40 protein-coding genes, 4 tRNA genes, 1 pseudogene and 1 riboswitch (1 of these 46 cut by a window edge) are annotated in these 41,049 nt (G+C 41.7%); of the genes and pseudogenes, 13 read left to right on the top strand and 32 right to left on the bottom strand.

Going from position 1 to position 41,049, the window contains the following annotated elements; translation table 11 throughout:
- A pseudogene (locus HLH16_RS12040) lies at positions 1-114 on the top strand (IS982 family transposase); the annotation flags it as partial.
- Between the two features lie 119 nt (positions 115-233).
- Here HLH16_RS12040 and HLH16_RS12035 read toward each other — a convergent pair.
- The 8 genes from HLH16_RS12035 to sdsA form a co-directional block, all read right to left on the bottom strand.
- Positions 234-668, bottom strand: coding sequence for a YbjQ family protein (locus HLH16_RS12035; protein ID WP_171529495.1), 435 nt, complete (start codon positions 666-668; stop codon positions 234-236).
- A 3-nt stretch (positions 669-671) separates the two neighbouring features.
- A complete protein-coding gene (locus HLH16_RS12030) occupies positions 672-1,028 on the bottom strand; it encodes a YbjQ family protein (protein WP_171529494.1) in 357 nt (118 codons plus the stop codon).
- 105 nt (positions 1,029-1,133) lie between these two features.
- Positions 1,134-2,591, bottom strand: coding sequence for a multidrug efflux RND transporter AdeIJK outer membrane channel subunit AdeK (gene adeK, locus HLH16_RS12025; RefSeq protein ID WP_171529499.1), 1,458 nt, complete (start codon positions 2,589-2,591; stop codon positions 1,134-1,136).
- The gene (locus HLH16_RS12020; RefSeq protein WP_171529493.1) at positions 2,591-5,773 is read right to left on the bottom strand and encodes an efflux RND transporter permease subunit; all 3,183 of its coding nucleotides are present in this window, start codon (positions 5,771-5,773) and stop codon (positions 2,591-2,593) included. The genes adeK and HLH16_RS12020 overlap by 1 nt, the downstream gene beginning before the upstream one ends.
- Before the next feature lie 12 nt (positions 5,774-5,785).
- The gene (locus HLH16_RS12015) at positions 5,786-7,054 is read right to left on the bottom strand and encodes an efflux RND transporter periplasmic adaptor subunit (RefSeq protein ID WP_171529492.1); all 1,269 of its coding nucleotides are present in this window, start codon (positions 7,052-7,054) and stop codon (positions 5,786-5,788) included.
- Positions 7,055-7,086: 32 nt separating this feature from the next.
- Positions 7,087-7,692: a phosphatase PAP2 family protein gene (locus HLH16_RS12010; protein WP_171529491.1), complete on the bottom strand. Its 606-nt coding sequence runs from the start codon at positions 7,690-7,692 to the stop codon at positions 7,087-7,089.
- Positions 7,693-7,842: 150 nt separating this feature from the next.
- The gene (locus HLH16_RS12005) at positions 7,843-9,897 is read right to left on the bottom strand and encodes a site-specific recombinase (protein ID WP_171529490.1); all 2,055 of its coding nucleotides are present in this window, start codon (positions 9,895-9,897) and stop codon (positions 7,843-7,845) included.
- A gap of 34 nt (positions 9,898-9,931) precedes the next feature.
- Positions 9,932-10,909, bottom strand: a complete 978-nt coding sequence (gene sdsA / locus HLH16_RS12000; RefSeq protein ID WP_171529489.1) for an All-trans-nonaprenyl-diphosphate synthase — start codon at positions 10,907-10,909, stop codon at positions 9,932-9,934.
- Positions 10,910-11,341: 432 nt separating this feature from the next.
- On the opposite strand from sdsA, the gene rplU reads away from it, so the two are divergent.
- The 8 genes from rplU (at position 11,342) to HLH16_RS11960 (ending at position 18,934) form a co-directional block, all read left to right on the top strand.
- Positions 11,342-11,653: a 50S ribosomal protein L21 gene (rplU, locus tag HLH16_RS11995; RefSeq protein WP_086196864.1), complete on the top strand. Its 312-nt coding sequence runs from the start codon at positions 11,342-11,344 to the stop codon at positions 11,651-11,653.
- Positions 11,654-11,671: 18 nt separating this feature from the next.
- Positions 11,672-11,926, top strand: a complete 255-nt coding sequence (gene rpmA, locus HLH16_RS11990; RefSeq protein ID WP_067723977.1) for a 50S ribosomal protein L27 — start codon at positions 11,672-11,674, stop codon at positions 11,924-11,926.
- A gap of 214 nt (positions 11,927-12,140) precedes the next feature.
- On the top strand, positions 12,141-12,839 hold the full coding sequence (gene lolA, locus HLH16_RS11985; RefSeq protein WP_131288860.1) for an outer membrane lipoprotein periplasmic chaperone LolA: 699 nt from the start codon (positions 12,141-12,143) through the stop codon (positions 12,837-12,839).
- A 308-nt stretch (positions 12,840-13,147) separates the two neighbouring features.
- A complete protein-coding gene (locus HLH16_RS11980; RefSeq protein WP_350643992.1) occupies positions 13,148-14,632 on the top strand; it encodes a carotenoid oxygenase family protein in 1,485 nt (494 codons plus the stop codon).
- Positions 14,633-14,763: 131 nt separating this feature from the next.
- Positions 14,764-15,552, top strand: a complete 789-nt coding sequence (locus HLH16_RS11975) for a DUF3298 domain-containing protein (protein ID WP_171529488.1) — start codon at positions 14,764-14,766, stop codon at positions 15,550-15,552.
- A gap of 119 nt (positions 15,553-15,671) precedes the next feature.
- Complete coding sequence (serS, locus tag HLH16_RS11970) at positions 15,672-16,943, top strand: serine--tRNA ligase (protein ID WP_171529487.1); 1,272 nt, start codon at positions 15,672-15,674, stop codon at positions 16,941-16,943.
- Positions 16,944-17,040: 97 nt separating this feature from the next.
- A complete protein-coding gene (cysG, locus tag HLH16_RS11965; protein ID WP_171529486.1) occupies positions 17,041-18,417 on the top strand; it encodes a siroheme synthase CysG in 1,377 nt (458 codons plus the stop codon).
- A gap of 37 nt (positions 18,418-18,454) precedes the next feature.
- Positions 18,455-18,934 carry a tRNA (cytidine(34)-2'-O)-methyltransferase gene (locus HLH16_RS11960; RefSeq protein WP_171529485.1) on the top strand — a complete coding sequence of 160 codons (480 nt, stop codon included), beginning with the start codon at positions 18,455-18,457 and terminating at the stop codon, positions 18,932-18,934.
- 58 nt (positions 18,935-18,992) lie between these two features.
- Here HLH16_RS11960 and HLH16_RS11955 read toward each other — a convergent pair whose 3' ends face one another.
- The 6 genes from HLH16_RS11955 to rpoD all read right to left on the bottom strand — a co-directional run bounded on the left by HLH16_RS11955 (position 18,993) and on the right by rpoD (position 25,563).
- Entirely contained in the window at positions 18,993-20,387 is a 1,395-nt protein-coding gene (locus HLH16_RS11955; protein ID WP_171529484.1) for an APC family permease, read from the bottom strand.
- Positions 20,388-20,652: 265 nt separating this feature from the next.
- A complete protein-coding gene (locus HLH16_RS11950; protein WP_171529483.1) occupies positions 20,653-21,837 on the bottom strand; it encodes an iron-containing alcohol dehydrogenase in 1,185 nt (394 codons plus the stop codon).
- A gap of 1 nt (position 21,838) precedes the next feature.
- Positions 21,839-22,372: a hypothetical protein gene (locus tag HLH16_RS11945; protein WP_171529482.1), complete on the bottom strand. Its 534-nt coding sequence runs from the start codon at positions 22,370-22,372 to the stop codon at positions 21,839-21,841.
- 77 nt (positions 22,373-22,449) lie between these two features.
- Positions 22,450-23,109: a lipoyl(octanoyl) transferase LipB gene (lipB, locus tag HLH16_RS11940; RefSeq protein ID WP_171529481.1), complete on the bottom strand. Its 660-nt coding sequence runs from the start codon at positions 23,107-23,109 to the stop codon at positions 22,450-22,452.
- A 163-nt stretch (positions 23,110-23,272) separates the two neighbouring features.
- Positions 23,273-23,560 carry a YbeD family protein gene (locus tag HLH16_RS11935; RefSeq protein WP_067724198.1) on the bottom strand — a complete coding sequence of 96 codons (288 nt, stop codon included), beginning with the start codon at positions 23,558-23,560 and terminating at the stop codon, positions 23,273-23,275.
- A gap of 116 nt (positions 23,561-23,676) precedes the next feature.
- Positions 23,677-25,563 carry an RNA polymerase sigma factor RpoD gene (gene rpoD, locus HLH16_RS11930; RefSeq protein ID WP_171529480.1) on the bottom strand — a complete coding sequence of 629 codons (1,887 nt, stop codon included), beginning with the start codon at positions 25,561-25,563 and terminating at the stop codon, positions 23,677-23,679.
- A 373-nt stretch (positions 25,564-25,936) separates the two neighbouring features.
- Between rpoD and HLH16_RS11925 the strand changes: the two genes are divergently transcribed.
- Both HLH16_RS11925 and HLH16_RS11920 read left to right on the top strand, forming a co-directional pair.
- On the top strand, positions 25,937-26,146 hold the full coding sequence (locus HLH16_RS11925) for a PA3496 family putative envelope integrity protein (protein ID WP_067723989.1): 210 nt from the start codon (positions 25,937-25,939) through the stop codon (positions 26,144-26,146).
- A 69-nt stretch (positions 26,147-26,215) separates the two neighbouring features.
- Positions 26,216-26,740: a YecA/YgfB family protein gene (locus tag HLH16_RS11920; protein ID WP_171529479.1), complete on the top strand. Its 525-nt coding sequence runs from the start codon at positions 26,216-26,218 to the stop codon at positions 26,738-26,740.
- Positions 26,741-26,798: 58 nt separating this feature from the next.
- Here the strand turns inward: HLH16_RS11920 and HLH16_RS11915 are convergent, their stop codons facing one another.
- The 4 genes from HLH16_RS11915 to trhO form a co-directional block, all read right to left on the bottom strand.
- Positions 26,799-27,215, bottom strand: a complete 417-nt coding sequence (locus HLH16_RS11915; protein WP_171529478.1) for an ABZJ_00895 family protein — start codon at positions 27,213-27,215, stop codon at positions 26,799-26,801.
- A gap of 37 nt (positions 27,216-27,252) precedes the next feature.
- Entirely contained in the window at positions 27,253-27,867 is a 615-nt protein-coding gene (locus tag HLH16_RS11910; protein ID WP_171529477.1) for a DedA family protein, read from the bottom strand.
- Between the two features lie 85 nt (positions 27,868-27,952).
- Entirely contained in the window at positions 27,953-28,237 is a 285-nt protein-coding gene (locus tag HLH16_RS11905; RefSeq protein WP_171529476.1) for an FUSC family protein, read from the bottom strand.
- Positions 28,238-28,462: 225 nt separating this feature from the next.
- Positions 28,463-29,395, bottom strand: coding sequence for an oxygen-dependent tRNA uridine(34) hydroxylase TrhO (gene trhO / locus HLH16_RS11900; protein WP_171529475.1), 933 nt, complete (start codon positions 29,393-29,395; stop codon positions 28,463-28,465).
- A gap of 204 nt (positions 29,396-29,599) precedes the next feature.
- Here trhO and HLH16_RS11895 point away from each other — a divergent pair, with 204 nt between their 5' ends.
- Positions 29,600-30,085 (top strand): DUF1289 domain-containing protein, encoded by a 486-nt coding sequence (locus HLH16_RS11895; protein WP_171529474.1) that lies wholly within the window; start codon positions 29,600-29,602, stop codon positions 30,083-30,085.
- Between the two features lie 178 nt (positions 30,086-30,263).
- Here HLH16_RS11895 and ribB read toward each other — a convergent pair whose 3' ends face one another.
- From ribB to HLH16_RS11835, 12 genes are all read right to left on the bottom strand, one after another.
- Positions 30,264-30,923: a 3,4-dihydroxy-2-butanone-4-phosphate synthase gene (gene ribB / locus HLH16_RS11890; RefSeq protein WP_171529473.1), complete on the bottom strand. Its 660-nt coding sequence runs from the start codon at positions 30,921-30,923 to the stop codon at positions 30,264-30,266.
- A gap of 93 nt (positions 30,924-31,016) precedes the next feature.
- Positions 31,017-31,179: riboswitch (FMN riboswitch) on the bottom strand.
- 148 nt (positions 31,180-31,327) lie between these two features.
- On the bottom strand, positions 31,328-31,708 hold the full coding sequence (gene panD / locus HLH16_RS11885) for an aspartate 1-decarboxylase (protein WP_131288827.1): 381 nt from the start codon (positions 31,706-31,708) through the stop codon (positions 31,328-31,330).
- Between the two features lie 145 nt (positions 31,709-31,853).
- Positions 31,854-32,435, bottom strand: a complete 582-nt coding sequence (gene pth, locus HLH16_RS11880) for an aminoacyl-tRNA hydrolase (RefSeq protein ID WP_171529472.1) — start codon at positions 32,433-32,435, stop codon at positions 31,854-31,856.
- A gap of 18 nt (positions 32,436-32,453) precedes the next feature.
- A complete protein-coding gene (rplY, locus tag HLH16_RS11875) occupies positions 32,454-32,750 on the bottom strand; it encodes a 50S ribosomal protein L25 (RefSeq protein WP_131288823.1) in 297 nt (98 codons plus the stop codon).
- Between the two features lie 99 nt (positions 32,751-32,849).
- Positions 32,850-33,803 (bottom strand): ribose-phosphate pyrophosphokinase, encoded by a 954-nt coding sequence (locus HLH16_RS11870; protein WP_131288821.1) that lies wholly within the window; start codon positions 33,801-33,803, stop codon positions 32,850-32,852.
- A 36-nt stretch (positions 33,804-33,839) separates the two neighbouring features.
- Positions 33,840-33,914 (bottom strand) — tRNA-Gln (locus HLH16_RS11865).
- Between the two features lie 91 nt (positions 33,915-34,005).
- A tRNA-Gln gene (locus HLH16_RS11860) sits at positions 34,006-34,080 on the bottom strand.
- Between the two features lie 42 nt (positions 34,081-34,122).
- Positions 34,123-34,197, bottom strand: a tRNA-Gln gene (locus HLH16_RS11855).
- Positions 34,198-34,224: 27 nt separating this feature from the next.
- A tRNA-Gln gene (locus tag HLH16_RS11850) sits at positions 34,225-34,299 on the bottom strand.
- Between the two features lies 1 nt (position 34,300).
- Positions 34,301-35,131, bottom strand: coding sequence for a 4-(cytidine 5'-diphospho)-2-C-methyl-D-erythritol kinase (gene ispE, locus HLH16_RS11845; RefSeq protein WP_171529471.1), 831 nt, complete (start codon positions 35,129-35,131; stop codon positions 34,301-34,303).
- A gap of 22 nt (positions 35,132-35,153) precedes the next feature.
- The gene (gene lolB / locus HLH16_RS11840) at positions 35,154-35,735 is read right to left on the bottom strand and encodes a lipoprotein insertase outer membrane protein LolB (protein ID WP_171529470.1); all 582 of its coding nucleotides are present in this window, start codon (positions 35,733-35,735) and stop codon (positions 35,154-35,156) included.
- Between the two features lie 8 nt (positions 35,736-35,743).
- Entirely contained in the window at positions 35,744-37,456 is a 1,713-nt protein-coding gene (locus HLH16_RS11835) for a tetratricopeptide repeat protein (protein ID WP_171529469.1), read from the bottom strand.
- 78 nt (positions 37,457-37,534) lie between these two features.
- Between HLH16_RS11835 and hemA the strand changes: the two genes are divergently transcribed.
- Complete coding sequence (hemA, locus tag HLH16_RS11830) at positions 37,535-38,818, top strand: glutamyl-tRNA reductase (RefSeq protein WP_171529468.1); 1,284 nt, start codon at positions 37,535-37,537, stop codon at positions 38,816-38,818.
- Between the two features lie 34 nt (positions 38,819-38,852).
- Here the strand turns inward: hemA and HLH16_RS11825 are convergent, their stop codons facing one another.
- On the bottom strand, positions 38,853-40,787 hold the full coding sequence (locus HLH16_RS11825; RefSeq protein WP_171529467.1) for a DNA primase: 1,935 nt from the start codon (positions 40,785-40,787) through the stop codon (positions 38,853-38,855).
- Positions 40,788-40,989: 202 nt separating this feature from the next.
- A protein-coding gene (locus tag HLH16_RS11820) for an outer membrane protein assembly factor BamD (protein ID WP_171529466.1) crosses the window boundary here: on the bottom strand, positions 40,990-41,049 show its 3' end. It continues 972 nt past the right edge of the window; only the last 60 of its 1,032 coding nucleotides appear in the window; its start codon lies beyond the right edge, outside the window; its stop codon occupies positions 40,990-40,992.

Genomic DNA, 41,049 nt, shown 5'->3' with positions numbered 1-41,049 from the left:
CATCGGGCTATTTCCGGTTTCCTAGCAGGCATATTTTCTTCTCTATGTGCTTATCAACTCTGTCAGAAGAATAAGCCAAAAATTCATGTCGTTAGAAATTTAGCTTATCCGTAACTAGGGTTAAATAGTAAAATGTTAGTCACGATATAATCCCTCCCAACCTCCCTTTAAAAAAGGGAGGAGCTCTGCTATTTGAAAAAAGTTAATGAAATATAGAGAGAGTTGGGGAGGATTTACGATTGAATCGCCGTGCCATAAGCAAACACTTCGACCATCCCGCCTTGCATGCCCAGTTCAGTGGTACTCAATCGCAAGCCCATAATATGGGTTGCGCCCATTTTTTCAGCTTCCAGTTTTAAACGCACAATGGCTTCACGTCGCGCACGTTCAACTACACTTTCATAACTGGTTAAACGGCCACCAAAAAAGTTCTCAATATTGGCAATCACATATTTAAAATAGTCATGGGAAATGACCACATTGCTATTGACCAGTTGCCCGGGATGCGAAGACGTTTTAAAGCGGCTATTATCCAGGGTGATATAAGCCAAACGCTGTTCTTGCTTATCCAGTTCAGTAAAATGTTTTTTTTCCGCGCGACGGCCAAATCCCCAGCCAATAGTAAATAAAACCAAAAAGATAATGATTTTTAATAGAAAAGCATCCATGACTTAACCTTGAGTCGGGAAGGGATCAGGAAGTTTGGTCGCATTTGGTTCCACAAGCACTGCAGTTCCATAAACAAAAAGTTCAGAAGCACCCGGGGCAATATTGGAAGTTGAAAAACGGATACCCACCACAGCGTTTGCACCGATTGATTTGGCTTTTTCAATCATACGGCTCATGGCTTCCTGGCGTGATTCTTCAAGTAATTCTGTATATGCGGTCAGTTCACCACCGACTATATTTTTTAAGCTGGCAAGCAGGTCGCGTCCAACATGCTTGCTGCGTACAGTGCTGCCATACACCACATCAATTTGACGGGTAATGGTATGTCCCGGAACAGATTCTAGATTACTTAAAAGCATTTTTTGATATTCAAATAAGAGAGGTTGTAGTGAAGATAGGAAATCAGGCTTTAAAAAGCAATAAAAAAGCCTGCATAGCGCAGGCTTTTTAACAACGCTAAAAAGTTATTCAGCGCTGTTTGCAGCTTTACGTTCAGCAGTAGATGCTGGCTGTTGAACCGCATCACCGGTGTTGGCTTTAATACCGCCACCGAGTGTTTTATAGACTTCAACCTGATTGTTCATGTTGGCTTGTTCAAGCAACAATAAACCTTGCTCAGCAGCATAAGACGCACGTTGCGCATCCAATACCGTCAAGTAACTGTCAATACCGGCACGGAAGCGGGCATTAGAAAGTCGGTAGGTGGTATTGGTTGCATCAACCAAACGGCGTTGTGCAGCCAAGCGGTCACCAATATTTTGACGTACTGCCAAGGCATCATTCACTTCGCGGAAAGCGGACTGAATTGATTTTTCATAGTCAGATAAGGCAATTTGCTGATCTGTTTCTGAAATCTTGATGTTGGCTTTGCGTGTACCCCAATCGAAGATTGGAAGATCAATACTTGGACCAATTGACCAGACAAATCCACCTGATTTAAACAGGTCACTTAAGCTGGTTGAAGCATAGCCTGCATTACCGGTCAAACTGATGGTCGGGAACAAGCGTGCTTTAGCCGCAGCAATATTTGCACCCGCTGCAGAAAGTTTGTATTCAGCAGCACGTACATCAGGACGGTTATTCAGCAGATCACTTGGTAGGCCAGCACTAAAGGCATTGCTTTTGCTAATACGGGTTACACGTTGAGTCGGTAACAAGTTTGCAGGAACTGCTTGACCTACCAGCAGGTTAAGCAAGTTCTGTGCTTGAGCAATTTGAGTCTTGTAATTTGCAACATCGTTACGCGCAGTTTCTACAGAAATCTGTGCCTGACGAACAGGCAGTTCACTGTCGATACCGACATCAAAACGTTTTTTGTTGAGGTTATAAGACTCAAGTTGTGCTTTTAATGTTTGATCTGCAAGTTTTAAATTTGCATTTGCAAACGAGTAGTTTAACCATGCTTGAGCAACCTGACCGACCAGCGCAATTTGAGTGGCATCACGTGCGCTTGACGTTGCTAAATACGTATCTAAAGCATTGTCTTTTAAGCTGCGAACACGACCCCAAAAGTCCAGCTCATAGGCAGTTACACCCAGACCAACATTGTAGCTGGTCATGGCACCAGTGTTGAGCGTGTCCTGACGAAGCACGCTGCCACTGGCACCAATGGTTGGAAGCTGGTTGTTCTGGGTAATTTGGTACTGTTGCTGCGCACGTTGAATATTCAATGCCGAAGTACGCAAATCACGGTTATTGGCTAATGCCAGATCAAGCACTTGTAATAAGCGTTGATCGGCAAAAAAGTCTTTATAACCTTGCTCAGCAATTGAAGGACCAGAAGCGGAGGTTAAATAACCTTGTTCTGGAATATTCGCTTGAGCTACGGGCTCTGGGCCACGCATGCTTTGACAAGCTGTCAAAGCAAGCGCAAGTGCAGATACCGCAATGCTACGACCTGAAATAGACCATACCTTTTGCATCACGATGCTTGCTCCTGATTATTTGTTTTTTTAGGTTTAAATTTAAAGATACTTCGAATCCAGACATAGAACACAGGAATAAAGAAGATACCCAATAACGTCGAACTGATTACGCCACCCAGTACACCATAACCGACCGAGTGTTGGCTACCTGCGCCCGCACCCGAAGCAAGGGCAAGAGGAAGTACACCAAAACCGAAGGCTAAAGTGGTCATGATGATTGGACGTAAACGCATTTTTGCTGCATGAAGGGTTGCTTCAAGTAAAGGCTCGCCTTTATCTTCTTGCAGTTCCTTGGCGAATTCTACAATCAAGATCGCATTTTTTGCAGCCAAACCGATGACGGCAATAATCGCAACCTGGAAGTAAATATTATTCGACAGGTTTGGATCTTTAAACAGAACCATACCCAAGAAAGTCAGACCCACTGCACCAACAATACCGAGTGGAATGACCAGCATGACTGAGAATGGAATTGACCAGCTCTCGTACAATGCGGCAAGACACAGGAACACGATCAGCATGGAAAGACCATAAAGCCCCATGGTTTGTGAGCCAGATTCACGTTCTTCTAAAGATAGACCTGTCCACTCATAGTCAAAGCCCTGCATGCCCATTTGTGGAAGTTTCGCAATGATTTCTTCCATTGCCAGCATCGCATCACCCGAGCTGACACCCGGAGCAGGCGTACCTTGAATGTTGACCGATGCAATACCGTTATAACGTTCAAGACGTGGCGAACCGTAAGTCCATTCACCTGTGGCAAATGCCGAGAATGGAACCATTTGACCAGAGTTGCTGCGTACGTACCATTTGTTTAAATCTTCCGGCATCATGCGTGCATCAGGAACGGCTTGAACATACACTTTCTTCACACGATCACGGTCGATAAAGTCATTAATGTATGAACCACCCCAAGCAATGCTCATGGTGCTGTTGATTTCAGAAATGCTGACGCCCATAGCGCTGGCTTTTTCATTATCGACATAGATTTTGTACTGTGGCGTATCTTCCTGACCGTTCGGACGCACACCCGCAAGGCGTTTGTCTTGCGCAGCCATACCCAGGATCATGTTACGTGCAGTGATGAGTTTTTCATGACCATTACCCGCAGCATCTTTTAACTGCAAGTTAAAGCCGGCAGAAACACCCAGTTCTGGCATTGCAGGAAGCTGCAATGGCATGACATAAGATGCATCTTTAGCAATTACGTTTAACGCCATACCACGTTGGATAATTGAACCAATCTGTGCTTCAGGTGTGGTACGTTCGCTCCAGTCTTTTAACTTAATGAAAGCCAGACCGGCATTTTGACCTACACCGGTAAATGAGAAACCTGCGACACTGAATACAGAGTCGACATTGGCTTTTTCACCTTCCATAAAGAAGCCAGTCATTTGATCAATGACTTTCTCGGTACGATCAAGGGTTGCATTCGGTGGAAGCTGAACCAGAGTCATGACCACGCCTTGGTCTTCATCTGGCAAGAATGAACTCGGCAAGCTTTTAAACAGGAATAACAAGCCTGCGATTACAACTGCGTAAATTACACCTGCAATGATTTTATGAATCAGCAGTTTTCCGACCCATTTTTGGTAGCCACTCGACATGCGGTCAAAGCTATAGTTAAACCAGCGGAAGAAGCGGGCAAAAACACTGTTGCTTTGTGGCTTGTCTTTTTCATGCTGTTTCAGCAAGGTCGCACACAGGGCAGGGGTAAAAGTCAAGGCTACAATCAGTGACAGAATCATGGCGGTCACTAGGGTAATCGAGAACTGACGATAAATTACCCCGGTGGTTCCGCTAAAGAACGCCATTGGGACGAACACTGCAGACAATACAGTTGTAATACCAATTAATGCACCAGAGATCTGACTCATCGACTTTTCAGTCGCTTCCACAGGATCAAGGTGTTCTTCCGCCATAATCCGTTCAACATTTTCGACCACAACAATCGCATCATCCACCAGAAGACCGATGGCAAGTACCATGGCAAACATGGTGAGCGTGTTAATGGAGAAGCCGAACAGGTTGATAATCGCGAATGTACCCAATACCACCACAGGCACAGCCATGGTTGGAATAAGCGTTGCACGCCAGTTCTGCAAGAACAGGAACATGACAATGAAGACCAGAATAATCGCTTCAACCAAGGTCTTAACCACACTTTCAATTGAAAGTTTGATAAACGGAGTCGTATCAAAGGCCAACTGATCTTTTAAACCACTTGGATAGTTTTTACGAAGTTGTACCAAGCGTTCTTCTACAGCAGTCGCTGTGTCTAATGCATTTGCACCAGTGGCCAATTTAATCGCTACACCGCCAGCAGGCTTACCATTGAATTTAGAGGTGAACTGATAGTTGTCCGAACCTAATTCAACTTTAGCAACATCACCAACAGTGACTTTTGCACCAGTACCGACATTTTTCAAGAAAATGTTTTTGAACTGTTCAGGCGTTTGTAAAAGACTTTGTGCGTTTACAGTTGCATTCAGTACTTGACCTTCAACAGCAGGCGCACCACCGAGTTGACCCACAGCGACTTGCGCATTTTGAGTACGTAAGGCAGCAACCACATCACTTGGAGTGAGTTGATAACTGCTGAGTTTTGCAGGATCTAACCAGATACGCATGGCATATGAACCACCAAATACCTGTACTTCACCCACACCCGCTACACGGCTAAGCGGTTCAGAAATATTTGAGTTCACATAGTCTTTAATGTCGGCATCCGTCAGTTCACCATTTGGCGAATAGAATGCAAGTACTTGTAGAAAGCTCGCACCTGATTTAGTGACTTTTACACCCTGACGTTGTACATCTTCAGGAAGTAACGCAGTCGCCGACTGTAATTTGTTCTGGACTTGAACTTGAGCAATATCGGGATCGATCCCTTGTTCAAAGTTCAAAGCAATCGATGCTTGACCGTTACCCGCACTATTTGAAGAAATATAGCGTAAACCGTCAAGACCGTTCATTTGCTGCTCAATGATCTGAGTCACTGTATTGGCTACAGTTTCAGCAGATGCACCTGGATAAGTTGCAGCAATGGTCACGGTTGGTGGAGCAATGGTCGGATATTGTGCAATCGGCATTTTGCTGAGGGTTAAAATACCCGCCAGCATAATCACCAATGCAATCACCCATGCAAAGATCGGACGATGAATAAAAAAATGAGCCATTTAGTCTACCCCTTATGTATTTGAAGTAGATTTTTGTTCAGTTTTTGGTTGTGCTTGCTGAGCAGGTTGAGCTGCTTTATTTGCTTCTGCTGCAGGTTGACCCGCACCTTGAGGCGCAGCAGCTTGAGGTTGGTAAGGTTTAGCAACCACAGTTGCACCTTCTTTAACTTTGGCAATACCATCAACAATCACTTTCTCACCTGTCTGTAAACCTTGAGTCACAATCCAGTCTTTACCTTGAACACCAGCAGTTTCAACAGGGCGTGTTTCAACAGTACCTTTGGCATTCACGATCATCGCAATCGCTTGACCAGTCGGAGTACGGGTAATCGCTGCTTGAGGAATCAAGATGGCATTTGGAATCACACCTTGTACAATTTTAGCAGTGGCATACATACCCGGAAGCAATAAATGATTCGGGTTCGGGAACACAGCACGTAAAGTCACGGTACCTGTTTCCGGATTTACACTTGCATCAGAAAATGCAAGACGACCTTCAACAGGGTAGTCGCTACCATCTTCAAGCTTAAGTTTGACTTTGGTGTTGTTACTGCTGTCTAAACTGCCTTGGCTCAATTGCTGACGTAAACGCAATAATTCAGCACTAGACTGGTTAATGTCGATATAGATTGGATCCAAACGCTGAACAGTCACTAATGGATCTGCTTGACTAGCAGTCACTAAAGCACCCACAGTCACTGTTGAACGGTTGGTTTGACCTGAAATAGGCGAACGAACTGTTGAGTAACCGAGGTTGATTTCTGCATTTTTGAGTTCAGCTTGTGTTGCAGCAACATCAGCTTCAGCCAGTTTTACCTGTGCAGCAATATCATCATATTCTTGTTTTGAAATGGCATTGCTGCCGACAAGTTGACGATAACGTCCTTCTTTCACGCGTAATACGTTCAAGTTGGCTTGTTGACGGTTGAGTGCAGCACGTGCGCTATCGACGCCAGCACGATTGGTGCGTGAGTCAATTTCATACAATGCCTGACCTTCACGAACATAACTGCCTTCGGTAAATAGACGTTTGAGAATCACACCACTGGTTTGTGGACGGACTTCAGAAATTTCAAATGCCGTGGTACGACCTGAAAGTTCTACCGATTGCTCTACGCTTTGTGGTTGAGCAACAATGACACCGACTTCAGTCGGTGGCATTTTTTGGGCTGCTGCAGCTTGCTGCGCATCCTTTGGATCTTTGCTACAACCAACAAGTGCAATACTTGTTGCTAATGCGCAAGCGGTAAGGGCAGGTGCCCATAGCTTTGCAGACATCATTGTTCCACCTCGATTAGATTTTTATCTAAAAATTAATTTGTTTTCGCTCTACTGAATTTGGCGTACAGCAGATAAAGTAGTGTGATCCAAATAAAACTTATGCTCCAACCTGCCAAGACATCAGAGGGGAAATGTACCCCAAGGTAAACCCTTGAAATTCCCATGATAAACAACCATATAAAAGCACACAGGCAAATGAGTTGGTGCTTTGGATGTCTGAGACTTAGATAAATTGCAAGACAACCCAGAGTAGCTGCATAAACACTATGCGCACTGGGAAACGAAGCACCGTAGCTTTGAACCAGGTGATACATTTCGGGTGGGCGAGGTCTTGAAATTATATATTTGAGCAGCCAAACCGTGGCAATGCTTCCTATAAGCCCTAAACTTGTAAAAATAATATTTGTGTATTTTTTATACCATAATTGGTGTAAATACCAGATTGCGGTTAAAAATAGCACAAATGGCATGCCGCCTAGAGCTGAAAGTGTGATAGATATCGTATTCAAATACGGTGTACGATGCTGGCTCATCCATTCAACCGTTGCTAAATCGAACTGGTTAAGGGATGGGATAAAAAGCATTAATACACTGAAAATAAATAAAAAAAATCCTACACCAAGCAATAGGTACGGCATGTAAGGAACCTTTGTTATCTTAGTCGATTGGAGTATGACTAATGAATGATTAAAGTGTACTCATCAGTACACTTTATTTCAAGTGTGTGTAAATTATGCTAATTTCTTTTTTACCGATTTTTTAACGTGAAGTAAAACAAAAATAACCAATTACTTATAAGCCGATTTTTGTGATGGCAAGGATTCATCCACTTCTAATGGAATTTTTGGTGGCCAAAAAAAGTCACTCGGACGGGTTAAGAAATGGGTCAGCACCAGTTTGGCTAATGGCTTCCATTGTTCAAAACGAACCCGGCGTGCGCGTAATGCCACAATAATGGTCAGACTAAAACTTACAAATAAGTTGGTCAGGCCAATCAACAACACCCCTAAAAACGATACAAAAATCAGGCCAACTTCTGGAGTACCGTTAATATTGATCAAGCCTTGAATAAAGTTGGCTGAAGCAAATGCAATGTGTCGAATATCGAGTGGAAGACCCAAAATAAAACCAATGGTTCCCATGCTTCCGAGCATAATTCCGAATAAGAAGTTCCCTGCTAACGCCCCTAAATTCCGTTCAATATATGCAGCAAAATGATTTAAGCGTTCTTGACCTAATAACCGCTTTAAACGGGTATGGGCCTGTAAGCGTGGACCCACTTTGCGGTACACCGCCATATTGTCAAAATAACCTGCGATCAAGCCAGAGAAAAACAGACAAACACCGGCAATCGCAGCATGAGGAATAGCCAGTGAGGTAAATGGATTCAATGCGTGTAAGGTTGTGGTCGCCTTGGCATGGGACAGCAATGGTTCATCCATTCCGTATTGCCAGAGCAGGGTAATCACGGCAGCAGTAGGAATGGCAATCGAGATATTGCCGAGAATGGCAATAAACTGGGTTCGGATAATATTAATAATCAGTGCGGCAAGTTCAGCAATTTGTGCAGTTTTAGAGCCTTTTTGATGCTGTACTGTGGCTGCAAGTGCAGCTGCCGTCATGGCAGGTTGTTTGGTCGCAACGGTGAAATGCAGCACGTGAATCAACATGAAACCGAGTGAATAGTTCATGCTAAAGATAAATGCCTGCATCAAGGGAGCCATGACCAGACGCGCAGCCAGAATCTTGAAGGTTGCCATGGTGGCAATAATGACGCCCGCACCAGCAGCTGCCTTGTACATCGACCAAAAACCTTTTTTGTCGGTACTTACATAATGCTCACCGGTTTTACTGGCATTTTCGGTCACTTGTAAGGCAATTAATTCACTGTTATTTGCAAGTAAAGAACGAACACTCCGTTCACTATAAATGGCGGAGGTAATATCGACCAGTAAGGCACTTATTGATTCATAAAGAACTTTATTTTCTTCAACAATTAAGTTGATTAACAGTTCGATCCGATCCAGACATTGTTCCAGAAGGGATAATAAATAAGTCAGACTGATACTCACGCCAGTGCGTTTAATGGCACGACGAATTTTTGAAGCCACATCCCGACATTGCTCAATCATCACCAAGGCTTGTGAGGCATCCGGTGGTGCAATGACTGCCAGAGGATCGGTATTTTGATGCAGCTTTTTATAATGCTGAATGAATTCGACAATTTCACGGTTCTGAACCAGAAAAGGCGATTCGTATTCAGTTAACTCAGGTTGTGCATTGATAAATTCAGGATACAGTCCAATCCCACTGATCCGGTAAGATAGCACTGTAATGGCTTTGATCAGCTCATTGTTAATTTTAAGCTTTTCAGCTTGATTGCCGTGACCTTGATTGAGCAAGGCAAATAACTTTTGCCAATCTTCATTAGAAATGCTGTCCAGCCAATATTTATCACTACGTTGATAAAAGACGCAACGGACTAGATCTTGCAGTTGGCTTTCGTCATTAATCAGCGGTAAAAAATGAGCGCCTATGCGTTGTGCGAGCTGATTCCAAAAACCATCGAGAGATAAAATACCGGTATCGGCATACAAACTGGTCTGTTTGTATTGGCTAATCAGTTTTAAGATAAAACTTTGTAAGGTAGAAACTGCATCGGGTGTAATCAGCAGTGCTTGGATGAGCGCACGAAATTTGCAGTTAATTTCTTCAGTATTGGTTGAATCGCTTGGTCGAATTCGGTTAACCAGTTCAATTAACAGTGAGTCATCAAGAGCAGCTTGATGAGATTCAAGCTGCTCCTGCATTTTTAAAAATAGATCATTAAAATTTATATGCATAGGCGAGGGTTAAGTCTATTTTTTTCAACATCCATTATTGAATTCGGTTTAAGGCAAGTTGGGTCAGGTTAATCAGTGCTTGGCGATATTCACTATGCGGCAGCGCATCTAAAGCCTGCAGTGCAGATTCAGTTTCTTCAGTGGCACGTTGGCGGCAGTAATCCAGTGCACCACAATTTTGCACAATGTCAATGACACGTTCTAATTGGGTTGTACCGCCGGTTGCAATACTGCGGCGAACAATTTCATGATCTTCATCGGTGGTTTTTTGCAGTGCAGAGATTAATGGCAAAGTGGGTTTCCCTTCCATTAGATCATCACCAATATTTTTACCTAATGTTTCAGCATCTGAAGTGTAGTCTAAAATATCGTCAATAATCTGGAAGGCATTGCCAAAGTGACCGGCAAAAATTCGTAATGGCTCACGGTATTGCGGTGTGCCTGATAAAATGGCAGCGCCTTCAGTGGCCAGTTCAAACAAACGCGAAGTTTTACCGTGAATAATATCGAGGTAAGTCTGTTCTGTGGTTTCAGGCTGATGTTGTGCTTGAAGTTGTAGAACTTCACCTTCAGCAATTTCACAGGTTCCTGTCGAGAAATCTTTGAGTAAGGTCATATCGTTTAAATCGACCAATAAATCAAAAGCACGCGAAATTAGAAAGTCACCGACTAAAACGGCAGTCTGGTTATTCCAAGTAGCATTTGCTGTTGGACGACCACGACGCAAGCCTGATTCATCGACCACATCATCATGTACAAGGGTCGCAGTGTGTAGCATTTCAATAATAGCCGCCAATTTACGCTGACGTTCTATATCTTCTGCGCCACAGGCTTTTGCTGCCAATAAACACATAATCGGGCGCATACGTTTACCACCCGCTTCAACCACGTGTTTACTGACTGCCATGACTAAGGCAACTTTTGAAGTAATCCCTTCATTAATAAAAGTATCCATCGCAGCAAAGTCTGAAGCAACAGGAGCGAGAATGTCTTGCTTAAAGTCGATGGCCATGTGAAGAGAAACCTCTAAAAATTGAATTGCTTATTCTATAGTGTAACAACTATATCTGATGTTATAGCTAAGATCTTAATATAGTTGCTTAAAACCTGATTAAGCAAATGGTTTTAAGTGTGTGATAATTCTAACAACTCACCCTATATGTGACTGGGTTGGCATTTCGTGGCTTATAGTAGCGAATTGATTTTAAAAATCTATTTCATTTTATAAAATCCAAGATTGCGATGTAAAAACTAATTTATTTTTTAGATTTTGATTGTTTATAAAATAAACATTCGCTCAGCGCAAAAAAAACGCTAAAATGGCTTGTCGTTTGATTTATTATCACTTAATATGTTTGCCCTTGTATATACCCCAGTGGCGCTCGTATTAAGATCGGTATATTCCTTTATCGGCACGACGACACGGGCATGTTTGGAGTACATTATGTACGCAGTAATCCAAAGCGGTGGTAAACAACACCGTGTTGTTGAGGGTGAAACCCTTAAAGTAGAATTGTTGAAAGCTGAAACTGGTACAACTATTACGTTTGATGACGTATTAATGCTTGTAAACGGCGAAAGCATTCAAATTGGTGCTCCAGTTGTTGCTGGTGCTACAGTAACTGCTGAAGTAGTTAGCCACGGTCGTCACGACAAAATCCGTATTGTTAAAATGCGTCGTCGTAAACATTACCGTAAACAACAAGGTCACCGTCAATGGTTTACCGAGTTGAAAATTACTGCTATTTCAGGCTAATTACGAGGATTATGAAACATGGCTACTAAAAAAGCTGGTGGATCGACACGTAACGGTCGTGACTCGAACCCTAAAATGTTAGGTGTTAAAATGTACGGTGGTCAATCTGTGACTGCTGGTAACATTATTGTTCGTCAACGTGGTACAGAATTCCACGCTGGTACAAACGTAGGTATGGGCCGTGACCATACTTTATTTGCTACCGCTGACGGCGTGATCAAATTCGAAGTGAAAGGCCAATTTGGTCGTCGCTACGTATCTGTTGAAGCGTAAGCTTTAATAGAAAAAAACCCACATCTGATGTGGGTTTTTTTATGCTTGTAAATGGGTCAAAAACAATCTGAGTTCTTCATCATGATGTAGAAAAATCTACATTGAGCATTAATAACAATACAAAACTTCTTATTTTCTCAATTATTAGGAATAAAAATTGGTTTAAGATGGGACATTGAAGAAATTGCGATACAGCAAATAAAAAGGTGATGAGATGAAAATGCTTCGTAAAACCCTATGTGCTATGACATTAGGTGCAGCAACGCTTGCACCGGTAATAAGTACTACTGTTTTTGCTGCGCCTGTTGCAGCATCGGAGCAACAAGCAACGAATAATTTGGTTAAACAGTTAAGCAATATCCGTAGTTTGTCAGCAAATTTTGAACAAACCACAAAAGCGACTTCTGGTAGTAAAGTGGCTCAGAAAAAAGGCTTAACCGGACAACACATGAATCAAACCTTTAAAGGGGTGATGAAGGTTGCTCGTCCTGGTAAGTTTTTCTGGGAAACCACCAGTCCGTCAAAACAGACCATTGTGACTTCGGGTAAAACCGTCTGGATTTATGACCCTGATTTGCAACAAGCTGTTCGTCAAAGTCTGGATGATCAAGTAGCGAATACGCCAGCTTTGTTATTGTCGGGTAATACCAGTCAGATTATGAAGTCATACCGTGTGACGCAACCGGATAAAGGCAAGACTTATTACACCTTGCTTCCTAAAGATCGTGATGGCGCATTCCAAAGCCTGACCATTAGTTTTGGTGTCAACAAAGCGCCAAGTTTAATGATTTTGGAAGATTCACTCGGTCAAACCACTTATGTTCGATTTAATAACGTGAAATTGAATCCTTCAATTCCAGCATCAACCTTCAACTTCACACCGCCTAAAGGCACCGATATTATTGATCAATAATGAATTGATTTATAATTATTAAATGAAGTCGTAAAGTTTATTCAAAAGCAGTCATACGTGACTGCTTTTTTAGTTTATATTCTGCTAAAAATATAGTGATGCTTTTATAGGCAAAGTGCCATTATGTAAAAATAGTTCTAAGTTGCAGAATAAGTGTTACAACTCAAAATACATAAAGACAAGAATTCAGTGATCAGAAGTGAGTGGCAAAACAACCAAGATCAATGCCTCCCTAAGACAAAGAAAAAGTAACAAAGAAAAAATAACAAAGACTAAAGCCATAAAAAAAGCTCAGGAGAATTAAAAAAGTGGAAAATAACAAGGTAGTGACCCCATCGGTGGATTATCCGCGTTTCACAAAAGTAAAATCAAAATTTAATACTTATCGTCAGAAAGTCATGGGTCTGGGTGTGACTTGGCTACAAGGAAGATCAAAAAAATCATCTAAAAATAAGGCAGAAAATCCTTATCTCGATGGGATATTTGCTCCTGTAGATGAAGTGGAAAAGCGCGAATTCAAAGTCATGGGCGAAATTCCACCGCAATTGACTGGACTATTGTTGAGAATAGGGCCCAATCCGATTCATGTTGAACATCCAGATTCTTATCACTGGTTCATAGGCGATGGAATGCTGCATGCTTTAAAAATTGAACATGGAAAAGCAGTCTGGTTTAAAAGTCATTATATCGAAACGGATTCCGTACAACAGCACAAGAATAAGGCTGTTAAAGCAGGGTTTCGCCGTGGTTCCGGTGATGTGGTCAATACCAATGCTTTTTATCATGCCAATAAAATTTGGGCGAGTGTGGAAGCGGGCACTTTGCCGGTACGTTTAGACTTAAATCTGAATACGGAAGAATACCGTCTTTTTAATACAGATGCTGATCTGCCTTTTACAGCACATCCACATAAAGACAATAAGACCGGGCATTTACATGCTATTTGCTATGATGCGCTGGATATTAAACACACCTATTATGAAGTGATTGATGAGCAAGGACTTCTACTGCATTGGGCTAAAATTCCTGTGCAACATGGTCCTATGATTCATGATTGTGCCATCACCGAGCAGGAGGTTTTAATTTTTGATTTACCGGTGACGTTCTCTTTCAAGCAACTCATCAAGGGCAATCCTTTGCCTTATGAATGGAATGAACAACATGCTGCACGCATTGGGATTTTGCCTAAATATGGTCATGTAGATGAGGTGCAGTGGATCAATATTGAACCCTGTTTTGTTTTTCATGCCGCAAATGCTTATCGCAATGAGCAACAGCAGATTATTCTGGATGTCGTGGTTCATCAGTCGATGTTTAAGAAATCTCAGCAAGGACCATTCGAACAGCAAAAGACTCAATTGGAACGTTGGGCGGTTGATCTTAAGCAAAATACTGTCGATCGACAGGTGTTAGATGCACAAGCGCAAGAATTTCCAAGAATTGATGAGCGATATACCGGTGAGCAGCATCGTTATATTTATAGTGTCAGTTTTGATCCTATGCTCATGAGCAAAGCCAATCATTTGATTTGTCACGATCTGCAAACTCGTGAAAAAACCACCTATGAATTTGGTGAGCAATGGGTGACGGGAGAAGTCGTCTTTATCCCTGAGTCATCGGATGCGGCAGAAGGTGAGGGTTACTTGTTATGCTATGTGCATCAAATCAATAAGGAAAGTTCTAAAGTGGTGATTTTAAAAGCTCAGGGTTTAAATATTCAGCCTCAGGCAGAAATTGTACTTGGCGTACATGTGCCATTGGGCTTTCATGGAAATTGGGTGGATTTATCTTAAAATCATGTGATTTTCTTGTTTATAGCGATCAGGCTATATATTTTAAAAGATACATATTTTAAATTTCATTCAGTTACCTAGCTTTGTATAGTGCAGGGGCATTATAAAAGGTCTTAGGTTGTAAAAGTAAAATGGAAATATGCACGAATAAACAATGGCTCTGGGCACTCCCTGTTTCTTTCGCGGCACTTGTCATGACAGGGTGTCAGGAGCGACCTGCACCGAAAACTGAACAGGCAACAACGACGAAGCAGGAAAAGTCTGAATCCATTCCATTAATTCAAGCCAAAGTTGTTCTGGTCAAATTGACCAAGCCAGAAGCTTGCGATGCAGATGGCTGTATGCAATATGACATTCAGACCGTAAAGACCAATGTTAAATGGATTGATGATTATTTTATTGATCGAATTAAAAAAGCAGATCCTATTGCTTTTTCAACCGCACCCAATCAAAAAATCAATACCGCTGAGGGTGCTAATCCTAACTTAAGTCAAAGTTCGACCTATATCCGCTTTGTCAGCCAACAATATGATCAGGCTACCTTTGCCATTCAAACTTACACTTATTCATCGGGTGCAGCACATGGCATGTATCATCAGGAATTTGTGAATTTTGATTTGAAAACCAAAAAGCGCTTGGCGCTACAAGATATTCTGCTGAAGGGTACAGAACAGCAGGTATTGGATACCTTGTACGACTCAAATAGCATCTGGCTGGATCAACATAGTATTGAACGAACCAAGTTACAGTTGAGCGATAATTTTTACTTCGGTGCCAATGGGATTGTATTTGTCTATCCTCTATATGAACTGGCTTCTTATGCAGAGGGGATGACAGAACTGAACTTGCCTTATGCTGCATTGACCAAACTGGTTAAAGCGGAATATCTGCCAAGTTTGCCACACTATCCTACACCTTAATTTTTAGTTAATTCGGTGAAATTTGCTTTAATAAGGCACAGCTGTAAGCTCGGTCACTGTCTTTTTTGCTGTTTAGCGCTTACACTATAGCCAGTTTTTTTCTTTGCAAAAGATTGGCTATGATCGACCCGAAATTAATCAGAAATAATATTGAGGCTGTAAATTTAGCCTTGGCAAAACGTGGTGTACAGCTGAATGTAGAAGAGTGGGCTTCACTTGAAGCTCGCCGTAAAGAGCTTCAGTCGAAAACTGAAGCTTTACAGGCAGAACGTAATTCGGGTGCAAAACAAGTTGGCCAAATTAAAAAATCTGGTGGCGATGCATCTGAAATCATGGCACGTATGTCAGCAATTGGTGATGAAATTAAAGCGGCTGAAGTTGCGCTTACTGAATTGCAAACTGAAATTGAAACCAAGTCTTTAACTATTCCAAACATGCCGCATGAATCTGTACCTGAGGGTAAAGATGAAGACGACAACGTTGAAATTTTAAAATGGGGCACACCGCGTCAATTTGATTTTGAAATCAAAGATCATACTGACCTCGGTGAATGGATGGGCGGTTTGGAATTTGAAACTGCAACCAAATTAACCGGCACACGTTTCAGCGTATTAAAAGGTCCATTGGCGCGTTTACAACGTGCACTGACCCAATTTATGCTAGATACTCATACGCTTAAAAATGGTTATACTGAAGCCTACGTGCCTTATTTGGTCAATGCAGACTCTTTACGTGGTACAGGTCAATTGCCTAAATTTGAAGAAGACTTGTTCAAGCTTCAAGGTGAAAAAGAACTTTATCTAATTCCGACTGCAGAAGTTCCAGTAACCAATTTCGTGCGTGATGAAATTGTCGATCCAGAACGTTTACCATTGAAATATGCTGCGCATACACCATGTTTCCGTAGTGAAGCCGGTTCGTATGGTCGTGATACCCGTGGTTTGATCCGTCAACACCAATTCGACAAAGTTGAAATGGTGCAAATTGTAAAACCTGAAGATTCCATGCAGGCTTTAGAAGAGCTGACCGGTCATGCTGAAGGCATTTTGCAAGCTTTAGGTCTTCCATACCGTAAAATCATTCTGTGTGGTGGTGATATGGGCTTTGGCTCAATCAAAACGTATGATTTGGAAGTTTGGGTTCCGAGCCAAAATACTTATCGTGAAATTTCAAGCTGTTCATGCATGGGTGACTTCCAGGCACGCCGTATGAAAGCGCGTTACCGTGTAGACCAGAAGAAAACTGAATTCGTTCATACCTTGAATGGTTCTGGTTTGGCAGTCGGTCGTACATTACTTGCGGTAATGGAAAATTATCAACGTGCAGACGGTTCCATTGAAGTTCCTGAAGTGCTTCGTCCATATATAGGTGGTGCAGAATTTATTGATTAATCTTCGGATTGATCAATAAATATGTGAATGGCACAATTTTGTGCATGAAAATTGCTTAAGGCTTAAGACAGTCAGATTTAAAATATTGAGGTAATTCGTGGATATCTTTCCAATCTCTTTAAAGTTGCAACAGCAACCTTGTCTGATTGTCGGTGGTGGGCGTATAGCCTATCGTAAGGCCGTACTTTTGGCAAAAGCAGGGGCAGTCATTGATGTGATTGCGCCTGAAATCGAAACTGATTTACTAGAGATTGTTCGTGCCAGCCAAGGGCAATATGTCCAAGCATCTTTTAGTCTAGATATTCCATTACGCCCTTACCGGTTGGTGATTGCGGCTACCAATGACAAAGCGACCAACATACAGGTTTTTGAAGTTTGCGAAGCTGAAAAAATTCTGGTGAATAGTGTGGATGATCTACCGCATTGCCGTTTTATGGTGCCTGCCATTATTGATCGTTCTCCTTTGGTGGTTTCGATTGCCACCAATGGAAAATCACCAGTTTTATCCCGTCAAATCCGAACCCAACTGGAAGCCAGTATTCCGCATGGCATGGGCAAGCTGGCAGAGTTTTCTGGAAAATGGCGTGCTGCAGTCAAAGCTAAAATTGAGAATCCAGATGAGCGCCGTATTTTTTGGGAAGACTTGTATGCCAGTCCATTCAAAGAACAGGTTTTTAATGACAACATTGCGGAAGCGGATCGTTTAATTGAACAAGCCTTAATTGAGTGGAAAACGCCTAAAGGTGAAGTTTATTTGGTGGGTGCAGGTCCAGGTGATCCTGAGCTCTTGACCTTAAAAGCTTTACGTTTGATGCAACAAGCCGATGTGGTTATTTATGACCGTTTGGTATCTCCACCGATTTTGGATTTGTGTCGCCGTGATGCAGAAAAAATCTATGTCGGCAAAGCACGGTCTAATCATAGTGTTCCTCAAGAGGGGATTAATGCACTTTTGGTGGAATATGCAGCGCAAGGTAAGCGTGTCTGCCGTTTAAAAGGCGGTGATCCATTTATCTTCGGCCGTGGTGGCGAAGAGATTCAAGAGCTGTTTGCTGCAGGTGTGGTGTTCCAGGTGGTGCCAGGGATTACAGCGGCTTCAGGCTGTTCTGCTTATGCGGGTATTCCTTTAACGCATCGTGACTATGCGCAAAGTGTCCGCTTCCTGACAGGACATTTGAAAGAAGGTTCACCTGAGTTGCCTTGGAATGAACTGGTCTATGAAAATCAAACCTTGGTCTTATATATGGGCTTGGTGGGATTGGAAAAAATTTGTGCCCAACTGATTGCACATGGTCAACGACCTAATATGCCTGTTGCGCTGATTTCTAAAGGAACGACGCCAGATCAGAAAGTCGTGGTTGGAACCTTGGCAGATATTGCTTCAAAAGTGACAGAACATCAAATTCAAGCACCAACCCTGACCATTATTGGTGAGGTGGTAAAATTGCGCGAACAATTACAGTGGCAAGGCTAATTCGAGTCCTGTTGCATTAAAAGAGTAGAGAAATTCAGTGATCCATGTTGTTTTATACGAGCCAGAAATTCCTGCAAACACAGGGAATATCATTCGTTTATGTGCCAATACCGGTGCGCAATTGCACTTGGTAAAACCGCTGGGTTTTGAGCTGGATGATAAAAAGCTCAGACGTGCAGGTTTGGACTATCATGAATGGGCGCATATGAAAGTTTGGGAAAACTTTGCAGAATGTGTGGCGCATTTAAAAGAACAGGGGATTGATAACGATGCGATTTATCCCTTAACCACCAAAGGTGTAGAAACACCACATACCTCAGATTTAAACCGTCCGGTAGCTTTATTAATGGGTCCTGAAACCCGTGGCTTGCCGGAAAATGTGCGCATGATGTTTCCGGAAAAACACTGGATTCGTTTGCCAATGGCAGCAAACTCTCGTAGCTTGAACTTGTCTAACGCCACTGCTGTTATTTTATATGAAGCTTGGCGTCAGCAAGGTTTTAAAGAACTGGTCTAATATAAGGCTGAAAAAAAAGACGCATTGCGCGTCTTTTTTTATGCATGGAATCAACCGATTAATGAGAATCATCAAATTCGTTATGTTGCGGAGCGGCATGTTTGAAACCTTTGGTTTTATAACCCAGGTACAAAATACCAAACATTGCCCACCATAAACCGAATTTCAATGCAGTATCTTCAATCTCTAGCCACATCGCAAAAATGCTTAGGAAGCCCAGTAAAGGAATCACCACAAAGCTGAAAATGTCTTTGATGTTTTTGGTACGGCCATCACGTAATGCATAACGTGAAATCACCGACAGATTAACAAAGGTGAAGGCAGTTAAGGCACCGAAACTGATCATCGAAATTACGATGTCCAAATCCATGAAACCAGCAGTTAAAGCCACCGCACCTACAATCAGAATGTTGTAAACTGGCGTGTAACTTTTAGGGCTGATATGACCAAAGATCTTTTTATTGATCACGCCATCACGACCCATCACATACATTAAGCGTGAAACACCTGCATGCGCAGAAATACCTGATGCCATCACTGTGACAATTGCAAAGTAAAGCACTACAGTTTTGAACGCTACCCCGCCTACTGCTAAAAGAATATCTGGCTGGGTTGCAGCGACATCTTCAAAGTAAGTTTTTGGATCATTCGGGAAGTAGATTTGCATGAAATAGGTGCTGATAATGAAAATAATACCTGCAAGCAGTGCCGTAAGGAAAATCGCTTTAGGTAAGGTTTTTTCAGTATCTTTTGTTTCTTCTGCCAGTGAGCTGAGTGAGTCAAAACCGGTAAAAGAGAAACAAAGTAATGTTGCACCGGTAATCAGTGGACCTAAAGCCGTCATTTCATTCCAGAAGGGTTCCAAGCTCCACAACTGGTACTTGGCATCCGCTAAGGTACCATCGGCATTGACCCCGCCTGCAAGCAGCGTGTAAACCATCCAGGTGAAGTAGGCGATGACTGCCAGCTGAATCAAAACAATCAGGCCGTTGAAGTTGGCAACGAATCTGGCACCACGTAAGTTTACCCCGGTCATGAATGCAGTCAGTACGACCACCCAAACCCAATGGTTAACTTCAGGGAAAAGGGCTTCCAGATAAATGACTGCCAAAATGATGTTGACCATTGGTGACAACAGGTAATCTAGCCATGATGACCAGCCGACCATAAAACCGACATTAGGATGGATCGATTTTTGTGCATAAGTATATGCCGAACCTGATGACGGGTAACGGCGGATCATATGGCCGTAACTGATAGACGTAAACAGAATTGCAATTAAGGCAATAATGTACGAAGTTGGTACGTGGTAATGGCTTTCTTCAGAAACCAGACCGAACGTATCAAATAGTGTCATTGGTTGAATATAAGCTAAACCAATAATAATGATGTGCCAGAGTCCAAGCGTTTTTTGCAGTTTAGCTGCCGATTGAGTCCCAGAGATATTTGTCAACGGCGTTATCCTCTTAATCGTTGATCAAGGATCAGTCATGTTTATAAGGATCGTTTGAGACGAACGATCCCCCCTATACGAATAAAACAAAAGTGCGCCAATCTACTCTAGTTTGGTATCTTTTGCCAGTATCTTTATGAATTATTAATGCAGAAAATATGCCATTCGATATAAAAATAGAGCTTTAATTTTCCACAAAGCAAAAGCCCGATGCTTAAAAAAACACCAGGCTGATTTTTTGCTATATTCTCTTATTTTTCAATATTTACCAAGCTTTTTTTAAGATCGCTTTTAAATCGTTTAAGGTGGCTTCTTTAGGGTTGTAAATAATGGAACCATCATTTAATGCTTTTTCTGCCACTTCCGCTAACTGTGCTTCAGATACTTTACCAGTTTCACGTAAAGTGCGTGGTAACTTGGTTAAGGCATATAAGCGATCGCGCATGGTCAGAATTGTGGCAATCGCTTTGTCGGCGCGTAAATGTGCAGGAGTCTGCGCATAAATGTCTGGTCCTGCTAAAGGAAGCAATAATTCTGCAATTTTGTCGCCATTCACTTCCTTGTTGTACTCCAGCACATAAGGCAGGAACAGGTTCATGCATAAACCATGCGGCAGATGCGCAACGGCACCTAAGGCATGTCCTAATGAATGCACCAAGCCTACCATTGAGTTAGAGAAGGCGATCCCTGCCATGGTAGAGGCTTGAGCCAGTTCCAGACGACCAAACTCATCTGTGGGGTTGTCGAGGACATTGAACAAACTGTTGCTGACTTTTTTAATCGCAGCCGTCGCATAGGCATCACTAATAGGATTTGCAGCCATACAGGTGTAAGCTTCAACCGCATGAGTTAATGCATCCATGGCTGTCATGGCGGTTAAATGTGGCGGCAAGGTTTGCGTCATACGCGGGTCAAGAATTGCTGCATGCGGCATCAAATAGTAAGATGCAAACGGCATTTTGACGTTTTTCTCAAGATCAGAAACCACAGCCACCATGGTCACTTCTGAACCGGTGCCCGAAGTGGTTGGAATCACGAAAAATGGTTTTAACGGTTTTGAAAGATTATGCGCACCTGAAAATTTCAGTAAGTCATCACCACCTTCAGTCACTAGGATATTGGTCGCTTTGGAAGTATCAATCACTGAACCGCCACCCACCGCAATGATCGCATCACAATAATTGTCGCGATACGCTTTTGCTGCATTACGAACGGTTTGTACGCTTGAATCGGGCGGGACATCATCAAAAATATAACCAATCACCGCATCGGTAGATTCAAATGCCGCTTCGATCGGAGTCAGTAAATTATTTGCGCGTACGCCTTTATCGGTAATGATCAGTGGGCGTTTTGCACCCAAAGTCGCAAGTTCAAATGGAATGTGTTCTAACGCGGCATGACCTGCGATAACTTTTACTGGACAGAAAAATTCGTAATAAGGCTTAGCCATGTTATGCGCTCCGTTTAAAATAAGATTGAGCTAGTTTCAAATAAATATTTGCAGCTCCAGTGAGTTTTTGTTTTAGGCTCAATTCAGTTGGATATTGTTTTACAGCAAGCTCAGCCAAGAGTTTAGGTAAAATCAGCGATTCCATTTTATTCAAGCAACGGACCAGACGAATGGCGAAAGAAATGTCACCATCGGCAATCATGCGGTCGTGGGCAAAGGCTTGTGCAGTACTTTCCTGAAAAGAAAATACTAAAAAAGCATGGCTTAAGTGCTTAAAAGTAATGGTTAGATCGGGTTTTCCATCCAAAGAGGACAGTAATTTTAATTGATGGTCTTCCGTGACTTTCGCAATAAAAGCCGGGCCATGGGGAAATACTTTCATCGATAGAACAAAACCGACAGGGAAGTTGGAAACTTCCTGTTTTACTTCATCATCGACTTGACTCGCCATTACCAGACCTCTGCCAATCACATCCATCATGAGTTTGACGTAGGTCAGTTGTAAAGCGGGCTTTACGGATTTGGTTGAAATCACTCGCGCATCCCTTATCTAAAAAATATTTTATTAATTTAGAGTAAATACTCTAATTTATTTTTATGTCAAAAGCAAAGTTATTGTTGCATGACCTGGACTTGATTAAAGTAACCGCTGTTATTAAAAGTTTCAATAATATCTGTACATAAATCATTAAAGTGCGGATAGTTCGGAACCAAGTCCATGACACGAACCATTTCCAAACCGGCATAACCACATGGGTTAATGGTATGGAAGCCAGTCAGGTCGCAATCAATATTCAGAGCGAGTCCATGATAGCTGCGTCCTTTACGGATTTTAAAGCCTAAAGAACCAATTTTACGTTCCGCGACATAGACCCCAGGTGCATCCGGTTTGGCATAGGCTTCAATCCCGTATTTCTTCAGCAGTTCAATCATTAAGTTTTCTGCATAGGACACCAGAGTACGGACATTCCAGCCTAAACGGTTGAGGTCAAACATGAAGTAGGCAACCAGTTGACCCGGCCCATGCCAAGTCACTTGACCACCACGATCGGTTTGTACCACAGGAATGTTACTGGGCATCAGAATGTGTTCCGGCTTTCCGGCTTGACCTTGAGTTAAAACCTCATGATGCTGCAAAATCCACAGTTCATCCGGGGTGTTTTCATCACGGTTTTCAGTCAGGCTTTTCATGTCCTGAAAACGATCAAGATAGGGCGTGAGCTGGTTAAATTGACGAATAATCAGTGTTGGTTTTAGAACAGCATCAGTCACGTAAAGTGCGTCCTTAAAAAAGTTTAAATATTGTGAATGATTATAATGAAATCATAGTTGGATAGGGGACGATCCATCCATGATTTGCCATTTTTATTGGAAGGAAGAAAATCTTTTTCTATATATAAAAAAACACGCTTTTGAGCGTGTTTTTAAATTTTTCTTAAAGTGCGGTTTTAATCAATGGACATGCGGCTAAATCGGCATAAAGCGCATGAACTTGTTCAAGCTCCAAGAAAAGCAGTTGTGCAGTTAAAGAGTGATATTTGCCTGTGCGAGATGCTTGAATTTTAATACTCGTGCTATCAAAGTCAGGGAAGTGTTTCACTAAAATTTCTACAACAGCGACATGTAAATCATCACTCGCTTCGCCAATCAGTTTGATTGGATAATCCATAGGGAAAACCCAAAGATCTTCTCGAAGTTCGCGAGATGGCGTACGGTCTAACATGGTCATAGTAGTCCCCTTATATCAAACGCCTGCATGAATGCAGGCGTTATATGTCTTCTGAATACTAAATGGGGATGCTCGATTGGTTTTCAAGCCCCCATCGGTATCATCAAGAATTAGTCATTTTCCAGGAATGAACGTAAGTGTTCAGAACGAGAAGGATGACGTAATTTACGTAATGCTTTGGCTTCAATCTGACGAATACGCTCACGTGTTACATCAAATTGTTTACCTACTTCTTCCAAAGTATGGTCGGTTGGCATATCAATACCAAAACGCATTTTCAAGACTTTCGCTTCACGTTCAGTCAAGTTTTCAAGCACTTCACGAGTCGCTTCTTTTAAGCCTTCAGAAGTTGCAGCATCAATTGGAGATGTGATGTTGCCATCTTCAATGAAGTCACCCAAATGCGAATCTTCATCATCACCAATCGGCGTTTCCATAGAAATTGGCTCTTTGGCAATTTTGAGTACTTTACGCACTTTAACTTCGTCCATTTCCAGACGTTCGCCCAATTCTTCAGGTGTCGGTTCACGACCCATTTCTTGAAGAAGCTGACGTGATACACGATTGATCTTGTTAATGGTTTCGATCATGTGTACTGGAATACGAATGGTACGTGCCTGGTCGGCAATCGAACGGGTAATCGCCTGACGAATCCACCAAGTTGCATAGGTCGAGAATTTATAACCACGACGGTATTCAAACTTGTCTACGGCTTTCATCAAACCGATGTTACCTTCTTGAATCAAGTCAAGGAATTGCAAGCCGCGGTTAGTATATTTTTTCGCAATCGAAATAACCAGACGCAAGTTTGCTTCAACCATTTCTTTTTTCGCACGGCGTGCTTTGGCTTCACCAATCGACATGCGTTTAGAAATGTCTTTAATGCCTTTAACATCAAGACCAAGTTCTTTTTCGATGTCTGCAATCTTTTGTTGGAATGCAAGCACATCTGGACGTACTTTTTCTAAATAAGCTTTTTGCTCAGCAGGTGCTTTTGCAATTTGTTCGTCTAACCAGGCTGGATTTGATTCTTGCCCCGGGAACGAAGTACGGAAATGGTTACGATCCATACGACCACGACGTACTGCATAACGCATCACTTCACGTTCAGAAGTACGAATTTGTTCATGCGTGCCACGGATCATTTCAGAAATGATGTCGAATAAACGCGGCGTAAACTTGAACATCATGAATACGGTTGCAAGTGCTTGCTGCGCTTCTTCAGCCTGTTTGCTATCGCGACCATGCTTTTCAATGGCGGTTTTGGTTAGTTTCCACGCATTTTCCAATTCGGTGAAACGAACACGGGCAATTTCTGGATCTGGACCTGACTCGGCTTCAGAATCATCATCGCTTTCAGCTTCTTCTTCGTCGTCATCATCCAATTTTACATCTTTGGTTGTTTTAGATGCAGCTTCAGTTTCTTCAACAATAATTTCAGCTTCTTCTAAAACTTCTGGAATTTCTTCATCAGATTCTGGGTCTAAATAACCAGATAAAATATCAGCAAGACGACGTTCACCTTCGGCAACATCGTTATATTCTTTTAATACAACTTCAACTGCATTTGGCCAATACGCAATAGAGTGAAGAACGTCACGAATACCTTCTTCAATGCGTTTAGCAATGCTAATTTCGCCTTCACGCGTTAAAAGTTCAACCGTTCCCATTTCACGCATGTACATACGTACTGGATCCGTGGTACGACCAGGTTCGCTTTCAACCGAAGCAAGAACAGCTGCCGCTTCTTCTTCAGCGACTTCATCGGTTGCTTCCGCATTATTACCGTCGAACATGGTGTCATCAGATTCAGGCGCACGTTCATGCACTGGAATGCCGACGTCTTGAAGCATTTGAATAATATCTTCAATCTGTTCGCTTTCCGTAATCGAGTCTGGGAGATGATCGTTAACTTCAGCGTAAGTTAAGTAACCTTGCTCTTTGCCTCGGCTAATCAGAGCCGCTACTTGCGAAGTAGGGGAAGTCATATCGCTCATCTTTGCTTACTCTTCGTTGAATCTGTGGCAGTGAAAAACCGTGCATGATAGCACAATTCGCTTAAAATTGTTTTGAATTGATTGCTCAAGTATCATTTGGAAAGATGACTTTGATTTAACAATTATTTTCAATATTGGGCTGGAATTTTTTTTTTCAAGTCCGGCTAAAGGATTGCATTCAAAATATACTAGGTTTTCCGTCCACATTTTGAATATAATTTTACATGCTAATAAATACACAATTTTAGGGTCAAAAAACAAGAGTAAATTGAGGTTGTTTTATAAAAAAAATAAAAAAAACTTGACAAGAATTCGGAACAAAGATAAATAGCGCCTAGACCCATTCACTTTTTTTCACCATGAGGTAGTTTTAGTGTCTTCTACAGATTTTGAACTAGACGATAGCTTCAGTGATGATGATGTTAGCTTTGATGAAGCCTCAAGCAAAATTAGTGCTAAAGAGTCTTTGGAAAAACGTCGTCTCATTGATGACCTTCTCGCACAACGTCGTTTGGAGCGTGAACTGAAAGATTTTGATTATGATCTGGATGATGATGACGACTTTGACGATGAAGAAGACTAAATTGTGATTTAGCATAGCTGGCTAAAATGCTATGCTATCCGCAGTTATTTTACTGAACTTGGATTTTAAATGAGTGCTTTAGATTTAGACTTATTGAGCGAATATCTAGACGGCGACCAAAATGAACATGGTCTAGATTTTGCGGCAACTCATGGTTTTTTATGTGCAACTGCGGTTGGACCAGCTTTTGATAAATGGCTCGATGAACTTTTCGATAACAATCAAAAGAAAGTTCCTGCTGAAATGATTGCACAAGTAAAAGCATGGTTAGAAGTAATTCGTCAAAACTTAGCCAATGAAGAAGGAATTGAATTTCCTTTTGAAATTGAAGAAGCTGATGTTGAATCAAGTTTAGGCGACTGGAGTGTTGGCTTTGTCGATGCAATGTTCTTAAACGAAGATGCCTGGTTTACACCTGAACATGAAGAACAGTTGGTAGATTTAACGTTACCAATGATGGTCTTTAGTGGTGTGGATGACGAAGACCCACAAATGGAATCTTTCCGTCGCAATGGTCAGCTTATGGACGAAATTGCTGAAGAAATTCCAGAAAATTTAAATGAAATTTATTTGATGTATCACACACCAAATTAATTCGTTAAATAAAAAAGCACCTTATGGTGCTTTTTTATTTAGACCGATTATAACCAACTTATAAATTAAACTTGCGTGCGGTCAAATTCGCATACCAGCCATAAGCCAAATGAAATACAGCGCCATGTATGGCGGCTAAACACAACATAATGAGGGCTGAAAGTCCTAAACCTGCATTATCAGCCGAATTTAAAATTTGCTCAGCATTTGGATTGATGAGCACTAAGAAAAACATGAAAAAACTGCCAATAATGATGGCAATTGCACTTGAACCCCAAACCAGTTGGATTTTTTCATCAGTGGTAGGGAGTCGATGTTCACGTTTAACAAAATGACCTGCCGAAATAAGTGCTGTAGCAATCAGCGTGGGTAGAAGAGCAATACCTGCTAAATTTAAACCAAAAATAAATACTGTAATGAGTAGCACTAATGCAATGCTATATACAGCAGCAAAGTACAATAAATAATGTTTCATGAACCCATGACCCCAAATACCAATTTTTAAATAATGACTATGCTTTAATTCTATGTTTATACCTGCGGTAAAGAACCCAGACAACGATGGCAATTACAATGCCCATAATAATATGGCTAACTTGGCTAAAAATATTCTGCATCAAGGCTTGGTTTTCGCCAAAATAAAAACCCACACAAGCTAAGAATGTCGTCCAGATAATCGTACCTAGACCACTGTAGAACATGAACTTCCAGAAGGGCATGTGGCTCATGCCCGCAGGGATGCTAATCAGCGAACGAACAGCTGGAATCATGCGTCCAAAGAAAACAATCCGGTGACCATAGTGCTCAAACCAGTCGAGTGATTTTTTCACATCTGGAGATTTTATAAAAAGATATTTTCCGTAGCGATCTACAAAACGAAAAATACTGTCGTGATTAAACTTATAGCCAATCCAATATAGTATAGCGGCAGCAATCAGAGACCCTATACAACCCGCGATAATCACGCCAACTAAAAGTAGCTCCCCTTGTGATGCAGAATAGCCAGCGGACGGCATAATGATTTCAGAGGGGATGGGAGGAAAAATATTGTCGAGAAACATGAGCAGGGCAATACCAAGGTAGCCCAATTGTTCCATAATGGAAATAATCCATTCAGTCAGATTCATAAGTTTATAAAAATAATAATGATATCTAAACTATCCTAAAGTGTATTAATTGCAGGGTAAAGTAAAGCCAAGTAATTAAATTTGCTTATTCTTGGCTATGAACCAGTGTGTGGATATAGACCTTTCTTAAGCTATACGAAAGCGCAAAAGGAATCACACTAAGCAATGCATATTCAAACAGATTGGGTTTTAAGTGGTAGGCAATAAAGATCGATAAAATAGTGCCAATAACAGCCCCTAAGATCACAATAAAAAGATGTGATTGTTTATCTAAAAGCATTTTTATTTCTTCTAGTTTTTGATGGTTTTTTTCACGAATAAGGTGAACACGCTTCGCATAATTGACTGAACGGCTAATTGATCTTGGCATAATTTAACTCCTTTTTCACGTTATAAATTAACTTTTTTGCGTTAAAAATTAATGGGTTATGTTTTTATTTTTATTTTTAATTTTAACCCCAGATTATCAAATTATTTGAGACTTAGCATGCATTAATGGTGAAACTTGGTGATCTTTTCTTATCTATTGTTTATTTTAGGTAAATAAAAAGCCCTCAAAAGAGGGCTTTTTTTATATAACATTACAAATCAGAGCTTACAGACGTTTGCGTTTAGCTGCTGCAATTTGAGACTGACGCATGCGGAAACCGGCTTTCTGTTGTTCTGAGGTTTTTTCGATGCAGTATTTGCACGACACACCATGTTCGTAACTTGGAAGTTCAGCTTCTTCAGGAAGTAAAGGCCATCCACATGCATGACATTTAATGTTCTGACCTTCTTCTACCCCATGGGTAACCGCAGTACGACCATCAAATACGAAGCATTCACCTTCCCACATGCTTTCTTCAACAGGGGTTTCTTCCAGGTATTTTAAAATACCGCCTTTCAGGTGATAGACCTCATTAAAGCCTTCTTGAAGCAATAATGAGGTTGATTTTTCACAACGAATACCACCTGTACAGAACATGGCAATTTTCTTGTCTTTATGTTGTGCAAGGTTTTGTTTTACATACTCTGGAAATTCACGGAAAGTTTCTGTTTTAGGGTCAACCGCACCTTTAAATGTACCGGCTTTATATTCGTAGTCATTACGCGTATCCACCAGGATTACGTCATCACGTGCAATCAGTTCATTCCATTCTTTAGGATCTAGGTAATGACCGACTAAGTCGCGTGGTTTAACCTCTACACCTAAAGTTACAATCTCTTTTTTGAGCTTGATTTTCATTTTACGGAAAGGTTTTTCATCGCTATGAGATTCTTTGTACTCCATAGCGTTAAAGCCTTCATTCAAAAGAAAGGCATGAATTTGATCAATTGCTTGACGATCCCCAGCCACAGTACCGTTAATACCTTCACCGGCTACAATTAGAGTTCCACACAAGTTAATGCTGTTGACCAAGTCTAAAAGACGTTGTTGAAGATCGGCTGGATCTTGAACTTCTTTAAATTGATATAGTGCTGCAACAACCCAACTTGTGGTCGCTTGCTGTTCTACAGGTGCAAGCTGTTCTACAGTAGCGTTCATGGAATACTCCAAATGTATTATGATAGGACAAAATTCAAGGCGCGTATTTTAACGTGAATTGTATGAATAAGCGAGAAAACCATAACTAAAATATGGTTATTAAGCGAAAGATGCCGTTATAGGTTGTTATTTATCAAATCGATATTTAGTGAAAAGCGTTTGTTAGATGATTTTATTGATTTCTCAGTTGTGTAGGAGTGTGTTTTGAGTACTGACCGTCGAATTGCTTCTTTGACCCCATGTGCAGGGCGTTGTTCTACGGTATTTGGTGATTCAGTATGCCGTGGTTGCCGTCGTTTTAACCATGAGGTAATTCAGTGGAATACTTACACATCTGAACAGCACACTGCGGTCTGGAAGCGTCTGGATGCGCAACTGGATCAAATTTTAGTGCCGATGTTACCGCATGCCGATTTACGTCATGTGGAAGGCTTTGTTTTGTCTAAACGGGTACGTTTACGTGATGATGCCTCTAAAGGACGCAAGCTTTATCACGCCCTTAAAATTTGTGAAAAGAATAAAAATTTAGCTGAAGAAAGCGGTTTAGGGATTCAGGATAAACAGGTAAAACCCCTCTGGCAGGAATTTGAACGTCGGGTACTGGCTCTAGCAACAGCAAGTTATGATTTCGCTTTTTTACGTGCCGATGGTATTAGCCATAATTTACTACAGATGATAGAAGAAGATTAATTACATCATTTTTATTTGAAATTTAAAAAAATTAAAAGTGATTGTTAAAGAGTTTAAAAAGTGAATATCGCAGAATACCTGTTGTACTGCATGACTGTCGTTATCATGATTGCGACCTTATTCTAATATTCTGAATAATAAAAAAGCCCCTAAAGTCGGGGCTTTTTTATTATTAATCTTAAAGATTATGCGTTAAGCGATACTGCACAATTTCTTCAATGGTAATCACGGTTAAATGATGGCTTTGTGCATAAGCCAAAACTTGAATGCCAGACGCCATAGTGCCATCCGGATTGGTCAACTCACACAAGACACCTGCAGGTTTTAAACCGGCTAAACGTGCTAAATCAATCGTACCTTCAGTATGCCCACGACGGGTGAGTACACCACCATCACGGGCACGTAAAGGGAAGACATGACCTGGACGGTTTAAGTCACTGGCTACAGCACCATCTTTGATTGCAGCTTTAATTGTGGTGGTGCGGTCTTTGGCTGAAACACCAGTCGTTACACCGGTCGCTGCTTCAATGGTTACAGTAAATGCGGTTTTAAACTGGCTTGAGTTATCTGTCACCATCGGCGGAAGTTCCAAGTGATTAGCCAATTCATCCGTTAAGCATAAGCAGACAATACCTGAACCATCACGAATCATTCGTGCCATGGTTTCAACAGTCAGTGTCTCTGCAGCAACAATCAAATCGGCTTCATTTTCACGATCAAAATCATCCATGACCAAAACCGGTTTGCCTTGGCGGATATCTTCTAATGCTTTTTGAACACGTTGTTCAGCTGGGGGAAGGGCTGAAAAGAAAATTTCGGGTTGAATCAAACTAGACATTGAAACGCTCTCGTAAAATAAAATACGGTTGAACATTTCAGGACTGATGCAGAAATGGGGTCGCAGCGATATATCAAATATAAATATCCGTTACGTCGTCTTCTTTCATCCGGACTATACCGTCGGCTTTGGTTTCTCACCAAATCTGCGAGTCAATTTTTTAATAAAATTGACAGGCTCGTGGGCTGATTCAGTCATTGCACATACAAGCTGAATTTACCACCGGTGGGGAATTTCGCCCCGCCCTGAAGCGATGTGCAGTTATTATAGACCCGTTTTTAATCAAGGGCGCAGCTTTCTATAGATTAATCAGTCATATCGATAGTAATTCTGTGAATAATAAAGTGAAAATCAGCAGACAATAAAAAAGCCCGCGTATTGCGAGCTTTTAATATCTTTAAATTTTAAGCCACTTGAACAGGAATGCAGTTCGCAGTGTGATTTACAGTATTGTTTGGGTTAGCATACACAAGACGTGGTTTATGTGCGTTCGCTTCAGCTTCAGTGAAATCACCAAAGGTTGCAATAATTACTAAATCACCGACGTCAGCTTGATGTGCAGCACCACCATTGACTGAAATAATGCCTGAGTTTTCTTCACCACGAATTGCATAAGTGGTGAAGCGTTTACCATTCGTGACGTTCCATACGTGGATTTCTTCATATTCACGAATACCTGCTAAATCCATAAGTACGCCATCAATTGCACATGAACCTTCGTAGTGAAGTTCCGCATGAGTAACTTGAGCACGGTGAATTTTGCATTTTAATAAACGAGATAGCATGGCTGGCGTCTCCTTAGTCGAGCTAAGATTTTATCTTATGGTTAAATCAAATCACTTCTTACTGGATCAGTAATCCGCAGAAAACGCATTTTGCTCTGAAAAAAGCATCATGGCAAGAAGGATTGTTCAACAATTTATGGATTGATCAGTTTGGTTTATAAGCATTGATTTGATTCATGGCTTGCTGTATGTCACCATTTACCAGCAATTTAATGCGAGATAAAGCGTGAGCAATGGCATCATCCATTAAATTTTGTTCGCTGCTAGGCGCTTTGCTGAGTACATGTCCGGATACGCGTTCTTTTGCACCAGGATGACCAATACCAATACGTAAACGATGGAAATTAGGACCTATATGCGGAACGATATCGCGTAAACCATTATGACCACCGTGACCACCGCCTGTTTTTAGGCGAATTACACCGGGATCCATATCCAGTTCATCATGCGCAATCAGCATCATTTCTGGGGCAACTTGATAGAATTTTGCGAAGGGCACAACACTTTTGCCAGAGGCATTCATAAAGGTTGTGGGTAAAAGCAGACGAACGTCTTGACCTTCAATATTACCGCGACCGCTGATTCCGTAGAATTTAGGATCGGCTTTGAGGGAAATGCCATATTGTTCTGCAAGCCGTTCAACGAACCAGGCACCTGCATTATGGCGGGTTTGGGCATATTCCTTACCAGGATTGCCCAAACCGACAATTAGCGAAATTTTTGACACTAATTATACCGTTAACACTTATGCGCGTTTAAAGTCAGCGTGCATTGGCGTGTTTTTAGCTGGGTGACGTTGTAAAGCTTGGATTTTAACGCTTTCAACTTTGTCGCCCACTTGAATTTCAATCACTTCTTCAAAGAAAGAATTGTCTTCAAGAAATTTAATAAGTTGACGAAGTTCTAAAGTAACAGTTACAGGAGCAGCTTCACCACCGTAAATGATTGCTGGAACTTTGTTTTCTAAACGAAGGCGGCGGCTCGAACCTTTCCCTTGTACTGATTCGTCACGAGCTACTGCATTTAATACGAAGTTTGCCATGATGACATTTCCTCATTGAGTTTAATTGACTGAACCTTCGACCAGTTCAGTGATAGAAAGCCCTACCAGAGGGCAGGGCTTTTAAAATTTAGCGCTGTATTATAGATAACTATCAAACATTGCGCTAATAGATTCTTCGTTGTTAATACGACGAATTGTCTCAGCAACCATACTAGCGACTGAAACTTGGCGAATCTTACCAAGTTCTAATGCTTCTTGAGAAAGAGGAATAGTGTCTGTTACGACAAGTTCGTCGAGTACAGAATTTTTCAAATTCTCAAGGGCTTTACCAGAAAGTACAGGGTGAGTTGCATAGGCAACCACACGGCGAGCACCAAATTGTTTCAGTGCATCAGCAGCTTTACACAAAGTACCGGCAGTATCCACCATGTCATCCACGATTACGCAGTCACGATCTTTCACATCACCAATCAAATGCATCACTTGTGATTCATTTGCTTTTTGACGACGTTTATCGATGATTGCGAGATCGATATCACCCATTTGCTTAGCTACAGCACGTGCACGCACTACACCGCCAACGTCTGGAGAAACAACCATAAGATTATGGTGTTGCTGTTGACGAAGATCAGCAAGTAACGCAGGAGTACCGTAGATATTGTCTACAGGGATGTCGAAGAAACCTTGGATCTGGTCAGCATGAAGGTCGATCATTACAACGCGGTCAATACCTACAGTTGTCAGCATATCTGCTACAACTTTTGCAGTGATTGGCACACGGCTTGAACGAGGACGACGGTCTTGACGAGCATATCCGAAGTAAGGAATGACAGCAGTAATACGACCTGCGCTTGCACGACGTAAAGCATCGGCCATAACGAGGACTTCCATAAGGTTGTCATTCGTTGGGGCACAAGTAGGCTGTACGAGAAATACGTCTTTACCACGAACATTTTCAGTAATTTCGACAGCAATTTCACCGTCAGAAAAATGACCTACAGATGCTGCACCTAAAGGAATGTGCAGGTGGCTTACGACTTTTTGGGCGAATTGTGGATGTGCAGTTCCACTAAAAACGACAAGATTGGGCATGAAGCACCCTTGGCGGTTGGAATGTTTGAAAATAGATGGCAGGGGCGGCTGGATTCGAACCAACGGATGCCGAGATCAAAACCCGGTGCCTTACCACTTGGCGACGCCCCTAATGCGGCAGAACTTTAATATTTTTACTGTTCTATGTCAAGGTAAATTAACAAATGAACATGCAAACTCTGTTCTGTCTTTTTTGAGAAAATGGCAGGGGTAGCTGGATTCGAACCAACGGATGCCGAGATCAAAACCCGGTGCCTTACCACTTGGCGATACCCCTAAATTTGATCACTGTAATCTTCATTTAAACGACTGGTTTAAATGGCAGGGGCGGCTGGATTCGAACCAACGGATGCCGAGATCAAAACCCGGTGCCTTACCACTTGGCGACGCCCCTAATACAGTAATCTACAGATGAAAATGATGGCAGGGGCGGCTGGATTCGAACCAACGGATGCCGAGATCAAAACCCGGTGCCTTACCACTTGGCGACGCCCCTATCACATAACCTTGAAATGACGTAATGGTGATTCATTTAAACTATTGACCAAGTAAGCTTTACAAGGTGAATGAGCTAAAATCTCATCAATATTCATATCAGCAGTTACTTCAGTAAAAACACAAGCACCTGTACCTGTAAGTTTTGCAATACCGAACTGGTCTAAATACTGCATCGCTTCATTCACTTCAGGATATAGACTTCTTGCCAAAGGCTCAAAGTTATTTCCAAAATTAAATGGCGTTAACTGATAGGCGCAAAATTTAGTAGGCTTCGTGTCTCTTGTCAACGTTTTTTGTGAAAAAAGCAGTTGAGTGCTGATAAAACAGTCAGGTTTTAACACAATGTATTGTTTTTGATCTAAGTCTATGAATGTTAAGTGTTCGCCAATGCCTTCTGCCCATGCATTACGACCATGGATAAAAATAGGAACATCGGCACCGAGTTTTAAACCTAACTCAGCCAGTTGTTCAATATTTAGACCGCACTGCCACAATTGATTCACCACAATCAGGGTGGTGGCCGCATTGGAGGAGCCACCTCCGAGTCCTGCACCCATCGGAATGTTCTTTTCGATGGCGATTTTTAAGCCACCTGGCTGTTTGGCATAAGGTTTTAAAATTTGTGTGGCTTTGTAGATCAGGTTTTGTTCTAAATCCACACTGCTCAAACCATCAATTGAAATCGTCAAGTCATCTGTTTGAGTGAATTCTAGCCAGTCAGTTAGATCAATCAGTTGGAAAATGCTTTGCAATTTATGATAGCCATTGTCACGACGACCGGTGATATGCAAAAAAAGATTGAGCTTGGCAGGAGAGGGAACACGAATCATAGAATTTTGAACTTTTTAAGATTTAGCGGTTTTGAATGACCATTGTAATACGGTTTTCCTGACCGGATTCAAGCGTCTGCTTCAAAATCAATTTATTCGGTAATTGCGCTTGAGCGTTATAGCTTAAATCAACAGTCCAGCCATCTTCCAAAAACTGGATTGGACGATTACTTTCATCTTTGCTAATTGTCGCTTGTGTGGTTGCAGGCTTGGCTTGAACCCAATCCACCAGATGGGTGATCGGTGCTTGCCAGCCAGTGGCACGTTCCAGTAATTCTTCCGGCGTTTCAGCTTGAATGAGTCCCGTTTTGGCACTGTTTAAGGTGACTTGACCTGGAATGCCTGAAATTTGCGTTTTACCCACCCCTAAAATTCCGCTTAACTCGATGTCAAATTCATCCTGTTGTTGTACCCAGGTAAAAAATGCACTGCCAGATTGTCCTGGTGTTTTTACCCCAATTTTACCTTGCAGGTTAAAATTGTTTGCTGCTTCAGGTATTTGGGAAACGTTGGGAGCTTGAGGTTGCGTATATTGCTGGCAACCTGTCAGAACCAGTGTGCTTGTGGCAATCAGGGTTAAGCTGAATTTTGAAAAAATACGCATAAAGATCATTAACTCTTTTTCAGGTGTGGCGGTAACAATAACGATTTAAGTTGTTCTAATTGAGGATCATTGGGGTGTTTTTTTTGTAATTGTTGTAACACCTGATTAAATTTTGTCAGATCGCCTTGCATATATAGCGCTTTTGCATAGCGCACACCAATTTTAACACTTTGACTGATCTCATACGCTTTTTCTAAAACCAGCGCCGAGGTTTTAAAGTCGTTTTGTAAAAAGGTGATATAGCCGAGCGTATCCAAAATAGAAGCTTGTTCTGGCGCAAACTCCAACGCATGTTCAACATACTGCCTGGCTTCATCCAGTCGTCTATTTTGTAACGCCAGTGTATAGGCGTAGGCATTCAGGTAGGTTGGACTATTTGGCTCAATTTCCAATAATTTTTTCAATAATTTATCAAGCTTATCCTGGTCTTGATAAGGGTCAAGCAGCAGCACTTCTGAATAGATCAGTTCAGGGTCATCCGGTATGTTTTTGATGGCTTCATCTAACAGGCGCATGGCTGCTTTTTTATTGTCCATACGTTTTAGAATATCGGCCTGAGCCTGATAGAGGAAACTGGCATGTTGCGGGTAGTTCACCCGTTCCTGGGTTAAAAACCGTAGCGCATCGCTAAGCTGTTTTTGCTCTGAAAAAATATTAATCATGTTTCGGCGTGAAACAGTGTAGAGACTGCCATCCACCAGGCGGTAATAGGCTTTTGCAGTTTCAAAATGTTGTTTTCTTTCGGCATTTACGGCTAAATAATAATAAGCTTCGTTTTGATATTGGTTGGAATATCGAAGCTCAACTAAAAACTTTTCCGCCTTTTCATACTCTTCTAAATCGATACTGGTTAAGCCTGCAATGAAGAGGGCTTCTTCCTCATGGGGCCATTTCTTGAGTATATTTTCGAGTTTATCCAGTGCTTCCTTGGATTTATTAATTTTAATTAAATATTTAATTTCAGCCAGGCGAACTTCTAGATTGGATTTATGTTTGTGACTGGATCTGTCATACCATTTTAGGGTGGCTTCTTCATCACCCAAGGCACTGAGTAAATTGGCTTTCATTAAGATAAAGCCGGTGACTTTAGGACGTTTTTTAAGTGCACGATTAACCGTAACAAGCGCTTGCTCTAACTGCCCATTTTGCGCTTCCAGGCCTGAAATCAGTATTAAAACCGATGGGTTGTCTCGCTCTTTACTTTTGCTTAATGCATCCAGTAGAACTTCTCGATCTTCAGGTTGTTCCGGTGCAATTCCGACCAGAATCTTTTCCAAGTCTGCATTGGGGTCAATATTTAAAATTTTATCGAGTGTTTCGGATGCCAGTTCATACTCATGCGATTTCAGGGCAATATGTGAAAGATAAAATAAAGCCGGAACATCGGTAGGTTCCTGAACCACCCAATGCGTTGCAATGTCGAGTGCAGCTTTTAGGTCATTTTGTTCCAGTGCAATATTTAAAGCACGCTGTTTCACCGTGGTTGAACTGCTTTTAATTGCAAGCACGGTGTAGTTATGTAATGCTGTTGGGATGTCGTGATATGTCAGGGCAAACTCAGCAATCATGCTTTGTTTTATGGCATTATAGTTTGAATTGGCATGATAAATTTCTCCGGATGCTCTAATATGAGCACTCGAAGCCATGCTACCCACAAGTAAGAATGTGGTAGAATATTGCTTAATTGTCGCGCCGCTTATTCGGCTATTTGTTTGACGCAATTTTTCTTGATCCAAGTAATGCTTTTTATGACACCAATATTGCACAATAGCATAAATTTAGCGAAATGATGATCTGATATGTCTTTCTTTGCATTGGGTGTCAACCATCAAACCGCTTCTGTAGAACTGCGTGAACAGATTGCTTTTAACCCTGAAAAGTTAACGCAACTGCTTGCCGAGCAAAGCCAAAACCATGACTTGAATGATATGGTCGTGGTTTCTACATGTAATCGAACTGAAGTTTACGCGATGTCTGAAGATGCAGACATGGTAATGAATTGGCTCGCCCAGGCAAATGGCCTAGATGCTAAACAATTGTTAAATCATGTCTATCGCTATGAAAATGCGCAGGCTGTGACGCATCTGATGCGGGTGGCCAGCGGTCTTGATTCCTTAATGCTGGGTGAACCGCAAATTTTAGGACAAGTAAAGTCTGCACTTTCTCTAGCTAAAGATGCGCATACCGTTTCTCCAAATTTAAACCGAATTTTTGAATATGCTTTTTACGCAGCCAAGCGCGTTCGCTCGGAAACTGCGGTCGGTAGTCATGCAGTTTCCATGGGTTATGCAGTTGCCCAACTTGCACTTCAAGTCTTTAGTAAGCCTGAACAGCTGACGGTGATGGTGGTTGCAGCTGGTGAAATGAATAGCTTGGTGGCGAAACATTTGGCTGAAATGGGCGTGGGTAAAGTGCTGATTTGCAACCGAACGCGTGCTCGTGCTGAAACATTGGCGCAGGAAATTGCCCATCGTGTAGATGTTGAAATTATCGATTTTTCCGAGTTGGCGGCAAATTTATACCGTGCAGATGTGATTTCCAGCTGTACCGGAAGTCTGCATCAGGTCATCGCTTACAAGGATGTTAAAACTGCATTAAAAAAACGTCGCTATCAACAAATGCTGTTGGTGGACTTGGCTGTTCCGCGTGATATTGATCCTAAAGTAGAATCATTAGATGGCGTGTATTTATATGGCGTTGATGATTTACAAAGTGTAATTGATGACAATCTTGCACAACGTCGTCAAGCGGCTGTTGAAGCAGAAGTGATGGTCAATCAATTGGCCACAGAATTGATCACCCAGCAAAAAATCAATAGAGCGGGCAGTACCATTCATGCTTATCGTGAACAAGGCGAAGTGCTGAGACAGGAAGAGTTAGCTCTGGCGATGTCTCGAATTGCCACAGGTGAAAATGCCGAGCAGGTTCTACAGGAATTTTCGCATCGCTTAACCCAAAAATTACTCCATCCTACTTCTATTTTATTACGCCAAGCGGCGAAAGCTGAAGATCCAAGTTGTTTTGAATGGATGCGTGATGATTTGGAAGATATCTTTGCAAAGCGTCGTAAAATCAAAAAATAATTGATTAATTTTTTTAGTTTTAGCGTATGGCCACTTATTCTTCTATAAGGGTAAGTGCCCTTTTTTTTGCAATCTCAGAAATGCGCAGTTTCAGATTCTTCATTTCTGCAATGCTGCTAAATTTTTTCGATTTCATCTTTTTCGTTAGATATTCATACTGTAATTTTGTTGATAAATCCGCTGCAAGCTTATCTGCTTGCTCGGGTGATGACGTGTAATCGCTGACATTCGCATTCTGTAAAATATGCTGTAATTCATGGTGGTACGCTGCACATGCACCTAAGACATAATATTGCGATAATTCAGTATCATCCGGTAAATCATCAAAAATCACATTAAAGATATTCAAAATTTTAAACAGCAATTGATCTTGTGAAATTAAAGCACTCAGCGGTTCAAAATGAATATACAAATAAGGGTGATTCATCAAAATTGCAATCACATATTCTTCGGCATCAATTTTGGTGCTAAAGCTTAAATACGCGTCATTGTTGACTTGCGGCTGCCATTTACGGCTATAACCGAGCTTTTCACGGAAATATTGCTGCAACAAATAACGGTAAGAACCATGTTTCGGCAACAGTTCAGTGAGTTGTTTGAGTTCGCCCATGACCTGACTTTTACCTTCAGGCGATGTACTGTTATGGTTCTGGGTTAAATAGGCAAAAATAAACTCAGATAAAAGTGGTGCAGCTTGCAACATGCGTTGGAAGTTTTCTAAACCTTCACGACGAATGAGCGAGTCTGGATCGTGATCATTGGGGAGTACGAAGAACTTGAGTTCACGACCATCATTTAATAATGGCAGAGCAATTTCTAAAGTACGACGTGCCGCTTTTTGTCCCGCAGCATCGCCATCAAAAGCAATGGTAATGCGTTGATTATGCTTGAATAAAATATCCAAGTGTTCGGTATTGCTGGCGGTCCCTAGGGTCGCTACAGCCCCATAGATGCCATATTGCTGCAAGGCAATGACATCCATATAACCCTCAACCATCAACCAGTCTTGAGCTTTTTGCTTGCGTCCTTCATATAAACCATACAGCAGTCGGTTTTTATGAAAGACATCAGAATCTGGCGAGTTGATGTACTTGGGTTTGATTTCGTCATTTAAAGCACGACCACCAAAGCCAACTACACGACCTCTAGAATCGCGAATCGGGAAAATCACACGGTCACGTAACAAGTCGAAGCCACGACCGCTGTCACTGGTACGAATCAGCCCGAGTAACTTTAGACCCTCTATGTCTTGAGGGAAGGCTTTTTCAAGGTGTTGCCAATCTTCAGGTGCATAACCTAAACGCCAATACGCAATAGTTTCAGCACTTAAACCGCGTTGTTTGAAATATTGCTGTGCAGTCTGACTATGCGGTAATTGCTGCTCATAATAGAGCGTAATATTTTCCAATAAATCGTATAAGTTACCGTCTTGAGGGATATCTTCAAATGCTGCTGTCGCTTGATCAAACGCTGCAAATGGATCATTGCCATAGAACGCATCCTCTTGCATTTGGAATTCTGCAAAAGGGTCGTGATCGATTGCTATCGGTGATGGGACATTAGAATTTTGTTGTAAATTCACCGAAGCATTTTGAGGGTTGGGTTCAACTTTTTTCGCAACAGGCTGAGGCTTCGCTGCTTCACGTTTGTATTTGAGTTTGGTTGAATCGTGATTATCTTTAGGAAGTTCAATGCCGGTTTGGCTGGATAGATCTTTCATCACATCGACAAAATTACGACCGTCAATATCCATTAAAAAGCGAATGGCGTTACCGTTAGCCTGACAACCAAAGCAATGAAAGTACTGTTTATCCCGATAAACATGGAACGAGGGCGATTTTTCCTGATGAAAAGGGCAACAACCTGAATAGGTGCGACCGGTTTTCTTAAGTTTCACGCGCTGACCAATCAGATCGACAATATCTGTTCGATCTAATATTTGATCAATCGTGTGTTGAGGAATAGCCATACGTATGCAATCGAGTTGTGATCTATCTATTAAAAATGGCTGACAAATAGGCTGTCAGAATTTAGGTAAATTAAAAGTGCATCAGCTGTTAAAAGTTAATTTGTATACCTTTTGCACAAAATGATCAATATGATCCGTTAAAATAGCAAAAGGGCAAGTATGATAACTTGCCCTTCATGAAAATGCGAACAATAAGCTCGGCTTATTTAGTTGCTGGCGCTTCTTCTGTCGTCGGTTCTTCAATCGTTTCCTGTTTCGGTGC

The organism is Acinetobacter sp. ANC 5378, from assembly GCF_013004315.1.
In the GTDB taxonomy this organism is placed as follows: Bacteria; Pseudomonadota; Gammaproteobacteria; order Pseudomonadales; family Moraxellaceae; genus Acinetobacter.
Note: the sequence above shows the minus strand (reverse complement) of the source record. Positions and strands in the feature narration are given on the sequence as shown.

What these genes read in the sequence shown, in the direction of transcription:
- HLH16_RS12010 (WP_171529491.1), bottom strand. Translation starts at nt 7,692, where the DNA reads ATGCCGTACCTATTGCTTGGTGTAGGATTTTTTTTATTTATTTTCAGT.
- panD (WP_131288827.1), bottom strand. Translation starts at nt 31,708, where the DNA reads ATGCTATCTCGTTTATTAAAATGCAAAATTCACCGTGCTCAAGTTACT.
- rplY (WP_131288823.1), bottom strand. Translation starts at nt 32,750, where the DNA reads ATGGCAAACTTCGTATTAAATGCAGTAGCTCGTGACGAATCAGTACAA.
- HLH16_RS11825 (WP_171529467.1), bottom strand. Translation starts at nt 40,787, where the DNA reads ATGGCTATTCCTCAACACACGATTGATCAAATATTAGATCGAACAGAT.
- ribB (WP_171529473.1), bottom strand. Translation starts at nt 30,923, where the DNA reads ATGTCTAGTTTGATTCAACCCGAAATTTTCTTTTCAGCCCTTCCCCCA.
- rplU (WP_086196864.1), top strand. Translation starts at nt 11,342, where the DNA reads ATGTACGCAGTAATCCAAAGCGGTGGTAAACAACACCGTGTTGTTGAG.
- HLH16_RS11870 (WP_131288821.1), bottom strand. Translation starts at nt 33,803, where the DNA reads ATGCCCAATCTTGTCGTTTTTAGTGGAACTGCACATCCACAATTCGCC.
- HLH16_RS12035 (WP_171529495.1), bottom strand. Translation starts at nt 668, where the DNA reads ATGGATGCTTTTCTATTAAAAATCATTATCTTTTTGGTTTTATTTACT.
- HLH16_RS12030 (WP_171529494.1), bottom strand. Translation starts at nt 1,028, where the DNA reads ATGCTTTTAAGTAATCTAGAATCTGTTCCGGGACATACCATTACCCGT.
- HLH16_RS11950 (WP_171529483.1), bottom strand. Translation starts at nt 21,837, where the DNA reads ATGGCTAAGCCTTATTACGAATTTTTCTGTCCAGTAAAAGTTATCGCA.
- HLH16_RS12020 (WP_171529493.1), bottom strand. Translation starts at nt 5,773, where the DNA reads ATGGCTCATTTTTTTATTCATCGTCCGATCTTTGCATGGGTGATTGCA.
- HLH16_RS11935 (WP_067724198.1), bottom strand. Translation starts at nt 23,560, where the DNA reads ATGTTAGACCGTACGCCATCTCGCGAACTTCGAGAAGATCTTTGGGTT.
- hemA (WP_171529468.1), top strand. Translation starts at nt 37,535, where the DNA reads ATGTCTTTCTTTGCATTGGGTGTCAACCATCAAACCGCTTCTGTAGAA.
- sdsA (WP_171529489.1), bottom strand. Translation starts at nt 10,909, where the DNA reads ATGGCCATCGACTTTAAGCAAGACATTCTCGCTCCTGTTGCTTCAGAC.
- ispE (WP_171529471.1), bottom strand. Translation starts at nt 35,131, where the DNA reads ATGATTCGTGTTCCCTCTCCTGCCAAGCTCAATCTTTTTTTGCATATC.
- HLH16_RS11910 (WP_171529477.1), bottom strand. Translation starts at nt 27,867, where the DNA reads ATGAATCTGACTGAATGGATTATTTCCATTATGGAACAATTGGGCTAC.
- rpoD (WP_171529480.1), bottom strand. Translation starts at nt 25,563, where the DNA reads ATGAGCGATATGACTTCCCCTACTTCGCAAGTAGCGGCTCTGATTAGC.
- rpmA (WP_067723977.1), top strand. Translation starts at nt 11,672, where the DNA reads ATGGCTACTAAAAAAGCTGGTGGATCGACACGTAACGGTCGTGACTCG.
- HLH16_RS11905 (WP_171529476.1), bottom strand. Translation starts at nt 28,237, where the DNA reads ATGCCAAGATCAATTAGCCGTTCAGTCAATTATGCGAAGCGTGTTCAC.
- serS (WP_171529487.1), top strand. Translation starts at nt 15,672, where the DNA reads ATGATCGACCCGAAATTAATCAGAAATAATATTGAGGCTGTAAATTTA.
- trhO (WP_171529475.1), bottom strand. Translation starts at nt 29,395, where the DNA reads ATGAACGCTACTGTAGAACAGCTTGCACCTGTAGAACAGCAAGCGACC.
- HLH16_RS12005 (WP_171529490.1), bottom strand. Translation starts at nt 9,897, where the DNA reads ATGCATATAAATTTTAATGATCTATTTTTAAAAATGCAGGAGCAGCTT.
- HLH16_RS11915 (WP_171529478.1), bottom strand. Translation starts at nt 27,215, where the DNA reads ATGAAACATTATTTATTGTACTTTGCTGCTGTATATAGCATTGCATTA.
- adeK (WP_171529499.1), bottom strand. Translation starts at nt 2,591, where the DNA reads ATGCAAAAGGTATGGTCTATTTCAGGTCGTAGCATTGCGGTATCTGCA.
- lolA (WP_131288860.1), top strand. Translation starts at nt 12,141, where the DNA reads ATGAAAATGCTTCGTAAAACCCTATGTGCTATGACATTAGGTGCAGCA.
- HLH16_RS11975 (WP_171529488.1), top strand. Translation starts at nt 14,764, where the DNA reads ATGGAAATATGCACGAATAAACAATGGCTCTGGGCACTCCCTGTTTCT.
- HLH16_RS11920 (WP_171529479.1), top strand. Translation starts at nt 26,216, where the DNA reads ATGAGTGCTTTAGATTTAGACTTATTGAGCGAATATCTAGACGGCGAC.
- HLH16_RS12015 (WP_171529492.1), bottom strand. Translation starts at nt 7,054, where the DNA reads ATGATGTCTGCAAAGCTATGGGCACCTGCCCTTACCGCTTGCGCATTA.
- lolB (WP_171529470.1), bottom strand. Translation starts at nt 35,735, where the DNA reads ATGCGTATTTTTTCAAAATTCAGCTTAACCCTGATTGCCACAAGCACA.